This is a genomic window from Pseudomonas sp. Root569 (assembly GCF_001427465.1).
Classification (GTDB): domain Bacteria; phylum Pseudomonadota; class Gammaproteobacteria; order Pseudomonadales; family Pseudomonadaceae; genus Aquipseudomonas; species Aquipseudomonas synxantha.
In genome coordinates this window covers 229,842-285,209 of sequence record NZ_LMGQ01000004.1, presented here as the reverse complement: position 1 = coordinate 285,209, position 55,368 = coordinate 229,842, and the positions used below count along the sequence as shown (strand labels likewise).

At 60.1% G+C, this 55,368-nt stretch carries 42 protein-coding genes and 2 pseudogenes (1 of these 44 cut by a window edge); 10 read left to right on the top strand and 34 right to left on the bottom strand.

The features are described from left to right. Window positions 1-147: 147 nt before the first annotated feature. Genes ASD70_RS06115 through ASD70_RS06095 form a run of 5 tightly spaced genes read right to left on the bottom strand, consistent with a single transcriptional unit; the run spans window position 148 to window position 5,705 of the window. Entirely contained in the window at window positions 148-921 is a 774-nt protein-coding gene (locus ASD70_RS06115) for an enoyl-CoA hydratase (protein ID WP_056845936.1), read from the bottom strand. Between the two features lie 11 nt (window positions 922-932). After that, window positions 933-2,060, bottom strand: coding sequence for an acyl-CoA dehydrogenase (locus ASD70_RS06110; protein ID WP_056845935.1), 1,128 nt, complete (start codon window positions 2,058-2,060; stop codon window positions 933-935). Window positions 2,061-2,069: 9 nt separating this feature from the next. Beyond that, entirely contained in the window at window positions 2,070-3,254 is a 1,185-nt protein-coding gene (locus ASD70_RS06105) for an acetyl-CoA C-acyltransferase (protein WP_056845934.1), read from the bottom strand. 12 nt (window positions 3,255-3,266) lie between these two features. After that, window positions 3,267-4,034, bottom strand: coding sequence for an SDR family NAD(P)-dependent oxidoreductase (locus ASD70_RS06100; protein WP_056845933.1), 768 nt, complete (start codon window positions 4,032-4,034; stop codon window positions 3,267-3,269). A gap of 21 nt (window positions 4,035-4,055) precedes the next feature. Continuing rightward, window positions 4,056-5,705, bottom strand: coding sequence for an AMP-binding protein (locus tag ASD70_RS06095; protein WP_056845932.1), 1,650 nt, complete (start codon window positions 5,703-5,705; stop codon window positions 4,056-4,058). 254 nt (window positions 5,706-5,959) lie between these two features. Between ASD70_RS06095 and ASD70_RS06090 the strand changes: the two genes are divergently transcribed. Then, window positions 5,960-7,939, top strand: a complete 1,980-nt coding sequence (locus ASD70_RS06090; RefSeq protein WP_056845944.1) for a peptidase U32 family protein — start codon at window positions 5,960-5,962, stop codon at window positions 7,937-7,939. Here the strand turns inward: ASD70_RS06090 and ASD70_RS06085 are convergent. Continuing rightward, entirely contained in the window at window positions 7,917-8,819 is a 903-nt protein-coding gene (locus ASD70_RS06085; RefSeq protein ID WP_056845931.1) for a DMT family transporter, read from the bottom strand. The two genes, ASD70_RS06090 and ASD70_RS06085, sit on opposite strands and share 23 nt — an antisense overlap. A gap of 108 nt (window positions 8,820-8,927) precedes the next feature. On the opposite strand from ASD70_RS06085, the gene ASD70_RS06080 reads away from it, so the two are divergent. Continuing rightward, complete coding sequence (locus ASD70_RS06080; RefSeq protein WP_056845930.1) at window positions 8,928-9,368, top strand: Lrp/AsnC family transcriptional regulator; 441 nt, start codon at window positions 8,928-8,930, stop codon at window positions 9,366-9,368. Here the strand turns inward: ASD70_RS06080 and ASD70_RS06075 are convergent. Next, window positions 9,367-10,527, bottom strand: a pseudogene (locus tag ASD70_RS06075) (pyridoxal phosphate-dependent aminotransferase); the annotation flags it as partial. The gene ASD70_RS06080 and the pseudogene ASD70_RS06075 overlap by 2 nt on opposite strands. Before the next feature lie 182 nt (window positions 10,528-10,709). On the opposite strand from ASD70_RS06075, the gene ASD70_RS06070 reads away from it, so the two are divergent. Beyond that, window positions 10,710-12,062 (top strand): cation:proton antiporter, encoded by a 1,353-nt coding sequence (locus ASD70_RS06070; RefSeq protein WP_046068094.1) that lies wholly within the window; start codon window positions 10,710-10,712, stop codon window positions 12,060-12,062. On the opposite strand, the gene ASD70_RS29720 is transcribed toward ASD70_RS06070, so the two are convergent. From ASD70_RS29720 to ASD70_RS06050, 5 genes are all read right to left on the bottom strand, one after another. Beyond that, a complete protein-coding gene (locus ASD70_RS29720; protein WP_014718417.1) occupies window positions 12,053-12,187 on the bottom strand; it encodes a hypothetical protein in 135 nt (44 codons plus the stop codon). The two genes, ASD70_RS06070 and ASD70_RS29720, sit on opposite strands and share 10 nt — an antisense overlap. Window positions 12,188-12,198: 11 nt before the next feature. After that, on the bottom strand, window positions 12,199-12,411 hold the full coding sequence (locus ASD70_RS06065; protein WP_046068093.1) for a hypothetical protein: 213 nt from the start codon (window positions 12,409-12,411) through the stop codon (window positions 12,199-12,201). 84 nt (window positions 12,412-12,495) lie between these two features. Then, the gene (locus ASD70_RS06060; RefSeq protein WP_043050489.1) at window positions 12,496-13,041 is read right to left on the bottom strand and encodes a hypothetical protein; all 546 of its coding nucleotides are present in this window, start codon (window positions 13,039-13,041) and stop codon (window positions 12,496-12,498) included. 314 nt (window positions 13,042-13,355) lie between these two features. After that, window positions 13,356-15,614, bottom strand: a complete 2,259-nt coding sequence (locus ASD70_RS06055) for an ATP-dependent DNA helicase (protein ID WP_056845928.1) — start codon at window positions 15,612-15,614, stop codon at window positions 13,356-13,358. Next, window positions 15,611-17,257 carry a VRR-NUC domain-containing protein gene (locus ASD70_RS06050; RefSeq protein ID WP_056845927.1) on the bottom strand — a complete coding sequence of 549 codons (1,647 nt, stop codon included), beginning with the start codon at window positions 17,255-17,257 and terminating at the stop codon, window positions 15,611-15,613. Before ASD70_RS06050 ends, ASD70_RS06055 begins: the two co-directional genes overlap by 4 nt. A 187-nt stretch (window positions 17,258-17,444) precedes the next feature. On the opposite strand from ASD70_RS06050, the gene ASD70_RS06045 reads away from it, so the two are divergent. Then, window positions 17,445-17,669 (top strand): YgdI/YgdR family lipoprotein, encoded by a 225-nt coding sequence (locus ASD70_RS06045; RefSeq protein WP_005788446.1) that lies wholly within the window; start codon window positions 17,445-17,447, stop codon window positions 17,667-17,669. A 74-nt stretch (window positions 17,670-17,743) separates the two neighbouring features. On the opposite strand, the gene ASD70_RS06040 is transcribed toward ASD70_RS06045, so the two are convergent. The 10 genes from ASD70_RS06040 to ASD70_RS05995 all read right to left on the bottom strand — a co-directional run bounded on the left by ASD70_RS06040 (window position 17,744) and on the right by ASD70_RS05995 (window position 34,746). Further along, a complete protein-coding gene (locus tag ASD70_RS06040) occupies window positions 17,744-19,168 on the bottom strand; it encodes a polyurethane esterase (protein ID WP_056845926.1) in 1,425 nt (474 codons plus the stop codon). A 95-nt stretch (window positions 19,169-19,263) separates the two neighbouring features. Next, on the bottom strand, window positions 19,264-22,371 hold the full coding sequence (locus ASD70_RS06035; RefSeq protein WP_056845925.1) for an autotransporter outer membrane beta-barrel domain-containing protein: 3,108 nt from the start codon (window positions 22,369-22,371) through the stop codon (window positions 19,264-19,266). Window positions 22,372-22,560: 189 nt separating this feature from the next. After that, window positions 22,561-25,518, bottom strand: coding sequence for an autotransporter serine peptidase EprS (gene eprS / locus ASD70_RS06030; RefSeq protein WP_056845924.1), 2,958 nt, complete (start codon window positions 25,516-25,518; stop codon window positions 22,561-22,563). Window positions 25,519-25,549: 31 nt separating this feature from the next. Next, window positions 25,550-26,884, bottom strand: a complete 1,335-nt coding sequence (locus ASD70_RS06025; protein WP_046068087.1) for a TolC family outer membrane protein — start codon at window positions 26,882-26,884, stop codon at window positions 25,550-25,552. A 2-nt stretch (window positions 26,885-26,886) separates the two neighbouring features. Further along, the gene (locus ASD70_RS06020; protein WP_046068086.1) at window positions 26,887-28,200 is read right to left on the bottom strand and encodes an HlyD family type I secretion periplasmic adaptor subunit; all 1,314 of its coding nucleotides are present in this window, start codon (window positions 28,198-28,200) and stop codon (window positions 26,887-26,889) included. Continuing rightward, entirely contained in the window at window positions 28,197-29,948 is a 1,752-nt protein-coding gene (locus ASD70_RS06015; RefSeq protein ID WP_056845923.1) for a type I secretion system permease/ATPase, read from the bottom strand. Before ASD70_RS06015 ends, ASD70_RS06020 begins: the two co-directional genes overlap by 4 nt. Window positions 29,949-30,049: 101 nt before the next feature. Then, complete coding sequence (locus ASD70_RS06010) at window positions 30,050-30,418, bottom strand: AprI/Inh family metalloprotease inhibitor (protein ID WP_046068084.1); 369 nt, start codon at window positions 30,416-30,418, stop codon at window positions 30,050-30,052. Between the two features lie 48 nt (window positions 30,419-30,466). After that, the gene (locus ASD70_RS06005; RefSeq protein ID WP_046068083.1) at window positions 30,467-31,900 is read right to left on the bottom strand and encodes a serralysin family metalloprotease; all 1,434 of its coding nucleotides are present in this window, start codon (window positions 31,898-31,900) and stop codon (window positions 30,467-30,469) included. Window positions 31,901-32,268: 368 nt separating this feature from the next. After that, a complete protein-coding gene (locus ASD70_RS06000; RefSeq protein ID WP_056845922.1) occupies window positions 32,269-33,372 on the bottom strand; it encodes a DmpA family aminopeptidase in 1,104 nt (367 codons plus the stop codon). 9 nt (window positions 33,373-33,381) lie between these two features. Next, window positions 33,382-34,746: an APC family permease gene (locus ASD70_RS05995; RefSeq protein ID WP_043049392.1), complete on the bottom strand. Its 1,365-nt coding sequence runs from the start codon at window positions 34,744-34,746 to the stop codon at window positions 33,382-33,384. 199 nt (window positions 34,747-34,945) lie between these two features. Between ASD70_RS05995 and ASD70_RS05990 the strand changes: the two genes are divergently transcribed. After that, entirely contained in the window at window positions 34,946-35,731 is a 786-nt protein-coding gene (locus ASD70_RS05990; RefSeq protein WP_056845921.1) for a helix-turn-helix transcriptional regulator, read from the top strand. A 2-nt stretch (window positions 35,732-35,733) separates the two neighbouring features. Here the strand turns inward: ASD70_RS05990 and ASD70_RS05985 are convergent, their stop codons facing one another. The 5 genes from ASD70_RS05985 to ASD70_RS05965 all read right to left on the bottom strand — a co-directional run bounded on the left by ASD70_RS05985 (window position 35,734) and on the right by ASD70_RS05965 (window position 40,188). Then, the gene (locus tag ASD70_RS05985) at window positions 35,734-36,201 is read right to left on the bottom strand and encodes a M10 family metallopeptidase C-terminal domain-containing protein (protein ID WP_056845920.1); all 468 of its coding nucleotides are present in this window, start codon (window positions 36,199-36,201) and stop codon (window positions 35,734-35,736) included. A 212-nt stretch (window positions 36,202-36,413) separates the two neighbouring features. Next, on the bottom strand, window positions 36,414-37,493 hold the full coding sequence (locus tag ASD70_RS05980) for a polyamine ABC transporter substrate-binding protein (RefSeq protein WP_056845919.1): 1,080 nt from the start codon (window positions 37,491-37,493) through the stop codon (window positions 36,414-36,416). Between the two features lie 60 nt (window positions 37,494-37,553). After that, window positions 37,554-37,895, bottom strand: coding sequence for a cupin domain-containing protein (locus tag ASD70_RS05975; protein WP_046068078.1), 342 nt, complete (start codon window positions 37,893-37,895; stop codon window positions 37,554-37,556). Window positions 37,896-37,922: 27 nt separating this feature from the next. After that, window positions 37,923-39,329, bottom strand: coding sequence for an NAD(P)/FAD-dependent oxidoreductase (locus ASD70_RS05970; protein WP_056845918.1), 1,407 nt, complete (start codon window positions 39,327-39,329; stop codon window positions 37,923-37,925). A 49-nt stretch (window positions 39,330-39,378) separates the two neighbouring features. Further along, a complete protein-coding gene (locus ASD70_RS05965; RefSeq protein ID WP_056845917.1) occupies window positions 39,379-40,188 on the bottom strand; it encodes an AraC family transcriptional regulator in 810 nt (269 codons plus the stop codon). A 258-nt stretch (window positions 40,189-40,446) separates the two neighbouring features. Here ASD70_RS05965 and ASD70_RS05960 point away from each other — a divergent pair, with 258 nt between their 5' ends. Then, window positions 40,447-40,719 carry a DUF1652 domain-containing protein gene (locus ASD70_RS05960; RefSeq protein ID WP_026013572.1) on the top strand — a complete coding sequence of 91 codons (273 nt, stop codon included), beginning with the start codon at window positions 40,447-40,449 and terminating at the stop codon, window positions 40,717-40,719. A gap of 50 nt (window positions 40,720-40,769) precedes the next feature. Here the strand turns inward: ASD70_RS05960 and ASD70_RS05955 are convergent, their stop codons facing one another. Further along, complete coding sequence (locus ASD70_RS05955; RefSeq protein WP_056845916.1) at window positions 40,770-43,214, bottom strand: UvrD-helicase domain-containing protein; 2,445 nt, start codon at window positions 43,212-43,214, stop codon at window positions 40,770-40,772. Window positions 43,215-43,432: 218 nt separating this feature from the next. Here ASD70_RS05955 and ASD70_RS05950 point away from each other — a divergent pair, with 218 nt between their 5' ends. After that, window positions 43,433-44,128, top strand: a complete 696-nt coding sequence (locus ASD70_RS05950; protein WP_056845915.1) for a pirin family protein — start codon at window positions 43,433-43,435, stop codon at window positions 44,126-44,128. A gap of 377 nt (window positions 44,129-44,505) precedes the next feature. Here the strand turns inward: ASD70_RS05950 and pgm are convergent, their stop codons facing one another. The 4 genes from pgm to ASD70_RS05930 form a co-directional block, all read right to left on the bottom strand. Next, entirely contained in the window at window positions 44,506-46,149 is a 1,644-nt protein-coding gene (gene pgm, locus ASD70_RS05945) for a phosphoglucomutase (alpha-D-glucose-1,6-bisphosphate-dependent) (RefSeq protein ID WP_056845914.1), read from the bottom strand. Window positions 46,150-46,252: 103 nt separating this feature from the next. Beyond that, a complete protein-coding gene (locus tag ASD70_RS05940; RefSeq protein ID WP_056845913.1) occupies window positions 46,253-47,659 on the bottom strand; it encodes an aminotransferase-like domain-containing protein in 1,407 nt (468 codons plus the stop codon). A gap of 33 nt (window positions 47,660-47,692) precedes the next feature. Beyond that, complete coding sequence (locus ASD70_RS05935) at window positions 47,693-49,117, bottom strand: hypothetical protein (RefSeq protein WP_108240664.1); 1,425 nt, start codon at window positions 49,115-49,117, stop codon at window positions 47,693-47,695. Window positions 49,118-49,822: 705 nt separating this feature from the next. Continuing rightward, window positions 49,823-50,845 (bottom strand): zinc-dependent alcohol dehydrogenase family protein, encoded by a 1,023-nt coding sequence (locus ASD70_RS05930; RefSeq protein ID WP_043049405.1) that lies wholly within the window; start codon window positions 50,843-50,845, stop codon window positions 49,823-49,825. 256 nt (window positions 50,846-51,101) lie between these two features. Between ASD70_RS05930 and ASD70_RS05925 the strand changes: the two genes are divergently transcribed. Both ASD70_RS05925 and ASD70_RS29290 read left to right on the top strand, forming a co-directional pair. Next, complete coding sequence (locus ASD70_RS05925) at window positions 51,102-52,016, top strand: LysR substrate-binding domain-containing protein (RefSeq protein ID WP_056845912.1); 915 nt, start codon at window positions 51,102-51,104, stop codon at window positions 52,014-52,016. A gap of 162 nt (window positions 52,017-52,178) precedes the next feature. Then, a pseudogene (locus ASD70_RS29290) lies at window positions 52,179-52,293 on the top strand (recombinase family protein); the annotation flags it as partial. Between the two features lie 213 nt (window positions 52,294-52,506). On the opposite strand, the gene ASD70_RS28185 reads toward ASD70_RS29290, so the two are convergent. Next, window positions 52,507-53,424: a helix-turn-helix domain-containing protein gene (locus ASD70_RS28185; protein ID WP_082561412.1), complete on the bottom strand. Its 918-nt coding sequence runs from the start codon at window positions 53,422-53,424 to the stop codon at window positions 52,507-52,509. A 170-nt stretch (window positions 53,425-53,594) separates the two neighbouring features. After that, on the bottom strand, window positions 53,595-54,968 hold the full coding sequence (locus tag ASD70_RS05920) for an amidase family protein (protein WP_056845911.1): 1,374 nt from the start codon (window positions 54,966-54,968) through the stop codon (window positions 53,595-53,597). A 376-nt stretch (window positions 54,969-55,344) separates the two neighbouring features. Between ASD70_RS05920 and ASD70_RS05915 the strand changes: the two genes are divergently transcribed. Then, window positions 55,345-55,368 carry the start of an alpha/beta fold hydrolase gene (locus ASD70_RS05915; RefSeq protein ID WP_056845910.1) on the top strand. The gene runs 876 nt beyond the window's last position, so the window shows 24 of its 900 coding nt (coding positions 1-24); it begins with the start codon at window positions 55,345-55,347; the stop codon falls past the right edge of the window.

The window sequence follows — 55,368 nt, the reverse complement described above, 5'->3', positions numbered from 1 at the left end:
AGCGTCAACGATAACGCGTGCTTCCTGAATGAACGCGGCGCCTGTGAGTTTTTCGCGAGCAAGCTCGCTCCTACAAAATGCCTTAACTGAACGGCATTAGGGCAAGCCCCCTCCCACATTTGCATCTCCAGTGCGGTAGAGACGGTGTTACTTGTCCTTGAACTGCGGCGCACGCTTGGCCACGAATGCCGCCATGCCTTCTTTCTGATCCTGGGTCGCGAATGCCGCATGAAACACCCGGCGCTCAAAACGCACGCCTTCGGACAGGCTGACTTCAAAGGCGCGGTTCACGCTTTCCTTGACCATCATGCTGATCGGCACGGATTTGCCAGCGATAAGGGTAGCGACCTTCAGCGCCTCATCAAGCAACTCATCGGCCGGCACGATACGCGCCACAATGCCGCAGCGCTCGGCTTCTACTGCATCGATAAAGCGACCGGTCAGGCACATTTCCATGGCCTTGGCCTTGCCCACTGCGCGGGTCAGGCGCTGGGTGCCGCCCATGCCTGGCAACACGCCAAGGTTGATTTCCGGCTGGCCGAACTTGGCGCTGTCGCCGGCCAGGATAAAGTCGCACATCAGCGCCAGTTCACAGCCGCCACCCAAGGCAAAGCCGTTTACCGCCGCGATGATCGGCTTGCGGCGGTTAGCCACGCGGTCGCTGTCGCTGAACAGGTCGTCCAGGTAGATCTGCGGGTAGGTCAACTCGGCCATTTCCTTGATGTCGGCACCGGCAGCGAAGGCTTTCTTCGAGCCGGTCAGCACGATGCAGCCGATCTCGGGGTTGGCTTCCAGGCCGTCCAGCGCCTGGTTCAGCTCGCTGACCAGTTGTGCATTCAAGGCGTTCAACGCCTGGGGGCGGTTGAGGGTGATCAGCCCGACACGGCCCTGAACGTCAAGCAAGATGGTTTCGTAACTCATGTATCGGCTCCTTAAAGATTGCGTGAGATGACCATGCGTTGGATATCGCTGGTGCCTTCGTAAATCTGGCAGACCCGCACATCGCGGTAGATCCGCTCCAAGGGGAAGTCGCTCAGGTAACCGTAACCGCCCAGGGTTTGCAAGGCGGCTGAGCAGACTTTCTCGGCCATTTCCGAAGCGAACAGCTTGGCCATGGACGCTTCGACCAAGGCCGGCTTGCCGCTGTCGCGCAGGGCGGCGGCGTAATGCACCATTTGCCGGGCGACGGCAATCTGCGTGGCCATGTCCGCCAGGCGAAAGGCCACCGCCTGGTGTTCGATCAGCGGCTTGCCAAAGCTTTCGCGCTCACGGGCGTAATCGCGGGCTGCTTCGAAGGCCGCACGGGCCATGCCCACCGATTGCGACGCGATGCCGACGCGACCGCCTTCAAGGTTGGCCAGGGCGATCCTGTAGCCCTCGCCCTCCTCACCCAGGCGGTTGGCCACCGGCACCTTCACGTCTTCAAACAGGATCTGGCAGGTGTCGGAGGCATGTTGCCCGAGCTTGTCTTCAACCCGTGCCACGGTATAGCCCGGTGAATCGGTGGGCACGATAAACGCACTGATGCCACGCTTGCCCCCTGCCGGGTCGGTGACCGCAAACACAATCACAACCCCGGCGTTTTGCCCGGAGGTGATGAACTGTTTGCAGCCGTTGAGTACGTAGTGATCGCCTTCAAGGCGCGCACGGGTCTTCAGGCTGCTGGCATCGGAACCGGCCTGGGGCTCGGTCAACGCGAAGGCGCCGAGCATGGCACCGCTGGCCAGGGGCGTGAGGAACCGGGCTTTTTGCTGGTCATTGCCGAACTTGAGGATCGGCACGCAGCCCACCGAGTTATGCACGCTCATGATGGTCGAGCAGGCGCCATCTCCCGCGGCGATTTCTTCCAGGGCCATGGCATAGGCCAAGTAGCCGGTGTCGCAACCACCCCACTGTTCTGGCACCAGCATGCCGAAAAAGCCCAGTTCGGCCATTTCAGCAATGGCTTCCTTGGGGAAGCGATGCTCGCGATCCCATTCGGCGGCGAACGGTTTCAGACGTTCCTGGGCGAATTGCCGGGCGGCGTCGCTGATTTGCAGTTGTTCGTCATTGGGCAGCATAAGCAGTCCTTAGTACAGGCATTCGACGGCCATGGCCGTGGCTTCACCGCCGCCGATGCAGATGGCGGCAACGCCACGCTTGAGGCCCTTCTGGCGCAGGGCCGACAACAGGGTTACCAGGATGCGTGCGCCGGAGGCGCCAATCGGATGGCCCAGGGCGCAGGCCCCGCCGTGGACATTGACCTTGTCGTGGGGAATCTCCAGCTTGCTCATGGTCACCAGGCTCACAACGGCGAAGGCTTCGTTGATTTCGAAGAGGTCGACTTCATCGAGGTTCCAGCCGGTCTTGCTCATCAGTTTGCGGATCGCCCCCACCGGCGCCACCGGAAACAGCCCCGGCTCATCGGCGAACGCCGCATGCCCGTGAATCACCGCCAGCGGTTTGAGCCCGCGCTTGTGGGCCTCGGATTCGCGCATCAGCAACAGCGCAGCGGCGCCATCGGAGATCGAACTGGAGTTGGCCGCCGTCACGGTGCCACCTTCACGGAACGCCGGTTTCAGGCTGGCAATCTTGTCCAGCTTGGCTTTCGGCGGTTGTTCATCGTGCAGGATGGTTTTCTGCTCCTTGCCCACGGTGACCTGCACTGGGACGATTTCGCTGGCGAAGCTGCCATGGGTGATGGCTTCCTGCGCACGAGTCAGGGAAGCAATGGCGAAGGCGTCCTGGGCTTCACGGGTAAAACCGTTGTGCTCGGCGCAGTCCTCGGCAAAGGTGCCCATCAGGCGGCCCTTGTCGTAGGCGTCCTCCAGGCCGTCGAGGAACATGTGGTCGAGCACCTTGCCGTGCCCCATGCGGTAGCCGCTGCGTGCGCGGTCCAGCAGGTACGGCGCATTGGACATGCTCTCCATGCCACCGGCAATTACCACGTCGACGCTACCGGCACGCAGTGAGTCGTGGGCAAGAATCGCCGCCTCCATGCCGGAACCGCACATTTTATTGAGGGTGGTGCAGCGGGTGCCCTTGTCCAACCCCGCGCCCAGGGCGGCCTGGCGGGCTGGTGCCTGCCCGAGCCCGGCCGGCAGCACGCAGCCAAACAGCACTTCGTCGACGGCGTCGGTGGCGATACCGGCACGTTCGACAGCGGCGCGGATCACGGCCGCGCCCAGTTGCGGCGCGGTCAGGCTCTTGAGATCGCCCTGGAACCCGCCCATGGGGGTACGCACGGCGCTGACAATAACGATGGGGTCATTCATACAGGTGGCTCCTTACTTGGCCGCCATACGCAAGGCGCCGTCAAGACGGATCACCTCGCCATTGAGCATGCTGTTTTCAAGGATATGTCGCACCAGCGCGGCATATTCGGCGGGTTTGCCCAGACGTGGCGGAAATGGCACACCAGCAGCCAGGGAGTCGCGTACTTCCGGGGTCATGCCGGCCATCATCGGGGTTTCAAAGATGCCTGGGGCGATGGTCATCACACGGATGCCAAACCGCGCCAGTTCCCGGGCGGCGGGCAAGGTCAGGCTGGCAATCGCGCCTTTGGAGGCAGCATACGCCGCCTGGCCGATCTGGCCATCGAACGCCGCCACCGAGGCGGTATTGATGATCACACCGCGCTCACCATCGGCATTCGCCTCGGTTTCAGCAATGGCCGCAGCGGCCAGGCGCAACAGGTTGAAGCTGCCGATCAGGTTGACGTTGATTACCTGGGCAAAACTCGCCAGCCCGTGGGGGCCATTCTTGCCGAGGATCTTCTCGCCGCGCACTACACCGGCGCAGTTGATCAACCCGTGCAAACCGCCAAACGCCTCGACAGCCGCGTTAACGGCCGCTTCGGCAGCGGCTTCCTGGCTGATATCGGCTACGGCACTACGGGCGTTGTCGCCCAGCTGGGTAGCCTTGGTCGCCACAGCGTCGGCATTCAGGTCGACCAACATCACCTTCGCGCCGGCCGCAATGAGCATTTCAGCTGTGGCCGCACCGAGGCCCGAAGCACCGCCGCTGACCAGGAATACCTTGTTTTCAATCTGCATCATTGTTTCCTTTGAAAGGGATCAAGCCACGGCCGCCTGGGCCTTGGCAATTTCCTGATTACGCAAAATAAAACGTTGCAACTTGCCGCTCGGGGTCTTGGGCAAGTCGCTGACAAATTCGATTTCTCGTGGGTAAGCATGGGCAGCCAGGCGCTGGCGCACATGCAGGCGCAGCTCTTCGGCCAACTCCGGGGTGGCGCGGTATTGCTCGCTGATCACCACGAAGGCCTTGACCAGCTCGGTACGTTCCGGGCAAGGCTTGCCGACTACGGCGGCTTCAACCACGGCTGGGTGTTCGACCAGGGCGCTTTCCACATCGAACGGACCGACGCGGTAACCGGACGTGGTGATCACATCATCGCTGCGCCCGACAAAACTGATGCTGCCGTCCGGGTTCAGCTCCACGGTGTCACCACTGAGGTAGTACTTGCCCACAAAGGCCTTGGTCTTGACGCCCTCATAGCCGGCGAACCAGCACATCGGCGATTGTTCGCGGTCGATGGCGAGAATCCCGGGCTGGCCGGCGGGCAGTTCCTGATGCTGTTCATCCAGCACCACGATGCGGTGTCCGGGCGAGGCGAAGCCCGCCGAACCCACATGCACCGGGTGCGCCAGGCCATGGTGATTGCACAGCACCATGCCCAGTTCAGTCTGGCCATAGTGGTCGTGGATGGTCACGCCCAGGCTATCGGCGAACCAGCGGATCACCTCCGGGTTCAATGGCTCGCCGGCACTGCTGACGATGCGCAGCTTGCCCTTGATCGAACGGGCGAACTGCTCGCCTCCGGCAATCAGCAGGCGGTACGCCGTGGGCGAACCGGCGAGGTTGGTGATCCCATATTTATTGATGACCCGGCAGGTGCTTTCCAGGGTGAACGGACCATCGTAGAAAGTGATCGGATGCCCCATGGCCAGCGGCCCGGTCACGCCGAAATAGATGCCGTAGGCCCAGCCCGGGTCGGCGACGTTCCAGAACGCATCTTCGGGGCGCAAGTCCACGGCGTCGCGCATGTAGCCCTGGAACGCAACAATAGCCTTGAGTGGCACCGACAGCGCCTTGGAGGGGCCGGTGGTGCCCGAGGTGAACATCAGCAGGAACGGATCGTCGGCGCCCAGCATCACCGGCTCGCAGACGTTGGCGTGGTTGGGCAGTTCGGCCCAGAAGCTGTAGTCACCGCGCACGATGCCCTCGCCCCTGGCCCCGGCCACCGTGACGATGGTCGGGCAGCCGGCGACTTCGGTCAGCTTGGGACGGTTGACCGCGTCGGTGACCACCAGCGCTGCCCCGGAGCTGTTCAGGCGATGCTCGATGGCCTTGGGGCCGAAGGCGGTAAACAGCGGCTGATACACCGCGCCGATGCGCCAGGTGGCGAGCACCACCACCAGCAACTCGGCCGTGCGCGGTAACAGGCCGGCGACCTTGTCACCGCGCTTGACGCCCTGGGACAGGAGGAAGTTGGCGAAACGTGCGGCCTGTTCCTGCAGCTCGGTGAAGGTTGACGTGGCGCTGCGCCCATCTTTGCCTTCCCAGAACAAAGCGATACGCCCGGGGAGCGCGTGGCGGTCACAGCATTCTACGCAGGCATTCAACGCCTGCAGATTGCCGGCCAGCGCGGCGTCGACGGTGTGCTGGTAATCAAACCCGGTGGTGGCAGCCAAATACTCACGCATCGTTTCCAATCCTTCTGTATTTTTATTTTCAGGACTTTTTGACTCGATAAATCAGCTGGAATAGTCGCTCCAGAGCGTTGCAGCGGCAATGGTCAAAGCCTTCAACCTGGCTGACTGGTTTGGCCAATCCGGTGTGGGGGGCACCTGTTGAGTCCGGGGTGGCCTGGGGGCCGACAGCCCTGCGGTAGATGCCGCCCAGGCATTTCACGGCTACAATGCGCGCCTCGACCGTGACAAGCCTGACTAAAAAAACTATGTCCTTGCCCAAGCATCACCTGGAATTGCTCAGCCCTGCCCGCGATGTCGCCATTGCGCGCGAGGCTATCCTGCATGGCGCCGACGCCATCTACATCGGCGGGCCGAGCTTCGGCGCGCGCCATAATGCCTGTAACGAGGTGAGCGATATCGCTCAACTGGTGGAATTCGCCCGGCGTTACCACGCCCGCGTGTTCACCACCATCAACACCATCTTGCATGACAACGAGCTGGAGCCTGCGCGCAAGCTGATCCATCAGCTCTACGATGCCGGTGTCGACGCACTGATCGTGCAAGACCTGGGCGTGATGGAGCTGGATATTCCGCCCATCGAGCTGCACGCCAGCACCCAGACCGACATCCGCACCCTGGGCCGCGCCAAGTTTCTCGACCAGGCCGGTTTCTCGCAATTGGTATTGGCCCGAGAGCTGAACCTGCAAGAGATCCGCGCCATCGCCGACGAGACCGATGCCGCCATCGAGTTCTTTATCCATGGTGCCCTGTGCGTGGCGTTCTCCGGGCAGTGCAATATCTCCCATGCGCAAAATGGCCGCAGTGCCAACCGCGGTGATTGCTCCCAGGCGTGCCGCCTGCCGTACACATTGAAAGATGACCAGGGCCGCGTGGTCGCGTTTGAAAAGCACCTGCTGTCGATGAAGGACAACAACCAGAGCGCCAACCTGCGTGCCCTGGTCGAAGCCGGCGTGCGCTCGTTCAAGATCGAAGGTCGCTACAAGGACATGGGCTATGTGAAGAACATCACCGCCTACTACCGCCAGCGCCTCGACGAAATCCTCGAAGACCGCCCGGACCTGGCCCGAGCTTCCAGCGGCCGTACCGCGCATTTCTTTGTGCCCGACCCGGAAAAAACCTTCCACCGTGGCAGCACCGATTACTTCGTCACCGACCGCAAGATCGACATCGGCGCGTTCGACACCCCGACCTTTACCGGCCTGCCGGTGGGTGTGGTGGAAAAAGCCGGCAAGCGTGACTTGCAGGTGGTCACCCAGGAGCCGCTGTCCAACGGTGATGGCCTGAATGTGCTGGTCAAGCGTGAAGTGGTGGGGTTCCGCGCCAATATCGCCGAGCCCAAGGGTGAGTTCGAAGAAGACGGCGAGAAGCGCTACCGCTATCGCGTCGAACCGAATGAAATGCCCGCCGGCCTGCATCAATTGCGCCCCAACCACCCGCTGAACCGCAACCTGGACCATAACTGGCAACAGGCGCTGTTGAAGACCTCGGCCGAGCGCCGTATCGGCCTGTCATGGGTGGCACGCCTGCGTGAAGACCATCTGCAAGTCACCGCCACCAGCGAAGAAGGTATCAGCGCAAGCGTCACCCTGCCCGGCCCGTTTGGCGTGGCCAACAAGCCGGAACAGGCGCTCGACACGTTGCGCGACCTGCTTGGCCAGCTCGGCACCACCGAATACCACGCCACCCGCATCGAGCTGGATGCGCCGCAGGCCTTCTTCATCCCCAACTCGCAGCTCAAGGCATTGCGCCGTGAAGTGATCGAGGCGCTGACCGCTGCCCGCATCAAGGCGCACCCACGGGGCGGGCGCAAGGCTGAAACCTCGCCACCGCCGGTCTACCCCGAGGCGCACCTGTCGTTCCTGGCCAATGTCTACAATCAGAAAGCCCGGGACTTCTACCACCGCCACGGCGTAAAGCTGATCGACGCGGCCTTCGAAGCCCACGAAGAAACCGGCGAAGTACCGGTGATGATCACCAAGCATTGCCTGCGTTTCTCGTTCAACCTGTGCCCAAAACAGGCCAAGGGCGTGACCGGGGTGAAAACCAAGGTAGCGCCGATGCAGTTGATTCACGGCGACGAAGTGCTGACCTTGAAGTTCGACTGCAAGCCCTGCGAAATGCATGTGGTGGGCAAGATCAAGGGGCATATCCTTGGGTTGCCGCAACCGGGCAGCGCCGTAGAGCATTTCAACCCGGAAAACCTCATCTATCAGGGCACGCACTGACCCTGGGGGAGCGGGGCCACCACCAGCCCCGCTGCAACCCTGCCGCCGCCAGCAGAATCGCCGCCACCCCCAGCCATTGCAGCCAACCCAGGCGATGCCCGAAGGCAATCCAGTCGACGAAAATCGCCGCAATCGGGTAGATGAACGACAGTGCGCCGGTGATCGCGGTTGGCAGTTTCTGGATCGCGCCATACAGCAGCACATACATCAGCCCTGTGTGTACCACGCCTAACGTCACCAATGCGGCCCAGGCATTGGTGGATGTCGGCAAGCCATTCCAGGGCACCAGCGGCGCCAGCAGTACTGCGCCAGTCACCACCTGGATCAGCGCCATCAGATGCGGCGGCACCGCCTTGAGGCGCTTGATGATCAACGCGGCTATCGCATACAAGAAGGCCGCGCCGAGGGCTAATGCAATACCCACCAGATAATTGCCGCCGCTCGTTTGCTCGCCATGGGCGGTGACAATCGCCAACATGCCCAGGAAGGCTACGCTCAACCACGCCAGTTTCTGCACGGTGATTTTTTCACCGAGAAACAGCGCTGCCAGCATCACCAGCATGAACGGCTGCACGTTGTATACCGCCGTACTGATGGCAATCGATGCACGCGAATAAGATTCGAACAGCAGCAACCAGTTACCGACGATAGCCACGCCGCTGAGCACTGCCAGCCCGAGCGTCGCCCAGTTCAGCAGGTCCAGGCGCAGATAACCCAGCCATGCGCAGACCAGCAACAGCGTCAGCGCGCCGATCACGCAGCGCCAGAACACCACTTCGATCACCGACACGCCAGACACCAGCACAAACCAGCCAATGCTGCCCGAGATCAGCATGGCGGCGACCATTTCCCACGACCCGCGACGGAGGGATGAATCCATGATTGAAACTCCTCAAGTGAGGCTCAATTATGGCAATCTGCTCGACACGGCTACAGTGACTAAAAAAGGCAAAACCTGAAAAACACCTTTCCTTATTAGGCGGATAGCATGATCGACACCATCGACCAGCAATTGATCGCGGCCTTGATGGACGACTCGCGACTGTCCCTCAAGGCGCTGGCGGGCATCGCCGGGCTGTCTTCACCGAGCGTCAGCGAACGCCTGCGACGCCTGGAAGAACGCGGAGTGCTGACTCACTACACCGTCGTTATCGACCCCAGGCATTTCGGCTATCTGCTGCAAGCCATCGTGCGCATCCGCCCCCTGCCCGGCAAATTGCAGGAGGTGGAACGTCAGATCCAGGCGATCCCCGAGTTCACCGAATGCGACAAGGTCACCGGCGAGGATTGTTTTATCGCACGCCTGCATGTGCGCACGATGGAGCATCTGGACGTCCTGCTCGACCGGCTCAATGCCTATGCCGAAACCAACACCGCGATCGTCAAGAAAACGCCGGTAAAACGGCGTTTACCGCCCTTGGCTGATTAGCGACAAACTGAGCAATTCGCCGACAGGCTTCGGCCAGACGCTCCTCACCCAAGGTAAACGACAGCCGGACGAACCCCTGGGCCGGCTCGCCAAAGGCCGCCGCGTCCAGCACCGACACTCCGGCCTCGCGAAACAGGCGCCAGGCAAACTCCAGGGAGCTGAGGCCTGTGCCACGCACATCCACCAGCACAAACATGCCCGCTTGCGGCGCCTGTACCTGGATGCCTGGGCAAGCACTCAGGCCAGCCACCACCAGGTCGCGTCGGCGCCGGTAGATCTCGCGCATGCCTTCAGTCACCTGGTCATGGGCCAACACCGCCGCCGTCGCCGCCTCCATCACAAAGCCCGGCAAGCCGTAGAGCATGCTCAACATCAGGGTTTCGGCGTGCTTCACCATCTGTGGCGTGGCGATGAGCCAACCGATACGCCAACCGGTCATGGCATGGGACTTTGACAAGCTGCCGATGACGACACAGCGCTCAGCCATGCCCGGCAGCGCCGCAAGGCTGTGGTACTGGCCGTCAAACACCAGGCTTTCGTAGACCTCATCCACCACCACCCACAGGTCATGGGCGATCGCAAGGTCGGCGATGGCTTGCAGTTCCTGCGGGTTGAGCACCACACCGGTGGGGTTGTTCGGGTTGGAAAAGAACATCGCCCGCGTGTGCGGTGTGATCGCAGCAGCGAGCAGTTGTGAATCCAGGCGAAAGCCGGATTGCGCACTGCATGGCACTCGCACCAAGGTCGCACCGCCGGCCTTGAGCGTGGCCTCGTAGGTGACGTACATCGGATCGAGCACCAATACCTCGTCGCCAGCCTGCAGCAGGCACAGCGAGCTGATAAACAACGCATTCTGCGCACCGGCAACGATGATCACGTTGTCGGCCGTCAGCGGGCGATCCAGGGTGTTGCTGTAGCGCGCCGCGACCGCCTCGCGCAGGGCCGGGCGACCGGGGATTTCGGTGTAATGGGAGTCGCCCATGCGCAGGGCGTTGACGGCGGCGTCGGTGATGAAGGATGGCGTGGCGAAATCCGGGTCGCCGACGCTGAGGATAATGATGTCTTCGCCCTGGCTGGCCGCCTGGAACGCAGCGTGGTGGATGTCCCAGGCGGCGACGCCCTGCCCTGCAATTCGTTCGACGAAGGGGGAAAACCGCATGCCAGGGCCTCTGGTTCAAAATGAAAAAGCGTGGACCCGTTAATAGGTGAACGGGAAGGAGGATTCAACATAGTGCATACCCAGCACTCGTTCAACGGCCAACATGTGGCTGTAATCACATTGAACCTGCATCCCTCGGCCGTCCTCAAACCTGCATAGACCACGGCCCTGGAACACGCTCGATGACTTTTATTCTCTGGATGGCCGTGCTCGGCGCCGTATTGCTCACCCTCGCCCTCACCTCCTCCTACCTGCGCTGGATGCCTGTGACCACCTCGGCAGTCTGTCTGCTGCTGGGCATCGCCATCGGCCCGTTGGGCGTGGACCTGTTGCACCTGGATATCAAGGGCTCGGCGCGCTGGATGGAGCACTTGACCGAGGTTGCGGTGCTGTTTTCGCTGTTTGTCAGCGGCTTGAAATTGCGCCTGCCACTGCGCCATCGCACTTGGCGCATTGCGTTTGGCATGGCGGGGCCAGTGATGTTGCTGACCATCCTCGGCACCTGCCTGGTGCTGCACTACCTGTTGCAACTGTCGTGGGGCGTCTCGCTGCTGGTGGGCGCCATGCTCGCGCCGACCGACCCGGTGCTGGCCGGCCTGGTGCAGGTCAACAATGCCCAGGACTATGACGCCCTGCGCTTCGGCTTGTCCGGCGAGGCCGGTTTGAACGACGGTACAGCCTTCCCCTTTGTGATATTCGGCCTGTTGTTCATGCAACACGGCGGGTTTGACGGCGACTGGCTGGGCGGCTGGGTGCTGAAGAACCTGCTATGGGCGGTGCCGGCGGGGCTGCTGATTGGCTACTGGATGGGGCGTGGCATTGGCCGGGTCACGTTGCGTATGCGCATCACCAATGCCGACAGCACCTTGTCACCCAATGATTACCTGACCCTGGCACTGATCGCCCTGGCTTACGTGGCAGCTGAAGCCGTCGGCGGCTACGGCTTCCTTGCCGTGTTTGCGGCTGGCTTGGGCCTGCGCCAAGCCGAGGTCAAATCCACCGGCAACGCCGATACACCGGCCGAACACCTGGCGCAACCGGTGGTGGGTCACCTTGAGGTGGAACCTGAACAGGCCCTGCACGGCGACGTCAGCCAATTGCAGGACACGCAAATCGCCGCCGGAGTGATGATGAACGACATGCTGTCGTTCGGCAGCCTGGTGGAGCGTTCCATGGAAGTGTTCCTGGTGACGCTGTTGGGCATCGTGCTGGTCAGCCACTGGGACTGGCGCGCGCTGGCGGTGGCGGCGTTGCTGTTCGGGGTGATTCGCCCGGTCAGTGTGTTTGCCATGCCTTGGGGCGGCCTGCTGGACCGTCGGCAACGCGGGCTGATGAGTTGGTTCGGGATTCGCGGGATCGGTAGCATCTACTACCTGTTCTACGCGCTCAACCATGGGCTGATCGGCACCAGCAGCACGGTGGCAGTGAACCTCACCCTGTCGGTGATCGCCCTGAGCATCGTCGTTCACGGCCTGAGTACCCAGCCGATGCTGGGCTGGTATGAACGACGTGCCGGGGCGAAGGGTCAGTCCTGATTTTCGGTATTGCCGACGTCCGCCGCCTCATCCAGATCATTAAGCGGGACTTCGGCATCATCCATCAATGAACCCGGGTCTTCATTGCCCGGATCGTTGAGTTCGTCGTCGAGTTCTTTTGACATGAGCCTCTCCTCTAGCCGCCTTGGGTATCGATATCCGCATCGGTTTCAGGCTTGGGCTCGCGCTCAGGCTTGAAGTCTGGACTGTAGTCGTTTTCCTTGGCCTTGGGGTCGCTATCGGCCTTGGGGTCTTTGGGGGCATCGGCAGCAGTGCCGGGAGCCGGCTCGCCACCGTCGATGGCAGGATCATTACGATTGTCGAGCTGGGGGTCTTTGCTGTTGGTCATGGCGCACCTCTTTGCAGCGCTGGGGGAAACTGTACGGCATAGAGGTAAGGCGCCACGTCAGGCAATGAAGTTCATTCCAATTGCTCATCGCAACGGGTTGTCGACCTGGATATAGAAGGCATAGATTCCCAATACCAGCCAGAACACCATGAACAACCACGGCGCACGCATGGAGAACAGCAGCGACTTGCGATAGCCCTTGTGCGTCGACTCCATCTCGGAGAACAGTGGCGATTCATCGTAGGCCATGCCCATCACCGGTTCACTGCGCAGCAACTCGCTTTGCTTGTAGTGCCAGTGGTCGATGATTTCATAGGCGGCACGTATACCAGGCCAGGCGTTGAGCGAGCTTAAGATACCCAGCGCGGCGAGGATCACCGGCACCACCAGGGTGAACAGCTTGCCCCACTCCGGGTTGAGGTTGCCCATGCCGGAGACAAAGGCAATGACCAGGAATGACTGCGCCGTGAGGTAGGCGTCAGTGCGGTTGGCCAGGATGGAGGTTTCGTACTGGATCTCTCGGCGATAGAAGTCGAGACGGTCCTTGGGCGAGCCGAAGATCTTCGCGTTGTGCTCGCTGTGGTCGGTCAGGGCCGCTTCGGGCGTGTTTGGAGAGATGATTCTGGGCACGACGGGGCTCCACACGATAACTAATCTGGTTAGAAGACGTGGGCTTCGATGAAGTTCAAGTTTGTTCACGCCCCCGGTTTGAACGAACACGCTTTGAATGTGGGGCTTGCCCCCGACAGCCATAGGTATCTACACAACTTTGGTACACCGCTGCTTCTCTGGCAAGGGAGCTTATAGCTATCTAACTGATGCACCGCGATCCAAATGTGGGAGGGGGCTTGCCCCCGATAGCAGTGTGTCAGTCAGCACATCTGTAGCTGACCCTCCGCCATCGGGGGCAAGCCCCCTCCCACATTTTGACCGCCGTACGTCTGTCAGTTATCGATCGCCCACCAACGCGGCAGCAATTGCCGTACCCGCGCTTCGCCGAAACGGTCATCGATCAACATCACCACACCGCGATCCTGTTGACTGCGGATCACCCTGCCCGCGGCTTGTACGACCTTCTGCAGGCCAGGATAAAGATAAGTGTAATCGTAGCCGGCGCCGAAGATCGCGCCCATGCGTGCCTTCATTTGCTCGTTGACCGGGTTCACTTGCGGCAGGCCCAGGGTCGCAATGAAGGCGCCGATCAAGCGCGCACCGGGCAAGTCGATGCCTTCGCCAAACGCACCGCCCAGTACCGCAAAGCCAATGCCTTGGCTGTGCTGGGTGAACTGGTCGAGAAAGGCCTGGCGTTCGGCCTCGGCCATGCCCCGAGATTGCAGCCACTGCGCAATCTGCGGGTGCCGCTCGGCCAACAACTGCGCCACCTGTTGCAGGTAATCGAAGCTGGAAAAGAACGCCAGGTAGTTACCCGGCTGCTCGACAAATTGCCGCGCAATCAGCTCGACAATAGGCGTAAGCGAGGCCTGGCGATGCAGGAACCGGGTGGAGATGGCATCGACGATACGCACCTGCAATTGCTCGGCCTTGAACGGCGACTCCACATCGACCCAGGCGGTGTCCGCTGGCATGCCGAGCAAGTCGGCGTAATAGTGACGCGGGCTCAAGGTTGCGGAAAACAGCACACTGCTGCGGGCTGCGGTCAATCGGGGCCGGATGAACTCGGCCGGCACCACATTGCGCAGACACAGGGTTGAGCTGCTGCGCTTGCCGTTGAACTGGCGCTTGCTGATATCGAAGATGAAATGTTCATTGAACAGCTCCGCCACTTTGGCCCATTGCAGGGCTTCAAAGTAGAAAGCCTGCAGGTCGCCGCTGAGGGCTTCGGGGTGATCGTTGAAATAGTCGCCCATGGCGCTGATGCACAGGCTCAGGGCTTGCAGCAGTTTTTCGGGCCGGGTGGCATAGGCCTGGTACGGTGCGACTTGCTCCTTGTGCAGGGCGTTCCACTCGCGGTTCAGGCGCTGCAAGGGTTTCTTCAGCGCCTCGGGCGCCGTGTCACGCAGGGTCTTAAGGCTGTATTGGTCAAGGCTGGCGCTGTACATCGAACGGGCCCGTTCCACCAGGTTATGTGCCTCGTCCACCAGTACTGCGACGCGCCATTGGTTCAACTGGGCGAGGCCGAACAGCATGGCGCCGAAATCAAAAAAGTAGTTGTAGTCGGCGACCACAAGGTCGCTCCAGCGCGCCATTTCCTGGCTCAGGTAATACGGGCACACCCCATGGGCCAAGGCAACGTCGCGCAGGCTGCGTTGATCGAGCAGGCGCACTTGGGACGCGGCTTGGCGCGCGGCGGGCAGACGGTCGTAAAAGCCCTTGGCCAAGGGGCAGGATTCGCCGTGGCAGGCTTTGTCCGGGTGCTCGCATGCCTTGTCCCGGGCCACCAGCTCAAGTACCCGCAGCGGCAGATCGGGGCTGCTGGCGTACAGCACCTGGGCAGCGTCCAGGGCAAGCTTGCGTCCAGGGGTCTTCGCCGTGAGAAAGAACACTTTGTCCAGTTGCTGTGGCGCCAGCGCCTTGAGCAGCGGGAAGATGGTCCCGACGGTCTTGCCGATCCCGGTGGGCGCCTGGGCCATCAGGCAACGGCCGGTACTCACGGCTTTGTAGACCGATTCAGCCAAGGCACGTTGCCCAGGACGAAACTCGGCATGGGGAAACGCCAGGGCTTGGGCGGCGCTGTTACGTGCGGTGCGGTGTTGCATTTCCTGCCGGGCCCAGTCCAGGAACAGCGCGCACTGCTGCTTGAAGAAGTGCTCCAGGTCTGGCGCGTTGAAATGTTGGTTCAGCAGGGTCTCGCCTTCGCCGACGATATCGAAGTACACCAGCGCCAGGTCGATGTCGTCGAGGCCGAGTTTCTGGCACATCAGCCAGCCATACACCTTGACCTGCGCCCAGTGCAGTTGCCGATGGTTGGCGGGCTGGGCGGCGAGATCGCCACGGTAGGTCTTGACCTCTTCCAGGCGGTTGGCGTCGGGATCGTAGCCGTCCGCCCTGCCCCGCACTTTGAGCTGCAGGTATTCGCCCTCAAGGGCGACCTCGTTCTGATAGTGCGCGCTACGCCGGGAAGCCACCGTGCGGTGACCGACGATCCCTTCCTGGGCGCTGGGCGATGGAGTAAAACGCAGGTCAAGGTCGCCGACCTTGGCGGTGAACTCACACAACGCCCGCACGGCCACGCTGTAGCTCAAGCGCTCTGCTCCGCCCAGCGCACGTAGCAGACCGTGACCGGCATCTGGTACTCGGCGCAGAACGCCAGCCAACGCAATTGGTTGTCTTGCAGGCGGTCGCCGGGGCCCTTGACCTCGATCATGCGGTAGGTCTTTTGTGCGGGCCAGAACTGGATCAGGTCCGGCATCCCGGCGCGGTTGGCGCGGATGTCCACCAGCAGGCGCGCAAACCAATGGCGCAGGTGTTCGGCGGGCAGGCAGGCCAGGGCTTGTTCCAGCAGCTCTTCACTGAGCATGTTCCAGAACACGAACGGCGACTGGATGCCCCATTTGTCCGCGTAACGTTGGCGGATGGTGGCCTTGTAGCGCTCATCCTCCAGTTGCTCGAAGCAGGCAGCAAACAAGGCTTCTCGACGTTGATGGAAGTCCTCGCTGTGCAGGTCCGCCGGCCCACGCTGGAACGGGTGGAAGAACGCCCCCGGCAGCGGCGCGAAAATCGCGTCCCAACACAACAGGCCGAACAGCGAATTGATCAGGCCGTTCTCGACGTAATACACCGGTGCGTCCGGCTCGTTCAGATGCGCCTGCACGCAAAATTCTACCGACATCATCGGCTCCGGCACCAGTGCCAGGTCCAGGCGCGCAACGGCCTGTGGCTTGGCCTTGGGCAGCGCCGGCTCGCCCAGTTTGCGCCGCAAGCGGGGCAGCACCCGTAGCAGGTGCTGGTGCTCCGCGGCACTTTCCGGGGCTTGTTGGGCGGTGATCGCCAAGGCCATGGCCTGCGCGTAATCCTCCTGGCGCTCCAATACACGGATCAACCGCGCCCGTGCGCCGGGATAGGTGCAGTGTCGGTAAACCTGTTCAGCCAGCGCCAACTCGCCACAGCGCTCGCCATACTGGCCGATCTGGAAGAGCAGTTTGGCGCGACGTTTTTCCAGCCAGGGGTTATCGGTATGCAGCGTGGCGATGTGTGCCAGCACCGCATCCAACGCCTCACCGGCTTCAAAGGCTTGCTGACATTGGTGCAGGAACAGGAAGCCCTGCACGTCGTCACGGGTGCGCAAACCACGTGACTCGGCGCAGAACGGGACTTTTTCATAGGTGTAGATGCCCAGGTCTGCCAGCACGAATTCCGACCAGTCCTGATGCAGATTGCCGAAGAACATCAGGCGCAGGCGATCACACAACTCCATCACCGTGAGGCTATAGAGCACATCGTCGACATCGGGACACCATTGGGCAAAACTGCGCTGTTCGCTGAACTGCGTGGCCAGTGGCTCGAGCCAGGCTGCCTTGTTGGCCTTGGGCTGGTCGATCCAGGGCCTGAACGCATTCAGGATTTCGCCTTTTTGCAGCAAGGTGAACAAGGTCGCAAACGGCAGCGGACTTTGGTCGTCCACCCAGCCCAGTTCGCGCAACGGGCCCACCGCTGCATGGGGGCAACCGATTTCCAGGTAATTGAGCTTGGCACCGCGAAAATGCACGCCCTTGCGCATCACCATGCGCACCAATAACGCCTGTGACGCCTGGGGCAACCTGTCAAATTGCTGAATGAAATGCTCTTCGTGCGCCTCGAGCAAATCGGCATAGCGCTGCCCCAGCCAAGCCAGCACCTGGCGGAAGTTATGCAAGTAATACAAGGGGTTTTCGAGGGTGTTGACCATGGCGCAAGGCAATCAAATACTGGTTATGCATACAGAGTGCCGCTGCTAAGCGCTTGTTGCAATCGGTAATAGATAAATGGTCCCTGCAACTTTTTGTAAAAAAGCGATCAGATGAGGGAGTTGATCGCGTAATATTTGTCGCCCCCAGCCATGGGTGGCGGGACTTTTCAGGGTTAAGGTAAGGGTAATGAACATGAAGAATTTGGGGCTTCCACTGGTTGCGCTCACTTTTCTGGTATTGGCCGGTTGCTCCACGCAAACCGTCGTGACATTGCAAAATGGTACGCAGTATTTGACCAAGGACACACCCAACGCCAAGACAGCCGACGGCTTCTATGAGTTCACCGATATTGCCGGCAAGCGCATTCGCATCAAGGCCGATGATGTGGCCACGGTGCGCAAGGAAAACTAATCTTTCCAGGCGAACCAGGATCAAATGTGGGAGGGAGCCCCCCCCCCTCCCACAGTTTTCAACCGCATTCCAACTTAAGCGATAACAATCCCCTCCCCCGACACACTGCTCACACCCACCAGCGTCACCGAATCCGCGCCAAAGCTGATCACCGTGTCTGCGCCCACCACCTTGGTGTGCTCGCGATAATCCGTACTGCCCTGCACATCGGTGAATACCAGCTTGTCGGTTGCTTGATAGCCAATCACCCGATCATTGCCAAACTGCCCGCTGAACAAAAATGTGTTATGCCCGCTGCTGTCGCGGATGGTGTCATTGCCCTTGCCGCCTTCGATAAAGTCCGCGCCCCTGCCCCCCTTGATCAGGTCATTGCCATTGCTGCCGATAATAAAGGTGTCGCCCTTGTGCGCCTCTGCGTTGCGATTCAAATCCTGCACCCAGGTGGTGGCCCGTGCCGGGTCGGACAGGTTGGCGACGATCACCGTGGAGTCGCGGGTCATTTGCTCGTAGAAGCCGGAATCGAGGATGCGGGTCATGCCGTCGCCGTAACCGGTGGGCAAGTGTGAAACCCAGGTCGACAGGTTGAGGATGGAAAATGGCAGCACGTTCCACAGCGTTGACGCGTAGTGGTCGTTGAAGCTGACGATATTGTCGGTGCTCGATTCGTGGGGCGTGTCGTGCACACCCAGGGACGACAGGTTGAATGACGAGCCATCCAGGGCACGGAACACCGGGTCGTTTTCATAGCCGACGTTCAGCACCTTGTCGCCGGCGCTCTGGGTGGGTGAAGCATAGGCCACGTAGTTGGCGTCCTTATAGAACCCCGACCATTTGCCGTCGCTCAAGTCGGCCATGCTGTTGACCGCCAGGCCGCCCAGGCTGTGGCCGCTGACCACCACGTCGTTGCCGCTCAGGCCTTGGGCCGTGGCGTAGGCCGCGACGTTGCCGAGCAAGTTGCCAAAGGCTTCGCCCGTGTAGTTTTTCGCATAGTCCTTGGGCCCGAACGCGGCCAGCAGGTCGCTGATCACGTCGCCGATGGCGTCTGTGACCAGGTTTTCCCGAGGTCCCGACGTACCACGAAAGCCGATGCCGATTTCCTGCAATTTACCAGCGTCATCGTACTTGCCCAGCACCTCGACCTGCGCCGTGGCGTAGGCAGGCTTTTCACCGAAGAAAGTGCCCCGGGCATCAACCTTGCCGCTGTAACCCAGGGTATCGGCGCTGATGGGGGTCCAACCGGCTTTTTGTACCGCATCGAGGGCGGCTTTTTCCGCGTCGGGGTTCCAGGGGATACCGGGGATCACCCCTTGGGAATCGCTGCTGCCAATCAGCGCGCCGACCAGTGTGGCCGGCAGGCCAAGGCCGAGACCATTGTTCTGGTAGCCGACGGCAAAGCCGTGATCCAGGTTGTGGTAGGCATACACCGTGATCGCCAGGGCATCGGCGAACAGCGCCTTGGAGTCCTCGGTAGCGAGGTTTTTATAGTCAAAGATACCCATTGGTAGTGCCTCTCTGTTGTTGGATTTGTAGAGAAAGCCAAAACACCAGTAGCCCCCTGATGGCCACCGTGGGCGCCATCAGGGGAGTGACGCCTTTAGAACGCCCAGTCCAGGCTCAAACCGACGCCGTGCACTTTCTCCTTGCTGGCCAGCAGGCCGTTGTAGTCGAAGTTCACCCGCGCCTCCTTGCTCAACGCCAGGCTGACCCGTGCCCCGACCAGTGCGGCATCGCGCACCATCGGCGCACTTTCCACGCTGAACGAAGGGCCACCGGAAGCGAACGCCAGGTGCTGCTCGGAATCGGTGCTGCTCAGGTTGTGCTGCCAGCCCAGGGTGCCGGACACCTCCAGTTGCTGGTGGTCGTTGACGTTGAAGGTTTTCAAGGCACGCACACCCAGGGTGCTCAACACCAGGTCGCGGCTGTCATCGCCACTTTTCAGCGCAGCGGCATCGCCCTTCTCCTTGAAGCTGTCAGTGTCCAGGTGCACGTAGGCCAGGTTGGCGAACGGCTCCAGGGCCAGCGGTTGCAGGTTGATGCGATACGCCGCCTCGGTGAACACCTGGGTGCTGTGTGCATCGACCTTGGCCTTTTGCTTGCCGCTGACATCGCCGTATTGCAGGTCGCGCTTCACATCGGCACGGTGCCAGCTGTAGGTTGCGCCACCGCTCAGGCGCCAGGCGCCGATTTCATGCCCGGCATAGGCTCCGAAGTGGTAGCTGTCGACCGAGGCACGGCTGTGGGTGTCGCTGCCCATGTTCAACGACGTGTCGCTGTAACCCGCCACCAGGCCGATGCGCGTGGCGTCGTCGAGCGCCCCGTCCACCCCGGCGAGCATGCCGCCGATGGAGGTGTTATAGCCTGCCGTGTCGCTACGGCTGTCAGTCTTGCCCCAGGCGCCCAGGGCCTTGACCCACACGTTGCCGCGGGTGTCGATGGCTTGGCTGGTGGCGCCCATCTCGCCATTGCGCAGGCGCTCGCCTACCGCTTCGCGAACGTAGCGGCTGTCATTGACCAATGCGGTTTGCAGCGCTGGGTAGACTTCACCACTCAGTTGCTGGAATGCACCCTGGGCCGAGGCGGCCGTGGGAGCCAGCAGCAAGCTTTCATACACACCATTGCCCGCGCCCAACTGCTCGGCGGCGGCGGCCACGGCGCGCTGGTTCGGCGTAGCGGCCACACTGGCGAAGCTGTTGGTGCGCGTCACGTCCAGCTGCACACCATTGGCCGCGTAGTTCAAGGTGCCGCCAACAAACAGGTAGTTGGGCAATACCGCACCAAAGCTGCCGGTCACACCACCTGCCGCTTGCAGGATGTTGTATTGGCGGCCGATCAGACTTTGGGCCTGGGTCGCGCTCAACAACGTCGGGCTGTTTTCCAGGGCCAGGGTCACGGTGCCGCCGTTAAGCGTGGCGGTACCACCGGCGACGATGCGGTCGCTGCTGGTGGGCGACAACTCCACGGCATAGGTCGAGCCCGGCTCAAAGGTGACGTTACCCGCCACGTTCAAGGTGCCGATGGAATTACCCGGCGCCACGGTGCCACCGTTTTTTGCGGTCAGCGAACCGATGCGCCCCGAGCCACCGAGCACGCCGGCCTGGCCGACGCTGACGTCGGAAGTCAGCGAGCCGTTGATTGCCAACAAGCCCTGGTTGACCAGGGTCGGGCCGCTATAGGTGTTGGTGCCGGTCAGCACCAGGGTGCCGATGCCCTGCTTGGTCAGGCCGCCATGGCCCGAGATGTCGTTGCTCCACACATCCAGCCCGCAGTGCACATCGTTGCAAATCCGCTGGGTCGGCTTACCGGCATCTACCACTGCGCCGATCCCCGGCAGGTCCGCCACGAACTGGCCGCTGCCGTAAGCGCCATCGATACGGAACTCGGCGGGAATATCCTCTGCGGTGACAAACATCCCCGGCCCGTTGACCGCCTTGCCCAGGTTGATCATGCCCCAGCCGTACAGCGAGTCGATGCCCGGCGCGCCGAGGTCGGTGGCGGTGGTCTTGAGCAGCGTGGAGATCTGGTCGCCGCTCATGTACTGGAAGCGCTCCATCAGCACTGCTGCAGCACCTGCCACATGGGGCGCTGCCATGGAGGTGCCGTTTTTGTTGGCCCAGTCGGTGGTCAGGTTGGTGAGGTCGGTGCCATTGATGATCGAGCTGTAGATCTTGGTGCCGGGTGCCGACACACAAAAGCTCGCCGCATAGCCGCAGCGCGATGAGAAGGTGCTGATCACATAGGGATTGGGGCTGGTGGTGTCCGGGTTCTGCTGCAACGCCGCCACTGACAGCCAGTTCGGCGCAATCTGCGGCACAAAATAGGCCAGGCCGGAAATCGCATCCGGGTTGTTGAGGTTGTAGTCGTTACCGGCGGCAAAGATGGTCAGCACACCGCTGCGCGCCGCATCGATGGCACCTTGATAAGCACCGCCTGCGATCGTGCCGAGGATCGGCCGGATCGTATTGAACTGCGCCTGGGCTTCATTGACGGTGAAATTGGGGAACGCCGGATCGCGGCCGCCCTTGGCATATTGATCACCAATGCCAATGCCCCAGCTGTTGTTGATGATGCGTGCGCCACTGGCGACCAGCCCATCCCAGCCCGCTTTGTACACCGCGCCGTCGTTGCCGAGGATGATTCCGTCTTCCGGACCCGGGTCACCGTTTTCGGCGGTAAGGATTTGCGCATTGAACGCCACGCCATGCATCGGCCCGCCATCGCGGTTACCCGCGGCAATGCCGCCGACGTGGGTGCCGTGGTTACCCAGCTTGCCGTTGGAGTCCTTGGACGGCGTGCCGTCGTAGCGGAAGGCATCGCCGGCCTTCACCGGGATATACGGGTCGGTGTATTGGCGAATGCCCTCGGTGACAATCGTCACCACCTTGTCGGGGCTGGCGAACTCCGGATGCTGGGCGTACACCGGCTGGTCGAAGATCCCAAGCTTGACGCCCTTGCCGGTGTAGCCGGCGGCATACGCGGTGTCGGCGTGCACGGCGCCCAGGCCCCAATCGGCCTTGAACTCATTGCTGCGCCAACTGGCGGCGTCGCCGAGCTTGCCAGTTTCTACGTAGGGTGCGGCCTGGGCGGTTCCCAGGCTGGCCAGGCAACACAGCAGCGCGCCGTATGGCACGCAGCTCAGCGCCTTGAGCGGGTAGCCCGGGCCGGTGTGGATGGCGATGGTTAACCCTGACTTGCGTTTTTTCACGGTGACCTTCCTTAGTTTTCTTATTGCCGGTAGGTGAATCACTTTCCCTGTGGGATGACTGTAGGAGCGAGCTTGCTCGCGAAAAACGTCAACGATTACGCGTGCTTCCTGAATAAACGCGTCGCCTATGGTTTTTTCGCGAGCAAGCACGCTCCTACAAGTATTAGGGCTGCGTCTCCCACATTTTCTTCAGAACTGCCAGTTCAGGCTCAAGCCCACGCCTTGGGTTTTTTCGCGCCCACCCAATTGGCCGTTGTAATCCAGGTTGACCCGCATCGACGCATTCAGTGCCAGGCTGGCCTGTACGCCCACCAGGGCGGCGTCACGCAGCAACGGCGCACTGCGCACGGCAAACGAAGGCCCGCCTGCGACAAACGCCAAATGTTCTTCCGACTCCACCGCCGTCAGGCTGTGTTGCCAACCCAACGAACCGGACAGTTCCAGTTGCTGGTGGTCATTGAGGGCCAGGGTTTTCAAGGCACGCACGCCGAGGGTGCTGAGCACCGCATCGCGCCGGTCACTGCCACGCTCCAGGGCGGCGGCATCGCCTTTTTCGTGGAATGACTCGCTGTCCAAATGCACGTAGGCCAGGTTGGCGAACGGTTCCAACGCCAGCGGTTGCAAGTGAATGCGGTACGCCGCTTCGGTGAACAGTTGCGCGGTGGTCGCATCCAGCTTGGTTTTTTGCTTGCCGCTGACGTCCCCCAGTTGCAGGTCGCGCTTCACATCGCCGCGATGCCAGCTGTAGGCACCGCCGACACTCAGGCGCCAGTCGCCCAGTTCGCGCCCGGCATATGCGCCGAAGTGGTAGCTGTCGATGGACGCCGATGAGTGCGTGCCACTGCCCATGTTCAACGAGCTGTCGCTGTAGCCGGCGACCACACCCACACGGGTCTGCTCATCCAGTGCGCCATCCACGCCCGCCAGCAGGCCACCGATGGAGGTGGTGGACCCCGCCGTTTCACTGCGGCTGTCGCTTTTGCCCCAGGCGCCCAGGGCCTTGAACCACAGGTTGCTTTCACCGCTCACCGGCACATGGCGCAGGCGCTCGCCCACAGCGTTGCGCAGTTGCAGGCTGTCGTTGATCAGCATCGCGCCAACAGCAGGGTAGATTTCGCCGGACAGTTGCTGCAGGCCCTGTTGCGCGGTGGCAACCGACTGCGACTGCAGCAGGCTTTCATACACCGGGTTGCCAGCGCCCAGTTGCTCGGCAGCCGCCGCTACGTTGCGCTGGTTGCGGGTGGCAGCAACGCTGGCAAAACTCGCGTCGTTGCGCCCGACTTTCAGCTGTACAGCATTGGCGGCGTAGTCGAGGGTGCCACCGAGGAACAGATAGTTGGGCAGCACTTGCCCGAATTGGCCCTGGATACCGCCCGCCGCTTCAAGGATCGAGTATTGCCGGCCAATCAGGCTTTGCACCTGGCTCTGGCTGAGCAGCGTCGGGCTGTTTTCCATCGCCAGGGTGACGGTGCCGCCGCCCAATACCGCCTTACCGCCCGCAACAATGCGGTCGCTGCTGGTGGGCGTCAGTTCCACTGCATAGGTCGAGCCCGCACCGAGGTTCACATCTCCCGCTACCTGCAAGGTGCCCACGGAATTGCCCGGTGCCACGCGGCCGCCGCTGTTCACCGACAGCGCGGCGATGCGCCCGGAGCCGCCGAGGGTACCGCTGTTGTTCACCGTGACCGCCGAGGTCAGCGAGCCGTTGACCGCCAGCAGGCCGCCGTTGACGGTGGTCGCGCCGCGATAAGTGCTGTCGCCGCTGAGCACCAGGCTGCCGGCGCCGGACTTGATCAGGCTGCCCTCGTACACGCGTTTGGCGGCGGCCTGGTCGCGGGCGTTGCCAATGGCGTAGTCGGTCTGGTCCTGCTGGCTGGCATTGGCGCCCACGCCGTTTTGCCAACCCTTGTCGATCAAGGTCTGCTGCCAGGCGGTGTGCTCGGCACGGTCCTCGGCCTGGCGCTGGAGCAAGGCTTGGTCGGAGATGCCATTGCTCCACACATCGCCCTGCCCGGCTGCCAGGCTCACATCCATGACCCCGAGCAGTTGCCCCGGCCCATGCATCGCCCTGCCCAGGTCCGGCACGCCCCAGCCGACGATCGCGTTGGGCGCCTGGGTGATCGAGCCGTCGAGCTGCGTGGCAGTGGTCAACAGCACCTGCAGCGCCTGCTCATTGGTCATATAGGGATAGCGTTCCATCACCAGCGCCAACGCCCCGGTGGCATGGGGCGCCGACATTGAGGTGCCGGACTTGACCCCATAACCGCCGTCGGGAATGGTGCTGTTGATCAGCGCGCCGGGAGTGGAAATGCACCAGTATTTGGCGATGCCGCACTTGTTGTACTTCTGGTTATTGGCTTTATCCAGCCCTGACACCGCCAGCCAGTGGCCTTCCAGTTCCGGTTGGAAATACGGCAAGGCCGAGCGCACGCTGGCATTCGCATAACCGCTGTTGCCGGCGCTGAACACATTGATCACGCCGGCCTTGGCCACATCCGCCGCGGCGTCCAGCCAGGTACCCTGGTTGTAGTGCTGGGCATAGGCCTTGTGCAGGTCATCCAGGGTCTGGTAGCTGACGTCCTTGGGCTGGCTGCCCCAGCTGTTGTTGATAGCGCGCACGCCGGAATCTACCAGGGCGCTATACACCGACTTGAAATACTTGGGGTCCGGGGTCGGCCCGAACAGGAAGCTGTCGTTGGCGTTGGTGTTGCCCACATAGACTTGGGCGTTGTAGGCCACCCCATGCATGCCCACGCCGTCGCGGGCGGCGCCCATGGTGCCGGTGACGTGGGTGCCGTGGGAGTCGTTGTTGGGGTTGAGCGCGCCCGTGGTGCTGAAGGCGCTGCCGTCGACGTAGGTGCCGGTGGCGGTCACCCCATGGAAGCGGTCCTTGGCGGCTTCGGGGTGGTTGGGGTCGAAACCCGAGTCCAGCGCGCCGATTTTCACACCTTTGCCGCTGATCCCGGCAGCGTAGGCTTCGTCGGCCTTCATCCGCCCCAGGCCCCAGTCGCTCTGGTACTCGGCCGAACGCCAGCTGGCCGGGTTACCCGGTTGGCCGGTCTCGGCGTATTGCGCCTGTGCCGCAACGGACAGCAGCAGCAAGGAGCCGGCGGTGAAGGGTTTGAAACGCGGTGAATCAGTGATCATTTAAACCATCCTTATTTGTTGTTATGGATGCTCATTTCACAGGGCCGAAGGCCTCGTCCACCTTGGCCAGGTCGGTGTCGCGCAAGTTGCCCGCGTAGTAGTGCAATTTGGTCCAGGCCATCAGGTAGTCATACCGCGCCTGGGCCAGGTCGCGGCGGGTGCTGTACAGCTGCTGCTCGGCATTCAGCGCATCGAGGTTGACCCGTTCGCCGCCGAGGATGCTCTGCTTGGTCGAAACCACCAGGGCCTCGGCCGAGACCAAGGCTTTCTGGTAAGCGCGCAGCTTGCTCACCCCCGACAGGCAGGCACTGAACTGACGCCGCAATTCGATCAGGGTTTCGCGGGTCTTGCCTTCCAGCTCGTACTCCGCCTGCTCCATGGCGCGGCTGGCCTGGCGGGTTGAGGCCGAGATGCCGCCGCCGGCATACAGCGGCATGCTCACTTCGACGCCGATGGTGTTGGTGTCGTAGCGTTGGTTGTAGGTATTGCCGCTGTCGGATTCCTGTTTGCGCGAAGTGGCATAGGCGGTGATTCTCGGCAAATGCCCGGCGCGGTTGCGTTCTACCTCATAGCGCGCCACTTCCAGGGATTGGCGCTGGGAGGCCAGCACCGGGTTGTTGGTGAGCGCCAGTTCATGCCAGGTGTCGTAGTTGGCCGGGGTCAGGGTGAACGCGGCAAAGCTCTGGTTCAGCGGCGCCAGGTCATTGATGTTGACGCTTTGCACGCCAATCAACGCGCCCAATTCCCGCAGCGAGGCGTCCTGCTCATCCAGAGCCTGGATCTCTTCGGCGGTGGCCAGTTCATAGCGCGATTCGGCTTCCAGGATGTCAGTACGCGTGCCCTCGCCGGCCTTGAACAAGTGCTCGTTCTGCTGGAATTGCTGCTCGAAGGCCTTTTTCTTGGCGCGGGCGATGTCGATCTGATCCTGGGCAAACAGTGCCTGGGTGTAGTAGCTCAGCACCCGCACCAGCAACGCCTGACTCTTATCACGAAAGCTTTCGTCGGCGAACAGCGCCTGGGCTACACCCTTGCGGTAGTTGGCATAGGCTTCGTAATCGAACAGCGGCTGTTGCAGGCTAAAGGTCGAGCCATAGCTGTTGTAGTTGCGGTCGTCGCGATAGCTGCCGCCACGCCCGTCGGGCAGGTGCGCCTCGGAATTGTTGCGACCCTTGTTGTAGTTGTAGGACAGCCTCGGCAGCAGCCCGGCGCGGCCGATGGTGCGGTTTTCCAGGCCGGCGTCGCGCTCTTTGATAGCACCGAGGAATACCGGGTCGTTGCGCAGGGCCTGCTCGTACACATCGAACGGGCCCATGGCGGCCTGGGCACTGCCACACACCAGCACCAGCGAAATGAACACTGACTTCATGCTCATTCCTCAGTCAACGCGGAGCCGGCGCGATCCAGCAGCGGCTTGAACAGGTAATTGAGCAACGACCGCTCGCCGGTGCGCACGAACATCTCGGCGGGCATGCCGGGCTTGATCACCAAGCCATGGAGTTTTTCCATCGCCGCTTCGCTGACGCTGGTGCGCAGCACGTAATACGGCGCACCGGTTTTTTCATCGAGCATCTGGTCGGCGGAGATCAGGCTGACCTCTCCCGGCACGCGGGGCGTGCGGCTCTGGTTGAAGGCGGTGAAGAGGATGTCCACCGGCAAATGGGGCCCCACCTTGTCCACCAGATGCACCGGCAGATGCCCTTCCACTTCCAGGCGCGTGCCTTGGGGCACGATCTCCAGCAGGGTTTCACCGGCGCGCACCACGGCGCCTTCGGTGTGCACGCTGAGGTTGACCGCGATGCCATCGGCCGGCGCGTTGATCTCGCTGTGTTGCAGGTTGAAACCGGCAGAGGTCAGTTGCTGTTCCAGGGTCAGGCTGCGCAATTGTGCATCGGCCAATTGACTGCGCACCTCCTTTTGATATTCCTCGCTGTGCTGCTGCAACTTGAGGCGCGACTCGAGGATGCCCTGCTCGATGCGCCCGCTTTCCCCGGCGTTCTGCGCCAGATCCTGTTGCACCTGGGACAACTGGCGCTGGTATTCCATCAGGCGGTTGCGCGGGATATAGCCGTTGTCGGCCAAAGGTTGCAGGTTGCCGAGCTGATCGCGCAGGGATTGGGCCTGGGCGGTCAGGTCACTGCGGGCACGGCGCATGCCGCCCAACTGTGAGGTGGCGCCTTCGATGCTCGCGCGAATCCCGGCCTGTTCACGGGCAAACGCGTCGCGGCGGCTGCTGAACAATTGGCGCTGGCCTTCCAGTACCAACGCCAGGGCCGGGTCGGGGTTGGCGCTCAGCTCAGCGGGAAAGGTGACACCGGCAAGATTGTCGCGCTCGCTCTGCCAACGCGCCACGCTGGCCCAGGCCATGCGGTACTGGGCTTGCAACGACTGCACGTCAGCCTGGTTCTGGGTCTGGTCGAGACGAAACAGCGGCTGGCCTTGCTTGACCAGTTCGCCCTCCTTCACCAGGATTCGGCTGACTACGCCGGGGCTGAAGGTTTGCACGGCCTTGCGCTTGCCGGACACTACTACGGTACCTTGGACAGGAATGCCCTGGTCCAACGGCGCGAGGCTGGCCCAGAGGAAAAACCCACCGGCACCGACAACGGTCAGCAGCCAGCCCATTTTTACGAAGAAGCCAGCGTCGTGTTCTTTAAAACGAGGTTCAACGGTCATGCTGCTCATGCGCCTGGATTCCTTCCGGCCTGGTACTGACGACTGAAACTGACACCGGTTTTTTCTTTCGGCGCTTCCTGCTGCCCGGACAATGCGCGCAGCACTTCCTGGCTCGGCCCGAACGCTTGCAGATGGCCTTCGCCGAGCACCAGCAGCTTGTCAGCCTGGGCCAGCGCCGAGGAGCGGTGGGTCACCAGCACCACGCTGCTGCCCTGGGCTTTCATCTGCATGATGGCGCTGGCCAAAGCGGCTTCGCCGACGGTGTCGAGGTTGGAGTTGGGCTCATCCAGCACGATCAGGCGCGGGTTGCCGTACAGGGCACGGGCCAGGGCCACCCGTTGTTTCTGGCCACCGGACAGGCCGCCGCCGTTGTCGCCCAGCACGGTGTCATAGCCTTGGGGCAGGCGCAGGATCAGTTCATGTACACCGGCCTGTTGCGCGGCCTTGACCACCTGCTCCGGGTCGGCGTCGCGAAAGCGCGCGATGTTGTCAGCGATGCTGCCGCTGAACAGCTCGATGTCCTGGGGCAAATATCCGATATGCGGACCGAGGTCGTCGCGGTCCCAACGATGGATATCCGCGCCGTCCAGGCGCACGGTGCCGGCCAGGGTCGGCCAGACGCCCACCAGCACCCGAGCCAGGGTGGACTTGCCGGAGCCCGACGCGCCCAGCACACCGAGCACTTCCCCGGCCGCCAGGTTGAAGCTGACCTGATGCAAAGTCGCCATGCGTCGCCCCGGCGGACCGGCGCTGACCTGCTCGAAACTGACCTGGCCCTTGGGTGCCGGCAAGGCCATCTGCTCGACTTCCGGGGGGAATTCGCGCAGCAGTTCGTCGAGGCGCTGGTAGGCCAGTTTGGCCGAGCTCCATTGCTTCCACACGGCAATCAGCTGGTCGATGGGGCTAAGTACGCGACCCATCAGAATGGAGCCTGCGATCATCATGCCGGCGGTCATTTCGCCCCTGATCACCAGGAAGGCGCCGAGGCCCAATACCAGGGATTGCAGGCACAGGCGCAGGGATTTGCTCAGGGAGCTGATCACCGAACCGGTGTCGCTGGCCTTGTTCTGGAAACCGATGAACTGCGCGTGCACCCCAAACCAGCGCTGGCGCAGTGCGCCGAGCATGCCCATGGCCTGGATCGTCTCGGCGTTGTGCAAATGGCTGGTAGCCAACTGGGTCGACTGCTGGGAGAAGATACTCGCCTCGCCCAACGGCTTTTTCGTCAGGTATTCATTCAGGCACGCCAGCCCAATCAACAGCACCGCACCGGCCGTGGCCAGTACGCCGAGCCACACGTTGAAGAGGAAAATCACGAACAGGTAGATCGGAAACCACGGCGCATCGAAGAATGCGAACAGCGCAGGCCCGGTGATGAATTGGCGGATAGCGGTCAGGTCGCCCAGGGACTGCCCGGCATGCCCCTGGCCGCGCTGCAGGTTGCGCTCGAACGCGGCCTTGTAGACGCGCAGATTGAACCGCCGCTCCAACTGGCTGCCAATACGGATCACGACAAAACTGCGCACCACTTCCAGCAGGCCGATAAATGCAAAGAAGCCCACGACCATCAGCGTCAACATCACCAGCGTGGTTTCATTCTGGGAGGACAACACACGGTCATACACTTGCAGCATGTAAATCGACGGCACCAGCATCAGCAGGTTAATCAGCGCCGTAAAGCAGCCGATGCTGATCAAAATACTCTTGTATTCACCCAACGCCCTGTATAAGGGCGCAACCTTATGGGACTTCGCCATATTATTTGATCTTCCTTGGAGCGAATGACGCGCAATAATCACCCTTGCCCCAAACAGGGCTCGGCCAACTATTAAATCGAGTTATATGCTTATAACTTGAACTAAGGTATCCGTTTCAGCTCGACAACTTCCCCGGTTTTAGTGCGGGCTTGATATTCACCCTCGCTTTGGCGATTCAAGTGCGTAATCCCTGAACCCTCAGCGTTAAACAGCCATATACCATCCGGTGTGGGCGACCAGGTCAGTGGCTTATCGCCCAGCCATTGCGCGGCACACGCGATATCGCCATCCAGGGAATTGGCCTGCTCCAGCAACTCCAGGGCACACACCTTATCCTGCTGCTTCAACTCCCAATGCCCGGCCAATTGCGCGGTGGTGGGTAAAACCAGACTGCTCGCCATTGCATGGGCTCCTGCCGACACGAACAACACCTGCGACACACAGGCGATCAAATGGGAAAAACGCGGCATTTCAAGCTCCATCATAGAGCGCGGCGCCGAAGCACCGCGCGCTTCACATCACGCCACGATGTCGCTGACCGCTGCCTGGCCTACGGTGGTGACGAGGAAATCCGCCACGCCGTGCCCGGAGAAGTCCACGGCCAACGTACCCAGGTTGGTGCCTGAGGCGTAGGACAGAACAGCATCGCCGGCATGCCCGGTGAATGCATTGACGAAGGTCACGCCCGCACCCTTGGTGATACCGGACAGGTCGATCTTGTCCGAACCCGACGTGAAGTCGAAGATCTTGTCCGCAGCGCCTGGACGGGAGTCGGAACTGGCACCGTACACGAAGGTATCGCTGCCGGCGCCGCCCCACAGTTGGTCCGCACCGCCACCACCGTAGATGAGATCGTTGCCGGCCCCGCCCTTGATGAGGTTAGCGGCCTGGTTACCAATGATCAGGTCGTTGCCCGCGCCACCAAAGGCGTTTTCGACGGTGACGCCCTTGGCGATGGACACGTTGCCCACCAGCCCGCCAACGTCGGAGAACGAGGTGGCATTGAGGTTGATCTTCTGGTTTTGGGTGAAACCGGAGAAGTCCAGGGTGTCATTGCCACCACCGTCCCAGACCGAGAACACCAGCTTGTCGGCATTGGATGTGGCGCTGAGGAAATCACGCCCGGTGTTGGAGTTGAACCCGTAAGTGGTGTCACCGGCACGGGTGTTGAGGTTGGCACCGTAGAGCTTCTGGATCGCGGCGATGTCGTCGATCAGCGGGCCGGAAGCGTAAGCCTCGACGCCACCTTTGCTGAAGTTCTGGTTGGTGTTGCTCTCGCTCCAGTAACTCATGAGGCTGTAGCCGCGCGTGTCCTGTCCATAGGTCGCGTCGTTGTAGGTCGGGTTGCCATTCCCGGCGTTGTAGTCGCCAGGGTGAGCCAGGCCCAGGGTGTGGCCGATTTCATGGGTGAGGGTTTGCCGGCCATAGTTGTTCAGGTCCGGGGTCTTGTTCGGCGTGTAGCTGTTGTTGGTCAGGTACCACGAGGTGCCGTCGTAGCCTGCGCCAGTGCCGGGCAGGTAAGCGAACGCCGCCGCGCCGTCCTGGCCGCTGCTGTAGTTGCCGAAGGTCATGTGACCATCACCACCGCTGGCTTTCTCGGTGAAGGTGACGTTGGCCACGTCCGACCAGGATTGCATGGCCAGTGCGGCCTGTGCTTTCTGCTGGGCGTTGAACTGGCTGAAACCTGAGATGCCATGTTTGTTCATGGTGCTCTGGGTAGCCGAGGTGAGGAAGGTGTAGGTCAGATCGATCTTGCCGTTGCCATCAAAGTCCCGATACGCGGCGCCATCCCGCAGCAGCTGGGTAGCTGCCTGGTCGACGGTGTAGGACGGTTTGCCATTGACCGTGAGGTTGCCGCCACGGTCATACAAGTGGCTGAAGCTATCGATTTGCGAGTAAGCAGTGCTGGCTTGCGCGGCAGATACAATAGCCTTGTCTTTTACTTTTGACATAAACGTACTTCCTTGTTTGCAAGTGCATCAGTCTTTGTTCGATAGGAACCTCGCGGGCGAGGATAGTCCTATCACTCACCTCTTTTGAAGGCGTAAGAAAACTGACACAACTTGAAATCTTTCGTCTACCACTATTTCCACGGCTAAAATGTGACGCAGGTTCAACTTGAGTAAGTCGCACGTAGTGTTTACTGGGAACCCTTGCTTTTTAGCTGCCTCGTTTGACGCGGTGATATTTAAATATTAAATAGCAGTAAAGCCGCTCGGGTTGAGCGGCGCACTTGAATAATGGATCCAATATATTGTCACGGTGTCAATGGCAGCATTAAAGAGCCATCATTCGCACTATTAAAGTGCGTTGTCCCCTATTACCGGGACATACACCACCCGCACTTGTGCAATGCTTCAAAGAGCGTCTCGCCGGTCAGCCCAGGCACTTTGACGCCCTCTTGCGTGCTCATGTCTTCGCCCGCCAGTATCGCGTTGATGATCGCCTCTTCCACTGCCTCGGCCGCAGCGCTGAACAGCGGCGAGATATGATCGTTATTGACCATGTGCAGCGCCGTTTGCAGTGGCAGGTCTCTACGCCCGTAGTCTGCCGGCGGCAAACCCTGGTTACCGGTGGCAAAGGCTAAAAACAGGTCGCCGCTGGAATCCTCGGTGCCACCACCGGTGCGCGCGATGCCAATGGATGCACGCTGCGCCAGGCGTTGGCATTGGTGGGGCAGCAAGGGTGCGTCGGTGGCGATAATCACCACGATAGACCCCATGCCGGGCGTACCCCGCTCAGCGAAAGGCGACGCAATGTCCACCAAGTGACGTCCTACGGGATAACCATCAACCCGCAGCTCCTGGCGCTTGCCATGGTTGGCCTGCACCAGTACGCCGATGGTCCAGCCGCCCTGCTCCGCCGGCAAACGCCGTGACGCCGTGCCGATACCGCCCTTGAACTCGTGGCAGATCATGCCGGTGCCGCCGCCCACCGCGCCCTCCTGCACCGGTCCGCTTTCAGCGTTTTCCAGGGCCTGGCGTACATGCTCAGGTTGCACATGCTGGCCCCAGATATCGTTGAGCAAGCCGTCGTAGGTTTCCATGACCACCGGCATGCACCAGTACACTGCCGGGTCCGCCAGGCGCTCGCGCTCCAGGGCGATCAAGGCGTCACGCACAATCCCGATGCTGTGAGTGTTGGTAATCGCCATCGGCGTGGTCAACAGCCCCGCCTCGCCGATCCACTCCAGGCCGGTGGCGTCGCCGTTGCCATTGAGCACGTGGTAGCCGGCGAAACAAGGTTGCTGCCGCGCTTCCCCGGCACGCGGTTGGATCAATGTGACCCCGGTTCGGACCTGCTTGCCGTCGATCTCTGCCTTAAGCGTGGTGTGACCCACGCGAACCCCGGGAACATCGGTGATGGCATTCAATTCGCCGGGCGTGCCCAGCCCCAACGTGATGCCCAATTGACGTGCTCGCATACCCACTCCTTACAATTTCTGGAACGCCGGGCTCAACCGGCCACTGATGCAATACAGAATCACCGACAGGGCCAGCAAGCCGATGATGATCATGATGTCGCGCACCGATGCCTCCAGGATCAAGGTCACCAGCAGGTACCCCGCGCCGAGCACCGCCAGCAAGGCCGGCAGCGGCCACAACGGCATGCGATAGGGATGCTCGCGATCACGCAGCAGTACCCGGCTCATCAGCGCACTCAGCGCCACCACCAGGTACACCAGCATGATCAGCAAGACGCTGAACGAGGTCAGGTCGGCCAGGTTCGAGCTGAAACTCAACAGCGCCGAAGGAATCGCCAGGAACAGCGTCGCCAGCCACGGCGAATCCCAGCGCGGGTGAATGCGCGTGAACAGCTTGTTGATGCTCGGCGTCCACAACGCATCACGACCGCTGCTGAACACCACGCGGCCAATCTGGATGACGATGGCGACAATGGCATTGAACACCGACAGGAAAATCCCGGCACTGACCAGTCGCGACAGGGTTTCATTGCCATGGCTGGTCAACAGGTAACCGATGGGATCGGGGCTGCTGATCATCGCGCTCAGGGACGGCGCGCCAATCAACAATGCCGTGATCGGCACCAGCTCGATCACCACCACCAGGCCCAGGGACCACAACACCGCCTTGTGTACGCCTTTGCCGCCGCATTTCATGTCTTCGGCCAGCAACACCGCCGGGCCGTAACCATTGAACGAGAACAGGCCGATACCAACCGCGCCGATCACCAGGGCCCAGGGCGCCAAGTGCAACACGCCGTTTTCGACGATCTGCGGCTGGAACAACACACTGGCCGGCTGCACCGGGTTGCCAAAGCCGATCACCACGATCACCAGCAAGGCCGCCACTTCCAGCAGCAGGCACGTGCCGGTGATCCAGGCGTTGAGCTTGATATTGAGAATACCCAGGGCGTAGCTGGATACCACGATCACCAGGGCGACGGTCTGTGAATCGAAGTTCGTGCCCAGGGCGTTATTCAGGTAAGTCGCCGCACCGGTCGCCAACACCGGCGGGATAAACAGCAACATCACCAGCACGGTCAGAAACGTCGCGTAGCCGGCCATGCCGCCGAACACCCGCTTGGCATACACATACTCACCCCCGGCGCTGTTATGGGCACGGCCCAGCTCCGCGTAACAGAAGGCGAACATCAGCGCCAGCAACGCGGCCATCACAAAAGCGAGGAACACGCCGCTGCCCGCCTGCTGGATGGCAAACGGGGCAATCACGAATACGGAACTGGCTGGCGTTACCGCGGAAACGGTAATGGCCACTACATCAAAGACGCTCAGGGTGGGCTTGAGCACGCCATCGGGCGCGGGGGTAGCACTCATATCGTTATCCTCTGTCGTTGTTTTTGGTGTGAGGCAGAAACGAAAAATGATGTTTTTGCGGGATATGCTTCCCGCTGGATGACTACGACGTTATCGGCCCTGGATCTATCAGCCAATTCCCCTATTGGCGTACTCCCCTTGACGATGCCCGCTAAAAGCCGAACCCTTGGCCGACCTTTTGATGGTGGGAGCCTGCTACATGAGTTTGTTCAGGGAAATCGGCATGCACGCGGGGTTGGGCCGCACCCTGTCACAGATCGGCACCGAACGGTTCTGGAAGCAGCTGGTGCTGTTGCTGCACCAATGCCTGCCCTTCGATAACGCCCTGGCGATTTTCTACCCGCTGGATGGCCCGCCCCAGGCCCTGGAGGAATACGACGCCCAACCCAGCAGCAAACCTGCTTCGATGCTGGTGTACCTCAATGGCCTGTACCTGCTCGATCCGTTTTACCAGGCGTGCCGCGAGCAATATGCCAGCGGCGTTTACCGCCTGGAGGAAGTGGCGCCGGACCATTTCCGCCAGAGTGAGTACTTTCTCAACTACTTCCACGACAACGTGCTGGAAGACGAGGTGCAATTTATCCTGCAATTGCCCGTCGCGGGCACGCTGTCACTGTCGCTGGGCATGCAGCGACGGTTCAGTTTCGAGGAAACCGGGCTGTTGACCACGCTGGCGGCCTGGGTGCTGCCGCTGATGCAGCAGCACTGGCAACAAAGCACTCAGCGGGCTCCGGCGATGGACAGCCAGATCCGAGACGCATTGAGCCACTTTGGCAGTGGTGTACTCTCGGATCGCGAACTGGAAATCGCCCGCCTGGTATTGCGCGGTTTTTCTTCCAAGGCCATGGCCGAACGCCTCAAGATCTCGCCGGACACCGTGAAAGTGCACCGCAGGCATTTGTACGCAAAGCTGGACATCTCGTCCCAGCCCGAGTTGTTTTCTTTATTCATCCAATCATTGGGGCACGACCTGGATAATCCGTAGGTTTAGTCCGAATGAAAGAAGTTGATATGCTCCGGCAATAGATTGACACCGTCAACGCGCACAGAAAAGTTCGGCCCCTCAGGGGTGACCTTGATATTCAAGGTACTCACACCAAACTCATGACTCAACTGCACATCACCGACGTCCACGGGTGGGCCCGGTTGAATGTTAATAGCCGATATATTGTGGTCTTTTAGTACCAATGACACATCGATCTCGTCTTCCTTGGGATTGAAGTTCAAGATCGTGTCCGGATCATTGCTGAGGGAGTCGGTACTTTGCTCATATTTGAATGTATTTTCACCTTGCCGGCCCACCAGCTGGTCGGCAGCGCCGCCGCCGATCAGCACTGAGGCCTCGCCGCGATTGGCCTCCAGGCGCTCACGCTGGTCTGTGCCGCGCAAGACGGGAGGGCTGTTTTCGAGTTGGGTCCAGGTGCCACCTGGTGGAAGGCTTTGTATGGAGGACATTTAAATCACCTTTTAGATAATGCGTTCATGTGAAAGTGTTACGTGCAACGGACCGAATTTCTCACACTGCAAACAACACTTTCCATGCGTAATATTTGACATCAAATGTCTTAAATATGACGTCATTATCTATTCAAGTGCTTTCGCCGCGGACTTATTTGCCACTCTGGATGGGCAAAAGGCTGGCTTACAGTGTGAGCCAGCCAACTTAATCAGCGTCCGGTGCGAACGGTATTCCACACGCGCGTGCGAATCCGATCAATATTCAACGGCATGGCTTCCAGTGCAAACAACTTACCCATCATATCCGGGCTCGGATACACCTTGGTGTCCGCCTTGATCGCCGGATCCACCAAGCTATCGGCCGCCGCGTTGCCGTTGGCGTAATGCACGTAGTTGGTAATGCTGGCCATCACTTCCGGGCGAAGCAGGTAGTTCATGAAGGCATAGCCGGCTCTTTCATCGGGCGCGTCGGCGGGCATGGCGACCATATCGAACCAGATGGCCGCGCCTTCCTTGGGAATGTTGTAGCCGATGTTCACGCCGTTCCTGGCCTCCTTGGCGCGGCTTTCGGCCTGCAGGATATCGCCGGAAAAACCGACCGCCACGCAGATATCGCCATTGGCCAAGTCAGCGGTGTATTTCGAGGAGTGGAAATACGCCACGTAAGGTCGCACTTTCATCAGCAGGTCTTCGGCTTTTTTGTAGTCCTCGGGCTTTTTGCTATGGTGCGGCAAGCCCAGGTAGTTCAGCGCTGCCGGCAGCAGCTCCGGGCCATTGTCGAGGATGGCCACCCCACATTTTTGCAGCTTGGACATGTTTTCCGGCTTGAAGATCAGGTCCCAGGAATCCACCGGCGCGTTATCGCCCAACACGGCCTTGATCTTGTCGATGTTATAGCCGATGCCGGTGCTGCCCCACAGGTACGGGAAGCCGTGCTCGTTGCCCGGGTCGTTGTTTTCCACGGCCTTTAGCAGCACCGGGTTGAGGTTCTTCCAGTTCGGCAACTGGCTCTTGTCGAGCTTTTTCAGGGCGCCGCCCTGGATTTGACGGGCCATGAAGTGATTGGACGGGAACACCACGTCGTAGCCGGATTTACCGGTCATCAACTTGCCGTCGAGGGTTTCGTTGCTGTCGTACAGGTCGTAGGTGAAACCGATGCCGGTGTCTTTCTGGAAGTTCTTGGTGGTGTCCGGCGCAATGTAGTCCGACCAGTTGTAGATCTTTACGGTTTCGGCGGCCTGGCTGATGGAGGCCAGCAACATCAAGGGCAACAGGGCAATGGCTTTCATGGTTCGATTTCCTGGCGGTTTTAGGGCTGTTGTTATGGCAGGCGATCAAGGATCAAAGCGTTACAGGATCAATACGTAGGTCTTGCGCACGGTTTCATGGATATCCCAGGTGCCGGTGCTGTTGGCCGGCAACATCAGTGCGTCGCCGGCTTGTATATGGAGGGGTTCACCGTTATCGGGGGTGAAGGTGCAGCGGCCCTGGATGAAATGGCAAAACTCCTGGGACTTGATCTGCCGGCGCCAGCGCCCCGGGGTGCATTCCCAGATACCGGTCTCGACCCCATCAGTGCGCTCCACGCTCAAGGTCGAGGCCACAGCGATAGGCTCGCCCAAGGGCGCGGCGACCGGAGATGAGTCCGGCAGACGGGTGTTCAGTGCGTCTTTGAATTGCGTGATGCTCATGGGGTTTTCCCGTGTGAGTGGAACGACTTAATGCATGAAGCCTTCCATGAACCCGGCGATGCCGGTTGCCAGCCTGCGGCGCCAGGGCGCGGTATTGGGGTTGGCCAATACCTGGTCCTCATGGACAAAGCTGCGGATGATCGCGTTATAGCCCAGCCAACGGCACGGCTCGGGCTCCCAGGCCTTGAGGGCTTGCAGGCCGCGTTCGCGAATCACCCAGGGTTGACGGGTCAGGGGCGTTTCAAGGCCCAGTATCAGATCGGCCAAGGTGCGGCCGCCAAGGTTGGTGGCGCCTACGCCCTCCCCGCCATAGCCGCCGGAAAGCGCAACGCCGGTTTTATGGTCGCAGAGCATGTGCGGACGGAAATTGCGCGACATGCCGAGGTTGCCGCCCCAGGAATGGGTAATCCTTACCCTCTTCAACTGTGGGAAGAGTTCGCCAAAAAGGTAGCGACGCAGCTGTACTTCGCTGTCGGTGAGATCAAAGTTGTGGCGCAACTTACCGGCAAATTGATAGCCGCCTCTGGCGCCGAACACCAAGCGGTTGTCTGCCGTGCGCTGGCCGTAGGTGACTTGTCGGCTGCTCTCGCCAAATGCCTGGCCACGACTGAGGCCGATGTCATCCCAAGTGCTGGCCGGCAACGGCTCGGTGGCGACGATCAGGCTCTGTACCGGCAACTGGTAACGCCCCAGGGGCGGCAAGGTAGTGGCGTAACCCTCCACTGCCGGTACTACCCATGCGGCACGCACACTGGCCTTGGCCGTGCGCAGGCTGCCGGATTGCCAATGGGTCACCGGGCTGTTCTCGTAGATGCTCACACCCAGGTTTTCAACGGCCCGCGCCAGGCCGCGCACCAGCTTGGCCGGGTTGATGGTCGCGACATGAGGTGCATAGATACCGCCATAGGGCTTGGCGATACGGACCTGCTCGGCCAACTGCTGCGGGCTGAGCCAACGATAGTCATCTTCGGTAAGGCCCTGGGCATACAGCTTGTCCAGGTACTGGCGCAGGCTGGCCTCCTGCTCGGGGTAGCGTGCGGCACAATACAGCGCGCCACCTTTGCGATAGTCGCAGTCGATGCCTTCACGGACCAGCACCTGCGCCACTTCATCAGGGATGCCGTGCAGCAGGTCAAACGAAGCACGCCGTTGCTGCGGCGCGAGGCTGGCCAGCAGGCGGTCCTCGCCCAGCAGATTGCCCATCAGCCAGCCACCGTTGCGCCCGGATGCGCCAAAGCCGGCGGTCTGCGCCTCGATGATGGCGATTTTCAGCTCCGGGGCCTGGCGTTTCAGGTAATAGGCGGTCCATAGGCCGGTATAGCCGGCGCCGATGATCGCCACGTTGACATCCAGGTCATGCTCCAGGGACGGCCGCGCCTCCAGCGGGTCGTCCAGCTGGTCCATCCATAGACTGATATTGCGCCATGCCGGCATGCCAGGTTCCCCTACCTCGTTTCGATAGGGTCGATCCTAGAGCGCGGCGTCAGGGGCTGTCTTGCGCGCGTGCACGCAGGGAAATTTGCTTGACGTAAGCCTTGGGCGACTGCCCGGTGTGCTGGCGGAAAGCACTGTAGAACGCCGAGAGTGAATTGAACCCGGCGGCAAAGGCCAGGTCATCGACTTTGACAGGGGCAGTGGCACTGTCCAACGCGGCCAGTAAATGCTGGAGCCGCGCCTGATTGACGTAGCGGTAGAAGCTCTGCCCCAGCACCTGATTGAGCAGGTAGGAGATCTGATTGCGGCTGTAGCCAACTTCCTTGGCGACCCGTTGCAGGTCCAGGTCCGGATCCAGATAGGGTTGCCTGGATTCAAAGTACTGCTGCAGGTCGTTCGCCATATGCCCCAATTGCTGGGGCGACAAGCCCAGGCGACTGACCGTGGGGCGCGTGGACTGGGCAGGCTGCTCATGCACCAGGGATGCATATTCATTGACTCGCCAGATCAATCCGTCGCGCACGGTGATGGCTTCGCTGGTGCGAAACGACACCAGGCCCTGGCCGCCCCGTAAAGTGATGCGGTACTGGATAAACGCGGTGTCGCCATCGGCACGGATACGGTCGGTATGCTCGATCGCCTCGTCTGCTTCTCGGGGCATGCTGGCCTGCAGGTACTCACGCAGTTCGGCATAACCCACCACGCGGTTCTGGAAGAAGTCGTGGTATTGGATCTCAGGGTGGTAATAAGCCATGACCCCGTCCAGATCGCGATGGCGCCAGCACAGGTGATGGCGCAGCACCAGCTCACGGGTGACTCGGGTGTTCCGACAATCATCGTCTGGTGTCATGTCAGGCATAAAGGGCTCTGCAGCGGAAAAAAATACTTGAAGATGCCGAAATTTACCCGCCCCTTCAATGGTCAGGTGCGCCCGCGGAGTAATGGCCTTTTGCCTAATCTTGCGTAGGACATGACCCATGTCAAAATTAGCGAAAAGAACCGCCGAACGGGGCTAAAAAACTCCACGTGTACTTACGAACGAATGCTATTTTTAAGGTCTTCACTGTCATGACCAGCGAAGGTCTTGACCCCTGCCGCGAGCTAAAGGAAGCGCTCAATGAACAAGGTGGGCAACATGAACAAAGTGACGTTTCCCAACGCCTGCCAGCTGATGCGCTGGCATTTTCATCCAATGGGCTTCGAGGGCAGCATGGACGCCCCCGGTAGCATGGTCGCGCGCCTGTTTGACCGGGCCAGCGGCGAGACATTGATCGCCATCGCCGGTATCCCTTGCGCCACCGTAATGAACGCTGCAGATGTGGAGCGCATCATCGAGGCGGTAGAGGATGAGCTGGAGTGTTTTGTGCCGCCGTTGTCTTTGAGGGCCTGAACACTATTTGTCAGCCCTCTCCCACATTCAGCTGTGTATCAGCTGTAAGGTCAGCGCTGATCATCGAAAAAGGCTTTCTTGCCATCCACCCGCTCTGAGGCCCTGGGCACATTCACGCCCTGGCCTTCCGGCTTTTCCACATACCAATAGCAATGGCTGACCGCTCGGGTAATGCCAACATAGGCCAGGCGCAATATTTCTTCTTTTTGCGCAGTGTCATAAGGTTCGCTATCACCGTCCTTGCCCAGGCCCGCCATGCGGTAGGCCTGATTCTTGTACGGCGAGCTGGTGAGATGCTGACAGTCCCCCAGTAAAAATACCACATCCGCCTGCAGGCCCTTGGCGCTGTGATAGGTCAGCTGTTTCAACCTGCGCTCGTGGGGCGGCAAGCTAGAATCCACATTAACTACAGCCTGAATATGCTCTTGAATCAGTAGTTTATCGCTACTTTTTCGATACAGCATCAATATGCTCTGGCCCCGTTGATAGTGCTCCAGCAATCGCTGGCCCAGCGCCGCATCGTCGCGCTCGAGTACCATCACAGGCACGAGTGCCTTGGGCGCACCACTGGCCTTGGCCTTCTTGCCGGGAATCGCCGGAGCACTGCGTACCACGTGTTCGGCCGCATCGATGATGTGCTGGTGGCTACGGTAGTTCTCCGCCAGCATCACGCGGGTGGTACTTGGCGAGGAAAATTCGTTATTGAAGTGCATGAAGAACTTGGGCGAACTGCCACGCCAACCATAGATCGATTGCCAGTCGTCCCCTACGCATAGCAAAGAAGAACGCTGTGCGCCGCGCCCCACATGCATCGCCGGCCCGCGACTGCGGATCTCCCTGAGGCTTGCACGTATCCACGAGACAATTTGTGGCGAAACATCCTGGAATTCGTCGATCATCAGGTGCGACATAGGCCGCAGCAATGGATCGCTGAGCAGCTTGAGGTTTTCCGGGGTGTTTTCACCGAACAGGGAGAACATCCGGTTGTAGGTCATAATCGGCGGCGATTGATCCAGCAGGTGGTCTTCCAGGGCCTTCCAGAAAATGCTCAGGGCCTCGAAGAACAACCGATCCGGATCGTCCTTGGCAAAGCGCATCTGGCCCACGGCCGTCGGTACGTCCAAACCGAGGTTCTCGATAAACCCGGCAGCCATCACAAAACCATCCAACAGCGGCGCCGAGGCCAGTTCGCCCTTGACCTTGTAATCAAAGCCAGGCCCGGCCATTGCATCGCCGGCAAGGCTGCTGATCAAGCGCTTTGAAGCCTCATAATTGTCCATCCATATCATAGGCTTACGACAGAAAGCTTGAAACAAGGTGCGCTTGACCGCCCACTCTGCACGCACGGATAGTTTCGAGTTCGGCCGGCTGAGCTGGGGGTTTTCCCGCGCATCAAAACCTAGCACCACCCACGCATCCAGCGCCGGGATATAACCGTGGCAATGAAATTGCGCACCGTTGATTTCAAAGGTCTGGCGGCTGGGCTCTATGCCCTTGATCGGCCACGCCCCGGCGCGAAACCACAGGTCTTCGATCACATCGCAAAGTTCGTCATCACGTTTGGCTGCCAGGTCTGTCACTGCGATGCGTTTTTGCACGTCCGGATGATCACGCTCCAGCTCCTTGAGTTGCAGGCCTTGGCGGGCCAACGGCGCAATCAGCTCGCGAAAACGCTGGTGGCGGCCATACAGGCGGTGATAGCAGGCATTCATCTGTTGACGCTGGGCGTCGCCGATGCGCAGGTCGAAGGGATTGCTGTCGGCGTCCGCAAAACCGTCGCTGAGGTTTTCAAAGGCCTGCAGACGCTCGAAGCCCGGCAGGCTGCGCACCATTGGCAGGATGCGCGAGTGGAAGGTACGCACCACAGCCTGGGCTTCCTTCATGCCAAGGGGTTGGCCCCACAAGCTGAGAATATCCATGAGCTTGTGAATAAAGTCTTTACGCGACTCGCGAGTAAAGGTCACCACCGTCATCGAACTCAGCTCAAAGCCCAGGTAATGGGTCAGCAGCAGGATGCGCAGCACCAGGGATGTGGATTTACCCGCGCCGGCCCCGGCGATCACCGAAGTCGAGGGCGTATCGCTGAAAATCATCTTCCACTGCGCCGCACTCGGTTGCGCATGGGGCGGCAGCAGCCGCGCCACATCCGCCTTCATGCGTTTTTTCACATCCGCCGTGAGCGGCAACCGCCAGTCATCGAACAGGCTGTCATCCACCCCCGGCGCAGGGTGTTCGTCGGGGCGGAAGTCGCGGATCAACAGGACCTGCCGGCCCTCCTCAATGCCATCGGCCTTGCCCTCGCGATAACCATATTCCACACCCGCCTCGTGCCCACTGCGAAAGCCGTCGGCTTGGCCGTGCAACCAGGAAAACCGGTGCTGCGCGCGTAAACGAGTAAGGCCATGGCCGAACAGGCGAGCGGCCAGTCGTTTCAATAGCGGCATCTCGGCCAAGGGGCGCAGTTCAGGGGGCAGATCAGGCTTGTGTTGCGGCACGCGGACTCCTGCGATGAGATTGGCTTTGATGAGGGCGTCATGGTCGCCGGAATCGGCGCTCAGTTCCAGCCAATTGCTTTGCTGTCATGCAGTTAGGCGATGAAGTGAAAGTTGTTGCAGACAAAACCAATCGAATAAATAGATAGAAATCAGGTATTTTTTACGCTTTTTATAGATGATCGGCTGCTGGATGATAGGCCCATCAACAGGAGACGACCATGCTTGAACTTCGACCTTTCCACACGCTGGGCGGCGCCCATCACGGCTGGCTTGACGCCCATCACCACTTTTCCTTCGCCGAATACCACGACCCCGAGCGCATGCACTGGGGCAACCTGCGGGTATGGAACGACGACATCATCGCCCCAGGCAGTGGTTTTCCCCAGCACCCGCACCGCGACATGGAAATCATCACCTACGTGCGTGAAGGCGCGATCAGTCATGCCGATAACCTGGGCAACAAAGGCCGCACCGAGGCGGGTGATGTGCAGGTGATGAGTGCGGGCACCGGGATCGCCCATAGCGAATACAACCTGGAGGCTACGCCGACCAAGATTTTCCAGATCTGGATTATCCCGAATCAGGCTGGGCTACCGCCGTCCTGGGGCGCCAAACCGTTTCCACAAGGTAACCGTGAAGGATTTGTGACGCTTGCCAGTGGTAAGGCTGGCGACAGTGAAAGCCTGAGCATTCGTGCCGATGCACGCTTGGTGGCAGCGAACCTGAAAGCCGGGGAAAGCGCTGAGTACCGACTGGACAGCGGCCGCCGGGCGTACCTGGTGCCGGCCACGGGTGTGATTGACGTCAATGGTTTGCGGGCACAGGCGCGAGATGGCGTGGCGGTTGAAGACGAGCAGGTATTACGGGTGACGGCGATCGAGGACAGCGAGATCGTGTTGGTCGACCTGGCCTGAGCTTGCGCCCGATGCTGGCCTTACAGCAGAACGCTATCTGACTGACGCCCTGATCCAATGTGGGAGGGGGCTTGCTCCCGATGGCGGCCTGGCAGCCGACCAGGATGTTGGATTAGACCGAGTACATATACGCCCCATCCAGGGTTACTGTTGACTGCTAAAAAGTTGCGTTGATACCCATGCCCCGACGAGGGCGTATCAGTAAATGCATCTGTGGCTGCCCCATCGCCATCGGGAGCAAGCCCCCTCCCACAGGGTCCTGCGGCGCACCCAAAGGTGTGGAAACCCATGCCCCGGTGAGGCGGTGTCAGTCAATGCAACTGTGACTGACTCACCGCCATCGGGGCACGGACCTTCCCACATTGGGTTCGGTGTGACTACTGTGCGATTGCACCGTCTACAAGTACCTGCGCCTCTTCCACCAGCCGCTTGAGGTGATCTTCGCCGATAAAGCTCTCGGCATAGATCTTGTAGATGTCCTCGGTGCCCGATGGCCGTGCGGCAAACCAACCGTTTTCGGTCATGACCTTCAAGCCGCCAATTGCCTGGTTATTGCCCGGCGCATGGCTGAGAATCTGCTGGATGCTCTCCCCGGCCAATTGCGTGGACGTCACCTGCTCCGGCGAGAGCTTGCCCAGCAACGCTTTCTGCGCCGGGGTCGCCTTGGCATCGACGCGAATGGCAAACGGCTCGCCCAGCGCGTCGGTCAGGCCGCGGTAGATCTGGCTCGGGTCCTGGCCTTTGCGCGAGGTCATTTCCGCCGCCAGCAAAGCCGGGATCAAGCCGTCCTTGTCAGTGCTCCAAACCGTGCCGTCCTTGCGCAGGAACGAGGCACCGGCGCTTTCTTCACCACCAAAGCCCAACGAACCTTCGAACAAGCCATCGGCGAACCATTTGAAGCCCACTGGCACTTCGTACAAACGGCGACCGATACGCGCAGCGACGCGATCAATCAAGCCGCTGCTGACCACGGTCTTGCCCACGGCAGCATCGGCGCGCCAGTCAGGGCGGTTCTGGAACAGGTAATCGATGGACACCGCCAGGTAGTTGTTCGGCGCCAACAGGCCGCCGGACGGGGTGACGATGCCGTGGCGGTCATGGTCAGGGTCACAGGCGAACGCGACGTCGAATCGTTCCTTGAGGCCGATCAGGCCCTGCATGGCGTAGCTGGACGACGGGTCCATGCGAATCTGGCCATCCCAGTCGACGCTCATGAAGCGGAAAGTCGCATCGACTTCGGTGTTCACTACCTCCAGGTTCAGACGGTAGTGCTCGGCAATCGCCGACCAGTAGCGCACCCCGGCTCCGCCCAATGGGTCCACGCCCAGGCGCAGGTCGGCGCTGCGGATCGTATCCATGTCGATCACATTGACCAGGTCAGCCACATAGCTGTTGAGGTAGTCATGACGATGGGTGGTGTCCGCCTTGAGCGCCTGGGCGTGGGTGATGCGCTTGACCCCGGCCAGCTTGTTGGCAAGCAGTTCATTGGCCTTGGCTTCGATCCACTTGGTGACGTGAGTATCGGCCGGGCCCCCATTAGGCGGGTTGTATTTGTAGCCGCCACTCTGCGGCGGGTTGTGGGACGGTGTAATCACGATACCGTCCGCCAGGCCGCTGGTGCGGCCACGGTTGTAGCAGATGATCGCGTGGGAAATCGCCGGGGTCGGCGTGTACTCGTCGCCTTCGGCCAGCATGACGTGTACCCCATTGGCGGCCAATACCTCCAGGGCACTGGCACCGGCAGGTGTGGACAGCGCATGGGTATCCAGGCCCACGAACAACGGCCCGTTGATGCCTTGGGCTTCGCGGTAGAGGCAGATGGCCTGGCTGATCGCGAGTACATGCCATTCGTTGAAGCTCAGCTCGAACGAGCTGCCCCGGTGCCCGGAGGTGCCAAAGGCCACACGCTGGGTAGAGATTGCTGCATCAGGCTGGCCGGTGTAATAGGCCGTGACCAGTCGCGGGATATCCACCAGCAACTGGGCCGGCGCCGGTTTGCCCGCAAAAGGACTGATAGTCATGCATAAACCTCGAAAAGAAGGATTCGGAAAAGTGTCAGTTTACTGGGACTTGGACTACTGTGCGACGGTATCGATCCTACAGCGCGCAGAGAAATTTCATACGCTAGACAGTCTGCGCCTCGAGCAACGCCTGAGCCAGCGCATCCAGGGTGACATCCAGATTGGGCTGCCCCGTAAACGTATGGCTCAAGCGCATATGCTGATGGTGCAAGCCGCTGAGGCTGAATAACTCACCCGGCGCTATCACGACCTGTTGCGTGAGCATCCGTTGAAAGATCAAGCGCATATCCACTGGCGCCACCGACTGCAACCAGAAGCTCGCCCCGGCGATGGGTATCCGGTAGCTCACGCGCCCTTGCATGCGTGCGTCCAACCGCAGGCTCATGGCCTGCGCTTGCTCCTGTAGAAGTTGGCGCAATGCCTGCAGGTGCTGATCAAAGCGCCCGCTCTGATAAAGCCGGGCAATGGCCCGCTGACGGATTGACGACAAACGAAATGAGCGCAGTAAAAACTGGCGCTGCAATTCACTGCTCATTTGATGCGACAGTAAATAGCCAAAGGGCGCTTCCGGACCCAACACCTTCTCGAACGAGGAGAACACCAGCAGCCGCTCCGGGTTGACCAGATGACGCAGGGCTGCCTGGGATGGCGTATAGCTCAGTTCACCAAAGGTATCGTTCTCCAGTAGCCAGCAACCGTATTGGTCAAGCAAATGCGCAATCTGCAGCCGCTCCGGAACCGATAACGCCGTACCTGATGGCATGCTCACTACCGATGACAACAGCACCAGGTGCACGGGTTCGTGAAGCAACAAGTGCTCGAACATCGCGAGGTCGAACCGGCCATCGGCGAGCCAGGGCAATTCGATCACCCGTACACCAGCAGCCTGCAACAGGCGCAAGACCCGATAATCACAGGGTGATTCGGTCACCAATACGGTGCCCTTGAGACCCAGGGCGTCAATCAGTATCTCCAGGACACCCTGTAGATCGGCACCGATATACACCTCGTCGGCCTGCCAGCAGCGTGTAGGCGACGAGGTATAACGTGCCGCCAACGCTGCGCGCAGCTCCCACACGCCACAGGGTTGCGACCAGGGCTGCAGTTGGTTCGCGTAGCGGCGCACCAATTTACGCTCCAGCGTCAGCAAGTCACCATCCAGCGAGCCCAGCAGCGCGGGCTCATCCCCACTGAGCACGACCATGGCCGGCCGCCGCGCCGCCGCGTAGAGCCTTTCGAGCAGGTCAGCGCCCGCCATCAGCTGTGGGTTGGCAGCTACCGGCCAGGCGAAGTATCCCGACTTGGCCACCGAGTACACCCGCCCTTCCTTCTCCAGCAGCGAGTAGGCGTATTGGATCGTCGAGATTGACACGTTCAAGCGTGTCGACAGCTGCCGCAAGGATGGCAACTTGACCGGTGTTTCCAGGCTGACTTCGTTGATCAGGTTGATCATGTAGCGGTACACCGCCTGATAGGCAAAGTCTGCCTGTCGCTCTCCCCGCAGGTTCATGGCCGCTCACCGGCCTGTACAGACGAATACACGTTAACGCACCGATAACCGTGCAGTCGGTGCTTCGGACTGCGTGAATCGCGGCTTGCGTGCCAGGATGCCACGCTCGACCTGCAGCGGGCGCTTGCGGTACACGTGCTGCAATATCGGCAGCGGCAACCCGCTGGTATCCACCAGCCACTGTTGCAGCATGTCTGCTGCGGGCTTGCCTTGGAGCGCCTTGTGCAGCTCGGGGAGCGCCACCAGCATGCCGGGATGGCATTGACGCAAGAAGCCCTCCAGCCGCTCGCCGTGCTCAATGAAGGGTGCGAACAGCAGGCAGGTCAACTGACCCTCGTCCAAGCCGAAGAATTCTTGGGCATAGGTGGTGGACAGGATGCGCCCATCCTCGCTTGACGCCTCGGCGATCAATGCATTTGGGATTTTCCTACGGCGCATATAGTCCATCGCCTGGCGAATAAAACTCTCGACGCCATGCTCATAAGAAAGCTCACGCAGGCACTGGGCCTGCAAGCCGTGCAAGTGAGCCATGAGTAATGGATTGGGGGCGGCAGGATGGCTGAAGTGAAAATCAAACGGATCCTGCTTGTGCGCCAGGAAGTCAGTCAGCAGCGTGGATCGGGATACATCCACATCATCGAGCAAGTCGGCAATGCCGATATAGGCCAGATGACGGTACCCGCCCCGGCCCAGCTCCTCTGTACCCACATAATGCTCGCCATAGAGATCACGGTAGCAAGCGATACTCCACTCCTCCATGCGTGCAAACAGCCGGTTGAGCGACATCGGTTTGCCACGCGCGAAATCAAGGCCGGTTGCCAGCGCGGTTTTTTTCAGCCACGCCAGATATTGGCTTTGCTTGCGTGGCGAGTCACCGCTGACCATGGCATGCACACCGCCGTTCCAGGTGGCGACGCACTGGTAGAACTCACCGAAGGCCAGGTAGGTGTCGTTGCACAGCGTGGCGCGGATATCGCCGGACGTCAGGTGGCCCAGCAGTAGCATATTGCGCTGACTGACCTCACGCCCGGCGCTGGAAGCCGGGCGTTGCGGATTGAAGGGCTGGACGTCGCGGTTCTCGACCATCAACAGCTCCACACGCGGGTCGTCATGAAAAAACAGCGCGCTATAGCCTTGGTTCAAGTTGTCGAGGGTGGCCTGGGTCATGCCGGCATAGCGCAGGGTAGCAACCCGCAGGTGAAACGTCTTGGGCGCGCGGCCCGCGATGGTCAGTTGCGCGGCTCGCAGCATTGCCAGCGTGTAACTGCTGACCTCACCGCCGCCGTGGGTGATCAGCACTTTGTAGTGGCCCACTTGCTCCATGCCACCGGCTGCCACCACAATTCGCTGGACCAACAATTGAAGTACAGTCCGCTCGGACCGCGTGAAATGCCCGATCATACGCTGCAGAACTTGTTGGTAAACATAGTTCATGGCTTGCTCATGAATTGCGCTCATTATTCTACTACCTGAGTTGAAGTGTCAGTTTCAAGCAACTATCAATATGAATTGCTCGACCCATTACGACTGTAGGTGTGTCGGGTGCCACACGGCGCAAAGACAGTTGTACATTAGCACTTTGCAATAAAAGCATCGGCAACCTCATGCCTTCCTACTGTGGCCGAACCCCGGGAAAATCGCGCTCCAGCTCGAATATAGACGCGTCGAATTACCGGTCCTAGGAACACTCCGACAACTTCCTACACTGTTTTAACTAAAAAACGAGGGACACATCTGACGAATATTAATCACCCATTTTAATCTGCTCCTTGCAAAACAACCGGGCGCCTTCAGTACACTTTCAGGATGCACAGAGACGCCTTGCTTAGTTCCTGAAGTACGCGGCGGGAATATCAGGTAATCAATCATTGCTCAGTCCTTGAGATGACAGGGTAGGCACAATTATCGGCGCTCAAGTAATGATTAACAGATACAGACGATCGCCGAAAACCCGTTCAGATTCGCCAGGCCCGAGACGTTAATGGCGCCCACACGACAGCGCCGCACTGGGTTTCAGGGCGGCGTAAGGGGAAAAAGGTATTGTTTGCGGGGTGGAGCCCCCCTGGTCAGGCTCAACCCGAGAGTGGGTTAAGCCCTGTCAAATGGCGCATTTGCCTCATCGGCTCAGACGCCAGCGTATTCATTTGCGAATACTCCTACAGCTCAAACAGCTTCAACCTGCAAGGCGACACGCTCGCGACATGGGCATTCGTCCATATAGCGGTGGGCTTCAACAAATTGATCGAACGCAAATACCGTGGTTTTCAGTGGGACAAGCACACGGTCGGCCGTCAACTGGTTGATATCACGCAAGGCCCGCTGCAGTGCCACCTGATCCTGGACGATGCCCAGCTCCGGCTTGCCGGTGAAGTTGCCGATACAGTGAACGAAGAACTGAATATTCTTCTGGAACGCTGCACAGGCCGGAAATGGCGTCTGGTTGCCACCTTGCAAGCCATACAACACCAGGCTGCCACGGGGCGCCAGGACGTCCCCCAGCAACGACATCTGCGGGCCGCCCAGGCCATCGAATACGACGTCGACACCACGGTTGTCAGTGAACTTGTTGATCTGCATCAGCAGGTCTTGTTCTTCGGTGACAATGACTTTTTCCGCCCCGAGGGAGAGCAGGTATTCGCGTTCGGCGCTGTTTTTCGTCGCGGCAATCACCCGCACACCCAGGGCCTTGCCCAGTTGCACAAACGAAGGGCCGGAACAGTGGCTGGCATCGGTCACCAGGGCAAACTGCCCAGGCTTGACCCGCGCCAGGTCCATATAAGCGAAATACGCAATCAGCAACGGCGTGTAGTGCACGCTGGCTTCAATCGGGCTCAAGACATCCGGGTAACGGGTCAGGGCAGAACGCGGCAAGATGATCTGCTCGCCATACACCGGGTAATCGTTGGGACTTTCAGCCGGAAAACTGGCCACCTTGTCGCCCACGGCCAAGTCATCAACGCCGTCACCCAAGGCGACTACCACACCCGCCATTTCATGCCCCAGGCCCGAAGGCAGGCGAGCATGGGAAGACGCCAGGTTCTGGCGCCATAGGATGTCGTACCAGCTGATGCCAATCGCCTCGACACGCACCTGCACTTCGCCCGGTGCGGGCTGCGCGGCTGCATGCTCTTCGCATTTGAGCACCTCGGCCGGACCAAACTTGTGAAAACGGATCGTGCGGGACATCGCAAACCTCGTCAAAGTAACCTCTAATGCCATGAACTTTATCTGGGCTTTCCAGGTAAGGCCACCGGTCGCCATTAATAGTCGACATGCCTGTCATTGATTTCGCGAAGGAGGAGCAGACCTCAACTATCGTAGGAAAAATCAATTAGCCGGTGCAGAGTACCAGCCTTTCCCCGTAAGATTCATGCCGGTCATGCTGCTGAATCGTGCGATATGGCCGCTCACGTCAAGTTTACAGACTCTTCCAGGACACAAGATGAACCGTAACGACCTGCGTCGTGTCGACCTTAACCTCTTGATCGTATTCGAAACCTTGATGCATGAGCGCAGTGTGACCCGCGCCGCCGAGAAATTGTTCCTCGGCCAGCCGGCCATCAGCGCGGCTTTGTCGCGCCTGCGCGGGCTGTTCGATGACCCGCTGTTTGTACGTACCGGACGCAGCATGGAACCCTCGGCCCGCGCCGTAGAGATCTTCGCCCTGCTCTCCCCGGCCCTGGACTCGATTTCCACCGCCGTCAGCCGCGCTGCCGAATTTGACCCAGCCACCAGCACTGCAGTGTTTCGTATCGGCCTGTCCGACGACGTGGAATTCGCCCTGCTGCCGCAATTGCTAAAGCGTCTGCGCGCCGAAGCCCCGGGCATCGTGCTGGTGGTGCGCCGCGTCAACTACATCCTGATGCCCGGCTTGCTCGCCTCGGGTGAAATCTCCATCGGCGTCAGCTACACCGCCGATCTGCCGGCCAACGCCAAGCGCAAGGTGCTGCGCCGCAGCCTGCCGAAGCTGCTGCGTGCCGACAGCGTGCCAGGCTCATTGAGCCTGGACGACTTCTGCTCACGCCCCCATGCCCTGGTGTCCTTCGCCGGCGACCTGAGCGGGTTTATTGATGAAGAGCTGGAGAAGCTCGGCCGCAAACGCCATGTGGTGTTGGCTGTACCTCAGTTCAACGGGTTGGGCACGTTGCTGGCGGGTACGGACATTCTGGCCACTGTGCCGGATTACGCCGCTGAGGCGCTGACCTCGGCGGGCGGATTACGCGCCGAAGACCCGCCGCTGCCAGTGCGTTCGTTTGAGCTGCACATGGCCTGGCGTGGGTCGCAGGACAATGACCCGGGTGAGCGGTGGTTGAGGTCGCGGATTCAGATGTTTTTTGGGGACCCCGATAGCCTGTAATGGAGTTCCAGTGAATTCCATAAAACTGTTTTATAACAATAGGTTATTTGCAATTTCAATCCATTGCCGCCTGTCTAAATCCAATGGATTCCACGACTCATGGGGACATAGTTGGGGGCAAATTTCGGTTCCTTGAAAAGGATGCCCCCACCGATGCCCCCGGAGGGCGACGAGTTCTCCGGGCGGATGCTGGGAGCCATCAACTCAATGTTGGTGGATATGATGTCCGCCATCGCGCAAGGACGAGCAACCCCGCGAACGTCAGGCTCAGGCAGTCGTCAGGCGCGTAATGTGACAACAAATGGTCAATAGACGACGACGGGCTGCGTCCATGATTGCAGCATAGATCGATAGGCAGTTATCGGCCACGAGCCCTCGTGATGACTGTTGGGCCACGCCATGGGGGGCGCGCCGATGTCGTCTACTGCCTTGCAGCATTGAAGCAATCTACAATATTTAGATGCGTCATCTTACCGGCCAGCGGCCCGTCCTATCTGCACGTGCGCTGCAATCGGTATTCGCTCGGCGATACGCCAACAGTTTTTCTGAAAGATCGAGCAAGATTAGCTGCAGAGGTAAAGCCAGATTGCATCGCAATTTCGCTGATGCTTACATCTTTATCAATAAGCAAAGATTGCGCGCGCTTAATGCGCAGGTCTGATATATATCTGATAGGAGATGCGCCAGTCGCAACTTTGAATGACCTCGAAAAATGGAAAACACTAAGGCAGGCTGCGTTAGCCAGATCGTCGAGCGAAATATCTCTGTCCAGGTTGTGTTGTATATACTCTAGTACACGTTTGAGCCGCGTTCGGTCTAAGCCTCTCCCCGAATTAGCATCAAAGTATGATTCAGTAAAGTTTTTACGGTCATCAATACGGTATCGCTGCAGTAGTCGTGCCGCCAGCCCGACGGCTAACGAATCCAACATTAATCGGCTGGTCGCTTCCTGTGAGTCTCTTCTTGCAAGTTCCTCGGCCACAGCAAAACCAATGCCTTGAATGAGTGGGTCATGGAGCCCCCCTACATATTCAAAGCTAGGGTTCATTGTACTTTCTTCTCGCTGACGTAGAGTTCCAAAGAGATCTGGCGGCATATAAATGTGAAGCAAGTCCACGGGACCAGAATTAAGGTGTAAATATCTAACGGCGACGCCCTGGGGACAGATGCTGGCAGAACCTGTATGAGAAACGAATCTCTGTTCAGTTCCCGCTGCCCTTCTGCGAAAATATGCTGTGCCGGCAATATTGACAACGACTTCCGTCACTGGCTGCAGAAAATCGGAGCATTCAAGCGTTACATGCCGATACATTTCTGCCGTCAGTACGCTAGTCCACCCTAGATCCGCCGATGACTTCAACAGATTACTTCCGCCATCTAGGTATTTGCTTCCAAAACCTCCACTCATGAGTTCTCCCCTGACTACACAAAACTTCTAGCGCTAATGATGGATAAGGTTTGGGTTTGCAAATCTATGCATCCATTAAGGATTTTGACAAAGTACCCGCTTGAATTTGACATACCTTATCAATCCGACTGACCACGCTGTCTCTATTTCCTATCTTTTGTCAAGCCCAGTTAGTGATAACTGCTAGAACGGACCAAGGGCTCCATGGCGATTGTCGCCAACAACAATTGGCTGTCATCGTCCGGCCCACCTGAGAAAAGAACAGACGTCGGAAGACCAGTCGCATCGAATCCGCTAGGAATGGCCACGCCACACCAATTCAAAAAGCTGCCGATCATCGTGTTTCTGAGCATAAGCGCATTCGTCGCGGCAAATGCTTCGTCATCGTTCTCAAGGAGCACTAGGAGGGGAGCGACAATGGGGACTGTTGGAAATGCGACAAATGTATTGCCATCAAATAGCGCAGCCAAAGATTCAATTAAGCATCCACGCGAGGTACGCAGTGCTGCCGCCGATTCAGTGCTGATGCTGCCCCCCTCTACTAGACGTGACTTCACTCTTCTATCCATCAGGTTGGCTGCGGTTGTAAGCAAGCGGTGGCCGTGAAGCTCATAGGCTTCAATGGCAACGAGTGTGCCGTATCTAGCCCCTAGTGACAGCACATCGTCCAAAACTGGCAACCGCCGACGTTCTATAACGGCACCTTCATCACTTAGACGGCCGATCGCGGATTCAAAGTTACTGAGGACGGCCGGCTCCACGCCATCCCAAACCGCGTTTGTGGGAACAACCAGCCGTATGCCTCGAACGGTTCGGCGGGGTCGCTCGGCTATGGCGAGTCCACGAGCAGCAGCATCAATAACGGCTGCATCTACGACCGTTTGTGTCAAGACTCCAGCCGTATCAAGAGTGCGCGAAAGAGGGTAACAACCATTAAGAGGCCACCGCCCGCTCGAAGTCTTAAATCCAATGATGCCATTGAGCGCAGCGGGTATCCGCACTGAGCCACTTGTGTCTGTTCCGATAGCTGCGGATACAAGGCCAAGCGCTACGGCGACTCCACACCCTGATGAAGATCCCCCCGGAATGCGTGGTTCTTTCCGGTCCCAAGGGTTCCTTGGCGTGCCATAATGAGGATTGAGCCCTAGCCCTGAAAAAGCGAACTCAGTCATATTCAGCTTCCCCACCGTCACCGCGCCCGCATCTGTTAAGCGACGCACCAATGCAGCGTCAACCAGAGCCGGGCCTTGGTCTAGAATGCGAGACCCCGCGCGCGTGACCATTCCCTTCAAATCATAGAGATCCTTCCACGCCACAGGGATGCCATCAAGGACTCCAAGGGAACGACCTTCTAAGATTCGTTTGGAAGAGGCTTCAGCCTCTCTGAAAGCCCTCTCGGGAGTAACTGAAGTGAATATTGCGGTGTCGGCGCAATTGGCGATCGCGTGAAATGTGGCATGAGCGATGTCGGTGGCCGTCGTAGCACCGCTCTTAATTAGCTCCGTCAGTCCGGATATTAAGCCATTATCCTCCTTAAGTTTCATTCTGCCCCCCCCCGAATTCCGTGTTAAGTGATTCGCCATTAAAGACACGAGACTGTAAGCATCGTAAAGAAGGCCATTCCATTCGAGACCAGCAGTCACTGAGGGCGGCTTATCAACCTCTTGGCTGAGTGACGCCGACGTGTAGACAGTGAGGCTACGACGGGCCCATTAAGTAACGCAGATTCGCTCTTTGGAATAGCCGACAATTCATGAATCCGTAAGCGACTACCATCATACTGCTCGGACTGGTAACTTTTGGCAAGAGAACGCAGAACCGCAAGATTCGCTGCATAACTCAGCAATTTTAGTGTGGCGTGCTTTTTTTTGGCGGACTAAGATTAGTTTCCGTACCTCGAACAAATTAAGGAAACCAACGATGACGACTTTGAAGACGATGGAT

What these genes read in the sequence shown, in the direction of transcription:
- ASD70_RS06115 (WP_056845936.1), bottom strand. Translation starts at nt 921, where the DNA reads ATGAGTTACGAAACCATCTTGCTTGACGTTCAGGGCCGTGTCGGGCTG.
- ASD70_RS06110 (WP_056845935.1), bottom strand. Translation starts at nt 2,060, where the DNA reads ATGCTGCCCAATGACGAACAACTGCAAATCAGCGACGCCGCCCGGCAA.
- ASD70_RS06105 (WP_056845934.1), bottom strand. Translation starts at nt 3,254, where the DNA reads ATGAATGACCCCATCGTTATTGTCAGCGCCGTGCGTACCCCCATGGGC.
- ASD70_RS06100 (WP_056845933.1), bottom strand. Translation starts at nt 4,034, where the DNA reads ATGCAGATTGAAAACAAGGTATTCCTGGTCAGCGGCGGTGCTTCGGGC.
- ASD70_RS06095 (WP_056845932.1), bottom strand. Translation starts at nt 5,705, where the DNA reads ATGCGTGAGTATTTGGCTGCCACCACCGGGTTTGATTACCAGCACACC.
- ASD70_RS06090 (WP_056845944.1), top strand. Translation starts at nt 5,960, where the DNA reads ATGTCCTTGCCCAAGCATCACCTGGAATTGCTCAGCCCTGCCCGCGAT.
- ASD70_RS06085 (WP_056845931.1), bottom strand. Translation starts at nt 8,819, where the DNA reads ATGGATTCATCCCTCCGTCGCGGGTCGTGGGAAATGGTCGCCGCCATG.
- ASD70_RS06080 (WP_056845930.1), top strand. Translation starts at nt 8,928, where the DNA reads ATGATCGACACCATCGACCAGCAATTGATCGCGGCCTTGATGGACGAC.
- ASD70_RS06070 (WP_046068094.1), top strand. Translation starts at nt 10,710, where the DNA reads ATGACTTTTATTCTCTGGATGGCCGTGCTCGGCGCCGTATTGCTCACC.
- ASD70_RS29720 (WP_014718417.1), bottom strand. Translation starts at nt 12,187, where the DNA reads ATGTCAAAAGAACTCGACGACGAACTCAACGATCCGGGCAATGAAGAC.
- ASD70_RS06065 (WP_046068093.1), bottom strand. Translation starts at nt 12,411, where the DNA reads ATGACCAACAGCAAAGACCCCCAGCTCGACAATCGTAATGATCCTGCC.
- ASD70_RS06050 (WP_056845927.1), bottom strand. Translation starts at nt 17,257, where the DNA reads ATGGTCAACACCCTCGAAAACCCCTTGTATTACTTGCATAACTTCCGC.
- ASD70_RS06045 (WP_005788446.1), top strand. Translation starts at nt 17,445, where the DNA reads ATGAACATGAAGAATTTGGGGCTTCCACTGGTTGCGCTCACTTTTCTG.
- ASD70_RS06040 (WP_056845926.1), bottom strand. Translation starts at nt 19,168, where the DNA reads ATGGGTATCTTTGACTATAAAAACCTCGCTACCGAGGACTCCAAGGCG.
- eprS (WP_056845924.1), bottom strand. Translation starts at nt 25,518, where the DNA reads ATGATCACTGATTCACCGCGTTTCAAACCCTTCACCGCCGGCTCCTTG.
- ASD70_RS06025 (WP_046068087.1), bottom strand. Translation starts at nt 26,884, where the DNA reads ATGAAGTCAGTGTTCATTTCGCTGGTGCTGGTGTGTGGCAGTGCCCAG.
- ASD70_RS06020 (WP_046068086.1), bottom strand. Translation starts at nt 28,200, where the DNA reads ATGAGCAGCATGACCGTTGAACCTCGTTTTAAAGAACACGACGCTGGC.
- ASD70_RS06015 (WP_056845923.1), bottom strand. Translation starts at nt 29,948, where the DNA reads ATGGCGAAGTCCCATAAGGTTGCGCCCTTATACAGGGCGTTGGGTGAA.
- ASD70_RS06010 (WP_046068084.1), bottom strand. Translation starts at nt 30,418, where the DNA reads ATGCCGCGTTTTTCCCATTTGATCGCCTGTGTGTCGCAGGTGTTGTTC.
- ASD70_RS06005 (WP_046068083.1), bottom strand. Translation starts at nt 31,900, where the DNA reads ATGTCAAAAGTAAAAGACAAGGCTATTGTATCTGCCGCGCAAGCCAGC.
- ASD70_RS06000 (WP_056845922.1), bottom strand. Translation starts at nt 33,372, where the DNA reads ATGCGAGCACGTCAATTGGGCATCACGTTGGGGCTGGGCACGCCCGGC.
- ASD70_RS05995 (WP_043049392.1), bottom strand. Translation starts at nt 34,746, where the DNA reads ATGAGTGCTACCCCCGCGCCCGATGGCGTGCTCAAGCCCACCCTGAGC.
- ASD70_RS05990 (WP_056845921.1), top strand. Translation starts at nt 34,946, where the DNA reads ATGAGTTTGTTCAGGGAAATCGGCATGCACGCGGGGTTGGGCCGCACC.
- ASD70_RS05985 (WP_056845920.1), bottom strand. Translation starts at nt 36,201, where the DNA reads ATGTCCTCCATACAAAGCCTTCCACCAGGTGGCACCTGGACCCAACTC.
- ASD70_RS05980 (WP_056845919.1), bottom strand. Translation starts at nt 37,493, where the DNA reads ATGAAAGCCATTGCCCTGTTGCCCTTGATGTTGCTGGCCTCCATCAGC.
- ASD70_RS05975 (WP_046068078.1), bottom strand. Translation starts at nt 37,895, where the DNA reads ATGAGCATCACGCAATTCAAAGACGCACTGAACACCCGTCTGCCGGAC.
- ASD70_RS05970 (WP_056845918.1), bottom strand. Translation starts at nt 39,329, where the DNA reads ATGCCGGCATGGCGCAATATCAGTCTATGGATGGACCAGCTGGACGAC.
- ASD70_RS05965 (WP_056845917.1), bottom strand. Translation starts at nt 40,188, where the DNA reads ATGCCTGACATGACACCAGACGATGATTGTCGGAACACCCGAGTCACC.
- ASD70_RS05960 (WP_026013572.1), top strand. Translation starts at nt 40,447, where the DNA reads ATGAACAAGGTGGGCAACATGAACAAAGTGACGTTTCCCAACGCCTGC.
- ASD70_RS05950 (WP_056845915.1), top strand. Translation starts at nt 43,433, where the DNA reads ATGCTTGAACTTCGACCTTTCCACACGCTGGGCGGCGCCCATCACGGC.
- pgm (WP_056845914.1), bottom strand. Translation starts at nt 46,149, where the DNA reads ATGACTATCAGTCCTTTTGCGGGCAAACCGGCGCCGGCCCAGTTGCTG.
- ASD70_RS05940 (WP_056845913.1), bottom strand. Translation starts at nt 47,659, where the DNA reads ATGAACCTGCGGGGAGAGCGACAGGCAGACTTTGCCTATCAGGCGGTG.
- ASD70_RS05935 (WP_108240664.1), bottom strand. Translation starts at nt 49,117, where the DNA reads ATGAGCGCAATTCATGAGCAAGCCATGAACTATGTTTACCAACAAGTT.
- ASD70_RS05930 (WP_043049405.1), bottom strand. Translation starts at nt 50,845, where the DNA reads ATGTCCCGCACGATCCGTTTTCACAAGTTTGGTCCGGCCGAGGTGCTC.
- ASD70_RS05925 (WP_056845912.1), top strand. Translation starts at nt 51,102, where the DNA reads ATGAACCGTAACGACCTGCGTCGTGTCGACCTTAACCTCTTGATCGTA.
- ASD70_RS28185 (WP_082561412.1), bottom strand. Translation starts at nt 53,424, where the DNA reads ATGAGTGGAGGTTTTGGAAGCAAATACCTAGATGGCGGAAGTAATCTG.
- ASD70_RS05920 (WP_056845911.1), bottom strand. Translation starts at nt 54,968, where the DNA reads ATGAAACTTAAGGAGGATAATGGCTTAATATCCGGACTGACGGAGCTA.